Here is a 57,671-nt window from a genome sequence, read left to right as displayed (position 1 = left end):
TCACGTTGATCTTAAACGGTCGAAGCATCAAGAATTTCGCACTCACCCAAAGTGTGCTCGAAGGGTACCACACGCTGCTCCCAATCGGACGATTCCCGATTGCCGTGCTTGAAGTGAAGATGGACCCGATGTTGATTGACGTGAACGTTCATCCGACGAAACGTGAAGTCCGATTATCGAAAGAAAAAGAACTGTGTCAATTGATTCGGGAAACCGTTCAATTGACGTTACGTGAGCAACGTCTTATTCCTTCTGTTACTCAAGAGGCGAAGCCTAGAGTCGAGCAACGGTCCGAACAGGCTAAAATCGATTTTTCGGTAGAAACCCCTGCTCCAGTGAAAGAGACAGAATGGAACTACCCGATCCCCCGAGAGCCTCGGGAATCGGTTTCTTCACCGAGCAAATGGTCGCCGACCCCGCTCGTCCATGAGCGTGTAGTCGAGGCGGAATCGGAAGAAGAGACGACTGAAGACATGCCGAAAAAAGAACGTCTCCCTGCCCTTGATGTGATCGGTCAGCTTCACGCCAGCTATATCATTTGCGGGGCTGAGGACGGGATGTATATTTTGGACCAACATGCTGCCCAGGAACGAATTAAATATGAGCTCTTTTATGAACGGCTTGGTAATCCGGAGAAAGAGTATCAACTGTTATTACTCCCGCTCACGTTAGAATTTACACAGGAAGAGGCACTTGCCATCGAGGAAGTCTCTCCGATTCTTGAAGAGGCAGGTCTTCAACTTGAACCGTTTGGAGGCAACACGTATCTTGTCCGTGAAATCCCGACCTGGTACCCGCAGCATGACCTTGAAGGAACGGTAAGAGACTTAGTGGAGATGGCCATTCGGGATCGTTCGGTCGACATTGCGAAATATCGGGAAGAAGCTTCCATCCTCATGGCTTGCAAACGGTCCATCAAAGCGAATCATCCACTCAATATGGAGATGATGCGACAATTAATTGATGATTTAGGCCGTACGACTTCTCCCTTCACATGTCCTCATGGGCGACCGATTCTTGTGAAATGGAGTACGTATGAGCTTGAAAAATTGTTCAAACGGGTCATGTGACACGTCTGTCATCTCTTCTTAATAGGAAGTAACGTTTATCCATTCCTCCTCATGGGAACAATATACACATGTCACTTTACGCATCGAGGTTGAGAGGTGGCTGTTTCACTGCCTCACCCTCAAGATGTTGACATGATCTATTAACCATTAGGGGGAAAAGATGATGACAAACAAGCTACAAGTATCAAAACGAGAACTACGTCCACGTTCACTACGTAAAAAGTTGCGTGACGAAGGCAAGGCACTCGGTGTGGTCTATGGCTATAAAGTAGACAGTACGCCGATCGTATTTGAAGAGATGGATCTTCGTAAGATTTTACGAGATCATGGAGACAACGCGTTGATCGAGCTACAAATCGACGGGAAGAAAATCAACTCCCTCGTCCACGGTTCAGAAACCGATCCATTCACAAACTTTTATCAACACGTCGAATTCATGGCGGTGAAGATGGATGAAGCGACAGAAGTCGAAGCGGATGTTTCGCTCGTCGGTGATGCGAAAGGTGTGAAAGAAGGCGGCTATCTTGCCCAATCACTCTATAAAGTAACGGTTTCTGCCACACCGGCAAATATCCCGGAACGAATCGAACTTGACGTTTCAGACCTTGAGATTGGTGATTCGGTCACAGTGGCAGACTTACCTGAAAGCAAAGATTATGAGATTCTCTCTGACCCGGAGACGCATATTGCATCGGTAAATGAACCGGTTGCTGTTGAAGAGGAAGAAGAGGAAACGTCAGAAGCAACTGAATCTGCTGCTGACAACGAATCAGAGGAATCAACTTCTGAAGAAAGCGACGACTCTGAAAAAGAAGAAGAAGCATAATCACTTCAAGAATGTCCCTGAATATCAGGGGCATTTTTATTTCGTCACAAATTGGACATATGTAAACGATTACGATGTGAAAAGTGTGTCAACTTGTTCAAAAGTACGTTGCAAACAGTAACTGTACAGTTTATATTGTTAATGATTTCACATATTAGAACTCATACAATTTATAAACAGGAAAGAAGGGTTTGTGACATGGCATCTATGGAAATCCATGCACTCGAATCATTACGGAAAAAAGCGCAAGCATCGTCCCAAATGATTCATTACCGTCCGATGGAATATTTTTTACGGGCGATGTTGGCCGGAATCTTTATCGGATTTGCCTCAATCTTTACGCTTAAAGTCGTGAACGGGATGTACTTGACCGGTTCACCGTTTACGACGCTGATCGGTGGTTTCTCATTCGGGATTGCTCTTGTGATGATTATTTACGGGGGAGCTGAGCTTTTCACAGGGAACACGATGTATTTTACAACTTCGACACTCCGTGGATATACAACATTGAGCGATACGATGCTCGTTTGGACGCTTTGTTTTGTCGGAAATGCGCTTGGCGGAATTTTGTTTGCATTACTCCTCGCGCCGACGGGTGTGATTCAAGAACTTGGAATGAATAACTGGCTGTTCTCAGTCGTTGAAGGAAAAATGCATCATTCGACAGTGGAAATCTTCTTCCGAGCAATCTTCTGTAACTGGATGGTCTGTCTTGCCATTTTCTTACCGAAACAGATGAAAAATGAGTTTGCACAGATCTTCTCTATGATTTTCCTTGTGGCCGTATTCTTTGCATCAGGTTTTGACCATGTCATTGCAAACTTTGTCTTATTCGCTTTGACACTCGTCGTTCCACATCCGGAGACAATCAACCTTGCCGGTGCGGTGCACAATTTGATTCCGGCGACATTCGGAAACATTATCGGTGGCGCCTTATTCATGGGAGCTATTTATACATGGTTGAACTCAAAAGGTCTCCGTGAAGCACAGGAATCAGAAGAGGTTGAACTAAAAGTCATCAAGGCTGCAAAATAAATATGAGTTTTCTCACGAAATGCTCTGAGCCGAGTCTTATCAAAGATTCGGCTCTTTTTTTGACCATTTTTCGGCTTGAAACATTCACAATATTGACGCGGCATCTTGATTGGAAGTCGTGTCATAATCTATATATGGAATCATTTAGGGATAAATCTTTTATTTGAATCAATATATGGTGAGGTGTTGCGAAGTGAATTTATATCAATTGTATGAGGATGTTTGTGTAATCCCTGATCAGGACTTGGTTCAAGAAAATGCAAATGTCGACGGGAAATCCCCTCTTGGAAAGCTGGCACGGATATCGTCAGAGATATCAAAAGAGCTTTCGAGTACCTATTTGTTGAGCGAACGTGTGAAGAAAGCCGTAAACGAAAACTACCTATACATTCATGACGCGGATTATTACTTGACCGGATCGACGACTTGTTGTCAAATCCCGCTTGGCAAATTACTTAAAAATGGATTTCACACGGGACATGGAACGATTCGACCGCCACAAGATATCCGTTCGGCGATGGCACTCGCTTCCATCATTCTTCAAGCCAATCAAAACATGCAACATGGTGGTCAGGCGTTCCCGATGTTTGATGTCGACCTTGCACCATACGTCGAAAAGACATACACGCGCCAAATCGAACGCCTGAAGCGCTTACCGATCCAGTTGAGCGATGAGCAGTTAAAAGAAGTGGCGGAGGCTGAGACCGTTACGGCGACTTATCAAGCCTGTGAGGCATTTATCCATAATGCGAACTCGATGCACTCTCGCGGGGGTGGACAAGTTCCGTTCGTATCCATCAACTACGGCACGGAAGTATCGATTTGGGGACGGGTGTTTATTCGCGAGTTGCTTCGTGCAACAGAACGTGGACTTGGAAATGGCGAGACACCGATTTTTCCGATACAAATCTTTAAAGTAAAAGAAGGGATTAATTTCAACGAAGAAGATCCGAACGTCGACTTGTTCAAGGAAGCTTGTCGAATTTCCGGGAAACGGTTGTTCCCGAACTTCTCCTTCATTGATGCCCCGTTCAATCTCCAATACTATGATGAGACTCACGAATCAGAAATCGCCTACATGGGGTGTCGAACTCGTGTCATGGGGAATCGGCACGGAGAAGAGACATCGATTGGGAGAGGGAACCTGTCCTTTACGACATTAAATTTAGTGAAAATGGCACTGACTTCTTCAGGTGTGGCTGACTTTTTTGAAATCTTAAATCGTTACGTGGACGTGGCGCTCGAACAGTTGATTGAGCGTTTCGACTATCAATGTACACGTAAAGTCGAAGAGTTTCGATTTTTATATACGCAAGGGGTGTGGAAAGGGAGCGAACAGCTCGCACCTTCCGATGAAGTGAGAGAAGTATTGAAACAAGGGACACTGTCTGTTGGATTCATCGGGTTGGCGGAAGCGTTAAACGTACTCGTCGGGGCAACCCATGCCGAATCAACCGAGGCGGAGAGACTTGGGTTAGAAATCATTACCCACCTCTCAGAACGCATAAAGCAAGCAGCAGATCGCTATGATTTAAATATCTCTTTACTGGCGACCCCGGCAGAAGGGCTCTCCGGGAAATTTGTTGCAAAAGATCAATTGGAGTTCGGTATGATCGAGGGCGTGACAAACCGGGCTTTTTACACGAACTCGTTTCATGTTCCGGTGTATCAACCTGTATCCATTCAAAACAAGATTCGAATCGAGGCGCCGTATCACGCGCTATGTGACGCAGGGCATATCACATACGTCGAAGTAGACGGATCATTAGCACATAATGCCGAAGCTGTTGAGTCCATCGTTCGATTGATGCGAAAACACAATATCGGTTATGGTTCAATTAATCATCCGGTCGACCGATGCGGTTCTTGTGGGCAGGAAGGATTGATTGATACATCATGCCCGACGTGTGGAGAAGACGAGAACATCGAACGCATTCGTCGCATCACGGGGTATTTGGTCGGTACGATGGATCGGTGGAACACGGCAAAGCGGGAAGAAGAAAAAGCGAGGGTGAAGCATCATGCGCGTACTGTCAATCGTAGATGAATCGGTCGTCGATGGACCAGGAGTGCGCACAGTCGTATTCACAGCTGGTTGTCCGCATCGTTGCCCTGGCTGTCATAATCCCACCTCCTGGAACCCGAACGGAGGGGTTGAAAAATCGATTCAGGAATTGAGTCATCATATCGCACACGTCGGGTGGGAAGGCGTCACGATTTCCGGGGGAGAGCCGTTTCTTCAAAAAGAAGAGTTGGCCATGCTCGTTCAAGAGTGCAAGAAGCAAGGGAAAAACGTATGGGTATATACAGGTTATACGCTGCAGCAACTGGAAAACATGGAAGATACACATGTTCAGTATGTGTTGGATCATGCGGATGTGCTCGTGGACGGTCGTTTTGAGCAGTCCCTGAAAGACTTGAGCCTCCGTTTTCGAGGCTCGAGCAATCAACGCGTCATTTTTCTAAATAAAGTGTAATCGAGGCGTTGTCGTCTCGATTTTTTGTATACTGAAATAAAGGGGGAGTTAGACATGAAATGGTGCAGTTTTGAAAAAGATCATGAGCAAAAGGTCGGGGTAATCGAAGGTGATTTCGTCTATGACGTGAGTAATCAAGTACATACAACAAACCTTTTAGAAGTGATTGCTCGGGAGTTCATTCCCGATATCGATTTAGACGTGGCACCAATGGAGCGATTGGCGGATGTTCGTTTGTTGGCACCGTATCGTCCATTGAAAAATGTGATGTGTATCGGTAAAAACTATGAGGAACACGTGAAAGAGATGGATACAGCAGGAGCTGGAAAGCTGGTGATCTTTACAAAGTCACCGACGTCCGTTGTCGGTCCGGAAACCAACATCGAACGGCATCCCGAGTTGACTGATCAATTGGACTATGAAGGGGAGCTCGCAATCATTATCGGCAAAACCGGTCGTGATATCGAAACGGTTGAAGACCACATTTTCGGCTATACCATTTTAAATGATGTGACAGCGCGTGATGTTCAAAAACAACACGGACAATTTTTCAGAGGGAAATCGTTCGATACGTTCTGTCCGATCGGTCCGGTTATCGTCACACCCGATGAACTCAACTTCCCGTTGACGATTGAGACAAAAGTAAACGGGGAACGACGTCAATATGGGACAACGGCCGATATGATCCGACCTGTTGAAGAATTGATTCAGACGCTCTCTAAAGGGATGACATTGGAGGCAGGAGATATCATTGCAACAGGTACGCCTGCCGGAGTCGGACACGGCATGAATCCGCCAACCTATCTTCAAACAGGAGATACGGTGGAAGTGACCATCCACGGAATCGGATCACTTCGCAACTTTGTTGTATAACTGAAATGACGCAAATTGTGAAGAATCTTGTAATCCATTTATCATTTTATAAATGAAGGGTTGTCTCCTGTATATTGAGGATAGAGTATTGAGGAATAAACAGAGGAGATGAATCACTATGGATCGTCATGATCAATCACATGAATCAGAGCAACAAAAAGATTGGTTAGATACTGAACTCGGTTCGTCGCATCGAGCTTCTGAAGAGCCGGTCACACAAGATAAAAAGCCATCAGTCATCGGCAGAATGTTTCCCGGATTTGTAGGAGGAATCATCGGTGCCTTATTGACGGGGGCAATCGCCTATCCGTTTATTGATCAACCCGCTACAAATGTCAGTGACACGAACGTGACGAACGAAGGAACACCTGTGCAAACCTCGTCAAACGTTTCCGATTCGTCTGTGACGAATGCTGTTGCGAAAGCTCAGCCGGCGGTCGTTACGGTGAATAACTACGCTTCGACCGGCTTTTCGAACGAAGCATCGGTGGCTGGAGTCGGGTCAGGGGTCATCTATAAGAAAGAAGGCGAGTCGGCGTATATCGTCTCGAACCATCACGTCGTCAATGGTGCCGAGCGTCTGACTGTGACGTTTAACGACGGATCGTCAGCGGACGCGACATTAATGGGAAGTGACGCGACATATGACTTGGCCGTCTTGAAAGTCGATGCCGACCAAGTCCCGGCGGTTATTTCGATCGGAAAATCAAGTGAATTGAAACCGGGACAAACGGTCGTAGCCATTGGTAACCCGCTCGGACAATTTGAAAACTCAGTGACGCGTGGGGTTGTGTCGTCGACGTCACGACTTGTCCCAGTCGACACCGATGAGAATGGGCAGGCCGACTTCAATGCCGAAGTGATTCAGACGGATGCCGCAATCAACCCTGGTAACTCAGGTGGGGCGCTGATCAACGAAGCCGGACAACTAGTCGGCATCAACTCGATGAAGATTGCGACAGCGGAAGTGGAAGGGGTTGGATTCTCGATTCCGGTTGACATTGCGCTTCCGTTAATCAATCAAATCGAGCAGACTGGCGAAGTGAATCACCCGTCACTCGGCGTTTCGTTACGAGACGTTTCTGAATTCCCACCGGGCTATTTGTCAGAGCAGATTAACTTGCCTGAATCGGTAACGGCCGGGACGATTATCATCGAAGTCCAACAGAACAGTTCTGCCGCTCGTGCCGGATTGGAACCAAAAGATGTCATCGTCAAAATTAACGATCAAGAGGTCAGCTCGTTCATCGATCTACGGAGTGAATTGATCCGGGATACGGACGGAACGGTCGACATCGAATATATCCGTGACGGGAAGACGGAAACCGTCCAAGTCGAGATTCAAAATGCGAACGGTTCTTCATTGTAAAAGGTGGGCATCATGCCCTCCTTTTTTGCTATGCTTATAAAAAAGGAGAGTGACCAATGATTCGAAATCTATATGGTGCGTTATTGTTCGGGGCCGGGATCTTACATTTTGTTAGGGAAAAAGCGTTCATGTCAATCATCCCAAAATCGTGGCCGTTTCGACGATTGATGGTTCAATTGAGCGGGTTGATCGAGGTCATTCTTGGAATGATGCTCCTATTGAACAAAGGGACGACGTTCGTGAAACGGACATTGCCGGCGTTTTTCATCGCAGTATTCCCCGCAAACGTGAATATGGCAATTAAACCTTCCAAAATCGGAGGGAAAGTGATCCCGAAATGGATTACGTGGGGACGTTTACCTTTGCAATGGGTGCTCATTAAAGGCGTCGAAAAAATTAAATGAGTGTAAGGAGATACATATGACAACAAACGTGAACAAGTGGTTTGAACATTTTCATGCACATCCGGAAGTCAGTTGGAAAGAAGTCGAGACGACCCGAACGATCGCATCGATTTTAGCGGACTGGTCGATCCCCTATCGGACGTTTGATGATGTGACGGGAGTAATTGCCGAAATCGGTTCCGGAGAAGAAGTCATCGCAGTACGGGCAGACATTGATGCGTTATGGCAACAAGTCGATGGGGTGTTTCGGGCCAATCATTCGTGCGGGCATGACGCCAATATGAGCATGGTGCTCGGTGCGCTCGAGCAGTTGAAAGACGAGACACTACAAAAAAGAATCCGTTTTATCTTTCAACCTGCTGAAGAGAAAGGGAACGGTTCACTCGCAATGATTGAACGCGGCGCGTTAGAAGACGTGACGCAACTGTTCGGGATTCATTTGCGTCCACAAGAAGAGTTGAAGAAAGGCCAATATGCGGCGGCGATTCAACATGGAGCTGCCTTTTTCTTAAAAGGAGAGGTACTCGGGGATGATGCGCACGGTGCAAGACCGCATCAAGGTCAGAACGCACTCGATGTCATCTTCTCAATTCAACATATGTTGAAAAGCATTTACTTGTCGCCGTTTGAACCGCACTCGATCAAATTGACGAAAGTTCACGCCGGAAGCGACAACATGAACATCATTCCGGGGAATGCGACGTTCTCGATTGACGTACGTGCTCAGCAAAATGAAGAATTGCTCGAGCTCCGGAATCGTGTCGAAGGTATGTTACTCAAGATTGCGCAACTCCATGATGTGAAATTAGAATGGGAATGGCAAGATTTCACACCTGGCGCGGTCGTCGGAGAGCATTCGAGTCAGATCGCCAAGCAGGCAATCGAGGAGCGCTTCGGTCAATTGGCACTCGTAGAGCGGGTTGTGACGTCAGGTAGCGACGATTTTCATTTCTATACCGTAGAGAAACCGACGCTTGATGCGACGATGATCGGAATCGGTGCGGATTTAGGACCGGGTCTACACCATCCCCATATGACGTTCGACCGTGACGCGTTACAGGATGGCGCGTTGCTTCTAGCCGATGTCCTCCGGATTGCAGCAACAATGTAAGCGATGAGTGTGATAGACGGATGTCTGTCCACTCATTTTTCTATTGCATCAAACAATTGTAAGCGCTATCATAACGTTATTAGCGACAATATAACGACAATTCTGAATATTCGCTAAAGGGGAGGAAGTTAGATGGAAACAACGGGGAACAAGCAAGACATGAAATTAGGGTGGGCACTGTTGCCGCTCGGCGTGATGATTGTCGTCATGCTCATCTCGATCGTCAAACTCGAACAAGGACCGCACATTCCGCTCATCGTCGGTACGTCAGTCGCTTCACTCGTCGCATGGCGTCACGGGTTCAAGTGGAAAGAGATTGAAGAGATGATGTACAAAGGGATTCGTCTCGCGTTGCCGGCAGTCGTCATCATTATTTTGGTCGGTTTGACAATCGGCGCATGGATCGGCGGGGGAGTTGTCGCCACGATGATCTATTTCGGGTTGAAGATCATTTCGCCGGCATACTTTCTTTTAACGATTTGTCTCATTTGTGCCGTCGTCGCACTTTCCATCGGGAGTTCATGGTCTACAATGGGAACGATCGGTGTAGCGGGGATGGGCATCGGGCTGAGTATGGGGATCCCAGCGCCGATGGTTGCGGGGGCAGTCATCTCAGGTGCTTATTTCGGGGATAAGATGTCCCCATTGTCAGACACGACCAACTTGGCGTCAGGACTCACACATACGAATTTGTTTGTACATATCCGTCATATGTTGTATACAACGATTCCAGGACTCATCATTGCGTTAGGAGTTTACGCTTGGCTTGGTAGACGGTTCGCAGATTCGACGACGGACTCTTCAGAAATCACGCAGACGCTTAACATTCTTGAAGATAGTTTTGTCATCTCGCCATGGTTACTCGTCGTACCGCTCGCCGTCATTTTACTCGTCGCGAAAAAAGTTCCGGCAATTCCGGCACTCGTCGTTGGGATTGCACTTGGTTTCTTGGCTCAAGTGTTCATTCAAGGAGGGACGTTCGCTGACAGCGTAGGTGCCCTTCAAAGTGGCTATGTCATTGATTCGGGAAATGAATTGGTAGACAACCTCTTTAGCCGAGGGGGTCTCGATGCGATGATGTATACGGTCTCGATGACGATTGTCGCGATGACGTTCGGTGGAATTTTAGAATATTCAGGTATGCTTCAATCAATCATGAATCAAATCTTGAAGTTGGCGAAAACGGCAGGCTCGTTGATCGCTTCAACGATTTTAGCGGGGATTGCGACAAATGCGACCTGTTCGGAGCAGTATATCTCGATTGTCGTTCCGTCACGTATGTTTGCAGGCGCTTATGAAAAAATGGGATTACAATCGAAAAACTTATCTCGCGCACTCGAGGACGGTGGAACATTGACATCGGTGTTCATCCCGTGGAATACGTGTGGGGTATTCATTCTTGGTACGCTCGGGGTCGGGGCATTCGAATACGCGCCGTACGCCGTCTTAAACTTTATCGTACCGGTCATTTCGATTCTGTATGCCTTTACGGGATTCACAATTGAGCGCATGGCGGTCATTCAGCAAGAAGAGTCAGTTGTGAAGCAAGCAGCACAATAAAACAATTCCCGGTCGTCAATCGACCGGGAATTGAAATTTATACACCGTACGAGGACGACCTTGACTGTAACTCATTTCTTCACCAATCGCATGCACGAGTTTCGCATCGACTAATCTTTTAATCAAACGCTCTGTCGTGCGACGGGTGACATGTAAGTAATCGGTCAACTCTTTAGCCGTGAACTCAAGTTGATCTTGTGAAAAGTGGATGAGTTTTTCGATATTGGTCGGACTCATACCGGTCTGTTTCATCATGTCGTAGACTCGTGTTTGCGTGACGCGAAAATGAATGGGTGATGGTTGATCCGAGAACATCAGTCGCTTCGAATCATCGACGATGCGCATCAGACGTTCACTTTCTGCATAAAGAGCGAGTCGTGCATGGTCGAGAGCACGCTGATAGTCTGAACCATATCCGATGCCGACATGAACAGACGAGAGATCCGGTAAAACAACACCATTTGAAATAGCGGTCTCAATTTTGCCTTTATTCGATAAGATTGTGACTCCCTCTTCATCCGATTGTAGCAACTTGCCATCGAAGAATTGATGGTCCGACACGTGTGCTAACGTTTCTTCACTTGAATTCGAATAGTGAAGAATAGCAAATTGCGACTGATCTGATTTTTTCAATCGAATCTGTTGTAGAAAATCATTGAAGTGGTGGAGCGTCCTCTCTTTCGGTTCAATCATGAGCTGGCTCGCATAGCCGTCATTCAGTAATCGACGGTGCACTTGTTCGACACTCGTCAAGGCGAGTTGTGTCGCCCCGCTATCTTGAAGCTGTTTATGAAAGGCAATCAAGTCCTCGAAGTCCATGTATGGATTGAGTTGCTTCACATGCATTGGTGAGAGGGTGTTTGGGAATGACTCAAAGATTGTATCGAGCCGTGACGCTTGAACGAGGTCGATGGAGAGATCGTCGAGTCGTACATGGTGAATGGTCGATACGTATAAGAGTGAGGTCAACAGAATGACGTCATCTTGAATCACATGATGGGCATATGGGAGGTTCGCCCTCTCCATCGCGTACGTATACGGAAATGAACCGGAGAAGAAAACACCGTCAAAAAAGTGTAATTGATGGGCGATGTCTTTCGCTTCGCGTGGGTCATCATAAGGAAACCCTTCAATCCGGACATCGGGTAAAGAAGAACCTTTTACAATATGTTGAATAAAAGCTGGTGAGCCGACGACGGCGATATGGATGGACATGTAAATCCTCCTTGCAATTTAGCGTCTATATAACGACAATATAGAGGAAAGCGTTCACGAAGTAAAGGAGCGATGAAGTTGAACATAAACAAAATTGAAATTTTCTCAGTTCGATTCCCGTTAAAAGTCCCTTTTATCGTCAGTTATCACCGTTATGATGACATGCCGTCTGTCATCGTCAAGATGACCACGACTTGTGGATTGGTCGGTTATGGGGAAGCAGTGGCGGATGAGCACGTGACGGGTGAGTCTGCCGAAAGTACGGTCAGTGTCCTTCGTCATCTGTTGGCACCACTATTAATCGGGAAGAATCCGATGCATTTGGAGCGGATTCATGACGAGATGGACCGTACGATTCGGGGGGTTCCGGCCGCGAAAGCAGCACTCGATATCGCGTGTCACGATTTGATTGGTAAAAAATTAAATCAACCGATCTACGAATGGATCGGCGGTCGGTACCATGAGTCATTCCCGGTCACGCACGTCTTAAGTATCGGGGAACCGAGCCATATGGCACAAGAGGCACTCGAACAAATCAATCAAGGCTACACGGCCGTCAAGATGAAAGTCGGGGTCGACGTACAAACGGACGTGGCACGAGTCAAAGCCGTACGAGAAGCGATTGGGCCGGATGTACCGATACGCGTTGACGTCAATCAAGGTTGGGTCAATGCGGCCAACACGGTTCAAGCGATGCGTCTACTCGAACCATATGGTATCGACTGGGTCGAACAACCCGTAAAGGCGGATGATTTTGAAGGCATGTTTGAAGTGAAACAAAAAATTTCGGTTCCGCTCATGATTGATGAGGGCATGAAAGACTTAAACGATATGAGACGCCTGACGATGATGCAGGCTGCGCATAAAGCAAACATTAAATTGATGAAGTGCGGCGGAATCTATCCTGCGAAAAAGTTAGTCCACATGGCTGAAATGTCCGGCATCGAATGCCAAATCGGTTCGATGGTCGAATCATCGATTGCATCGAGTGCAGGATTCCATGTCGCCTTCTCTAGTCACATCGTGAAAACCGTCGAATTGACAGGACCGCTCCGCTTTGGAAAAGATGTCGGAAACTTAACATATGATTTGCCAATCATCTCGTTAAACGATCGACCGGGTCTAGGCATTGATGTCGACGAAGATGTGTTGCGTGAACTGACAACCGCTTCGTACGTGATTGGAGCGGAATCGCATGTGGCAAGGTGAGATCAAAGATCTTTCGCTTCAAGTGCAAGTGCTGACTTTATCTGATTTACCAGAACTGTTGTCGGTTCAGGAAGCTGTGATCCAAGCACTGGCTGACCCGGATCATTATCAATCTTTATCCATCGAAGAGTTCACGAAACTGTTGACGGATCAGACGCTGATCGGGGCTAAGTCTGAAGGTCGACTCATCGCATTCAGAGCCATGCTTATTCCACCGATTGACGACGAACATTTAGGGCGAGATATCGGCTGGCCGACGTCTTTACTTGAACGCGTCCTTTATCAAGAAGTGACAAACGTGCATCCGAACTTCCGGGGTTACGGTTTGCAGACACATTTGGGGAAACTGTTGATGGAGCAATTCGAGTCTGATGACCGGTTCGATGTCGTCTGTGCAACAGTCGCACCGTTCAACATCCCGAGTATGAAGGATAAATTCGCTCTTGGACTTCGGATCGGGGCATTGAAAGAAAAATATGGAGGGAAGCTACGCTATATCTTCTATAAACCGTTTCATCGTCTGTGGTCTGAGCCATCAGACATGATTGACGTGATGATGCAGGATCGAAAGCGTCAAGAGATGTTACTTCAAGATGGTTGGCACGGTTCAGGGGTATTCAGAAAAGATGACCAATGGTTTGTCCGATATGAAAAATAAGACATGTCCTCGATTTGTAACGAGGACATGTCTTTCATTCAAAGACGAACAAGACGTCGTCCGCTACTTTTTCGTAAGTACGGTCGCTCGGGTGAAATTGATCGGACGACAGGTCGCGTGATAAATCCTGGACATAGGCGAACGGATCGATCACATCAATCGCATAGGAGTTCGCGAGTTGATTGGCTTTCGCGTTCCAATCATGGATGACTTGGTTAAAAGCCTGACCATTCTCGTCATTTTGGAACGGATTGTATAACCCGATATAAATGATTTCTGCAGAGTCGTTTAATGAACGGATTTCTGAGAAGACGGTATTCAAGTTTGATTCAGCATCCTGGATGACTTGTCGGATGTCGATGTTTTCAAATTCATCGACGTTTTCTCCGCGATTGAATAAATCGTTCGCGCCGATTGTGAGCGTGATATACCGGGCGTTTTCAATTGTCCGCCGTACTTCAGGTTGTTCAAGTTGAGCGAGTAAATCCTCAGTTCGTGCCCCGGACACGGCCAGATTTTGAGTACGGATTCCTTCGTCCTTCAATTCCTCACCCACAGGCTGGACATAACCAGCGCCGGAAGAGGACCCGACACCGCGAGTCAATGAATCACCTAACGCTACATAGACCTCCCCATCTGCTTCAGGTCGATCGGATTCTTGAACGGACAGTGTTCGTTCAGGCGGGTCGACGATATCTTGATAACCCATCCACAGGCCAAAAAGTGCTGTGCCGGTCAATACGAGTGAAACCGTTAAAAACGCGTACCATTTACCATTCTTCATGGGATGACCTCACTTTCTATATTTCTAATCATATCAAAAATGAATCAGTGTGCCCTATGTGAATGTTCGAATAGGACAGAATGGGAGGAGTCAGATAGAATAAAGAGAGAGGTGAGATGATGCAACCAACGTTAAAACTGAACCAGTTGACGAAAGTGATTGGTAAAAAAACGATTATTGATGACATTTCATTAGATGTGTTTCCTGGAGAAGTATTCGGTTTTCTTGGACCAAACGGGGCAGGCAAGACGACAACGATCCGGATGATCGTTGGCCTGATCAAGCCGACAAAAGGAAATGTATCCATTTGCGGCTACCGGGTCGACGGTCAATTTGTACAGGCGATGAACCAAATCGGAGCCATCGTGGAAAACCCCGAACTATACAAATATTTGAGCGGGCGTGAGAATTTAGAAGTATTTGCCCGAATGCTGCCGAATGTGGATGAAGCAAGGATTCAAGAAGTGATTGATCTTGTAGATTTGACGGCACGGATCGATGACAAGGTCAAAACGTATTCTTTAGGGATGCGACAGCGTTTAGGAATTGCCCAGGCTTTATTGAATAATCCGCGCGTATTGATTCTCGATGAGCCGACAAATGGACTCGATCCAATGGGTATTCGTGATTTACGCCTCTTTATTCGCCGTCTCGTGGAGGAGACTGGCCTCAGTGTTCTTGTATCGAGCCATATCTTGGCCGAAATCGAACTGCTCGCTGACCGGGTCGCCATCATGTCTCGTGGGAAATTGGTTAAAGTCGGCACAGTGCGTGACTTGATTGATGAACTGGCATCGACGGTGGATTTACATGTTCGGGATAGCTTCGAGGTTCTTCCGATCATTCAAGGATACGAAGAGATTGAGCACGCAGAAGTCGTCGATGAGCGGACGATTCGGATTTCGATGAACGTAGAGGAAACCGCAAAATTGAATCGATACTTATTGGAAAAAGACGTGGATGTATACGGACTTGAACGCCGTGTTCAGACGTTAGAAGATCTCTTTATCACGTTGACGGGAGGAGATCATATTGTCTAATCCGTCTCTACTTGGCCTCATTCGGAATGAAGTATTAAAAATCCACAGAAAACGTCGTTTGCTTGTCGTTTCCATCATATTGATTATCCTCGTCTCCATGTTCACTTATGCGAACTATCGTCAGATTGAAAAACAGCGGGAAGAGCAGGGGACGATTGACTGGAGGGTCGATCTGCAACAAGAAATCATCGATACACAAAACCGTCTCGCCTCGGCGAACGTTCAAGATGAATTCCGCCAAATTTTAGAGTTTCGGGTGAAGCAAAATCAATACTATCTCGATAACGACATCAACCCGAACTATCCGGGTGCCCCTACATTTATGCGGGTGTTCTTCTCGCAAGGTACGACTCTCGTTCTCCCCTTGTTCATTATTGTGCTGATGGCCGATATCGTGAGTGGGGAACATAATGACGGAACAATCAAGACGTTACTCTCCAGACCTGTAAGGCGGTACAAAATTCTGTTGGCGAAATGGATGACAACGTTACTCTATACATCTATTTTGATGTTTGTGACAGCTTTGATCAGTTACGCGATCTCGGGCATTGTGCTTGGATGGGATGGTTGGACCGCTCCGATTTTAACAGGATTCCAGGCTTCCTCAACAGGAACCTTTTCGACGGACTTCGTTCACACACTTCCGATGTGGCAATATTTACTCATGTCGATCGGATTGTCGTGGCTTGTCGTCGCAGCCGTCGGGACACTTGCTTTGATGATCTCAGTCATCGTCAAAAACACGGCGACTGGAATTGGGATTATGATGGCCATTCTGATTTCGGGTCCGCTGCTTACATCGCTCGGCTCAAACTGGGACAGCTCGAAATACTTGGTCAACGTGAACTTCGGGCTTCATACGTATTTAGAAGGACAAGCGCCGCCAATCGAAGGCATGACCTTACCGTTTTCACTAATTGTGATTTTTGTTTGGTCCATCGCTGCATTGGCTTATGCGTTTTATCATTTCACACAGAAAGATGTGTACTAATTATTGTCAGTGTCATCCTAACCGATGACACTTTTTTCTTACGGTGAAAAGGGCTATGAAACTTTTGGATTGGTACAAATGACCCAATATTTAGAATTGTCAAAATAATTAAAAAGTTGGATACCTCAATTTAGAAAAAATCTGTAAAGTAAGACTCATCACAAAGGAGGGAAACAAATGAAGAAAGCTTTATCCACATCATTAATCGCAGGAGCATTACTCGTACCACAATTTGCCGGTGCAGCAGGATTGGAATCAGGGACGTTGACTACACCGTCTGAACGTTCCGCCAGCACGATCGTCAAGGATTATGTGAAAGCAAAAGGTGAATTTAAAACGATTCAAACAACGAAAGACAAAGTCGGTCAAATCGTGAAGCTTCAACAGACAGTCGATGGCGTTCCGGTATTCGGTGGGATTGTTGTCGGGGTCGTGGACGAGTCAGGACAGTTGAAAACAGTGGTGGACGACGCGAAATCGATTAAAGGATTACATAAATCGATCAAGTTGAATGAAAACAAAGCAGTCGCACGGTATAAAGCACTCGTCGGACATAAAGGGGCATACGAAATCGAGCCTGAGGCGAAGCTAGTCGTCTATCCGAACGGTGAAACTTCTTCATATGCATATCAAGTGACAGGTACCATCCTCGATGCGGAAGAGCCGTCACGCTGGACGTACTTCATCGATGCAGCAAGCGGTGAAGTATTGAACAAGTTTGATCAATTGGCGCATGCACGAACAACCAATTCAGTAACAGGTACCACTTATACAGGTACAGGAATTGATGTTCTTGGGTACAGCCAGACATTCAAAACTACGAAGAGCGGCTCGTATTATTATTTGCAGGACGTGACTCGCGGTAACGGGATTTACACTTATGATGCCAAGAACCGCACACGTCTTCCTGGATCTTTATGGGCTGATGTCGACAACGTATTCAATTCAACGTATGACCGTGCGGCTGTTTCGGCACATGTCAATGCTGCGAAGACTTATGATTTCTACAAGAATAACTTCGGTCGTGACAGCTATGACAACGCGGGCGCAGCACTCAATTCAACCGTTCACTACAGCCGTAGCTACAACAACGCCTTCTGGGATGGAAGTAAGATGGTTTATGGTGATGGAGACGGTCAAACGTTCACATATCTCTCGGGTGGACTTGACGTCGTGGCGCACGAATTATCGCACGCTGTCACAGAATACACAGCAGGGTTGATCTATCAGAACGAATCTGGTGCGATCAATGAAGCGATGTCTGACATTTTAGGAACAGTTGCAGAATACAGCGTGGGTACTGACTTTGACTGGTTGATTGGGGAAGACATCTATACGCCAGGCGTAGCAGGTGACGCGCTCCGTTCAATGTCAGATCCAGCAGCATTCGGCGATCCAGATCATTACTCTGTCCGTTATACAGGAACGCAGGATAACGGTGGGGTTCACATCAACTCGGGTATCGTCAACAAAGCGGCATACCTACTCGGAAACGGTGGCACACATTACGGCGTTGCAGTTCAAGGTGTAGGTGTGTTGGAAATGGGTGATATTTACTATCGTGCCCTCAATGTCTACTTGACACCGACGTCGAACTTCTCGAGTCTTCGTCAAGCAGTCGTCCAATCGGCGAAAGATCTTTACGGCGCAACATCTCCTGAAGCTGTTGCTGCAGCGAAGTCGTTCGACGCGGTCGGCGTATATTAAGAATCGCCCGATCCCTCTTCTCATGAAGAGGGATTTTTTGTTCGTGTCAACTTCATGAACAGATGAAAAGTCTATTGCAATGAAACCGAATGCAAGCTAAAGTGGAAGAGTAAATAAGACGTCAGACATCTGTACAAAGGGGTAATGAGTGTGGGTAACGTAAGTTTGTTATTCGGCGGCGTGGCGTTGTTTTTGAACAGCCTCGTCTTACTAGGGAAAGTAGAAGTGAAAAGTGCGGGCGTATTTAGCCTGTTTACGGGGTTATTGCAAACGTTCATTGCCACTTGGCTTGTAATCGGAGCGAGTCCGGGTGAACAGTTCGGCTATGCAAGTATTTATCTGTTCGCTTTCACTTATTTATATGTTGGCATCACGTTCATCTTTAATTTGGACGGGCGCGGTGTAGGCTGGTTTTCGTTGTTTGTTTCGATATCGGCCGCTTTTTATGGTTTCGTGTCACTCACTCAAGGTGATGTGATGGGAGCCTTCACATGGTTGTTGTGGTCACTCTTATGGGCGTTATTTTTCTTCGGTATGGGTCTTGGGCGACCGAATGAAGCGTATACAGCTCGTGTGGCCCTCACATTGTCATGGTTGACTTTGATTGTACCAGCTCTTTTCGGAATGGCAGGTATGATGACACCGCTTTATCAAATGATTTGGTGGGCAGCTGCAGGTACGGCAGTACTTTATTTCCTTGTCTCGATCAAACGACATAAACCATCCGTTGAAGTCGCCTGATTCTTACACGCTCTAATTAGGGCGTGTTATTTTTTTGGATATATTGTGTCTAAAATGTGAAAAGTGGGAATGGAGTAGAAAAAGGAGGCGAAAGCAGATGAGTGACGGTCTTGTTTTATTATTGGGATTACTTTTATGTGTTTGGATGCTGTTTGCCATTGTATTTGATGATAATATAAAGAGAAGAATTTGATGAACCGTCGCCTGTATGGGACGGTTTTTTAGTTGAGGAGTGAAAGCGATGAACAAGACGCCAGTCATTGTCATCGTCGGACCGACTGCTGTCGGGAAGACAAAAACCGGAATTGAACTTGCAAAAGCGTTCAATGGAGAAATCGTATCAGGCGATTCGGTCCAAGTGTACCGTGGAATGGATATCGGGTCAGCAAAAGTGACGGAAGAAGAAGCGGAAGGAATTCCCCATCACTTGATTGATATTTGTGAACCGGATGAAGAAATGAGTGTCGCCAAATTCCAAAAGTTAGCACGTGAAGCAATCGATGAGATCTATTCCCGTGGCAAACTACCGATTCTCGTCGGAGGAACCGGATTATATATCCGCTCGATTTTATACGACTATGAATTTGTCGAGCGACCTGTCGATTTAGAACTGCGAGCGCGTCTCGAACAAGAGGCGGAGCTGAATGGGAAAGAAGCGCTACATGCGCGTCTTCAGTCTCTCGACCCAAAACGTGCGGAATCGATTCACCCGAACAATGTTCGACGCGTGATTCGAGCCCTTGAAGTGGCTCTTAACGGAGATTCACAGACGACAGATAGTACCCCGTCCGAACATTACGACTATAAACTGTTTGTTCTCCATGCCGATCGAGAGATGTTATATGAACGCATCAATCACCGTGTCGATCTCATGATGGAGGCAGGTCTTGTAGATGAAGTGAATCGTCTCGTCCAATCAGGATACCGGGATGCCCAATCCATGCGTGCAATCGGCTATAAAGAGATTGTCCCATATATCGAAGGCAGAATTTCGAAAGAGCAGGCGACCGAGACGTTAAAACAGCATACGAGGCAGTTTGCGAAGCGTCAATTGACGTGGTTCCGGCATCAATTTGATGGAATTTGGGTCGATATGGGAAATAAACCATTTGAACTATCGTATAAAAGTATTTATGATGAAGTTGAGGGGTTTTTTCGAAAATTCCGATTATTTTAAAGAGATAAAGACTAGGGGGAATCCAGCATGAAAGCAAGCTACAACATTCAAGATCATTTTTTGAATCAACTTCGTAAAGAAATGGTGCCGACAACCGTCTTCTTAGTGAGCGGGTTTCAAATCCGTGGAGTAATCAAGTCATTTGACAACTTCACGGTGATTGTCGAGTCAGAAGGCCGACAGCAACTGATCTATAAACACGCGATTTCAACTTTTTCTCCAGCACGTAACGTGACACTCTACGAGCCAGATGTTGTAGAAGTGACAGAAGGATCATAAGTATAAAAAAAGAGCGGCCCGGGGACCGCTCTTTTTTTTATGCAGTTTTTGATGTATTCGGATGGTCAATCGCTTCGAGTACGCGACGGATCGCACACCCACCGAGTAAAGAATCCATCTGCCCACAAATATGGGCAGGGGAAGAACGGTGTAAAAGGGTATACGTACGTTTCCAAGCGCGGTCCGCTGATTGGATACGGACGAGAAGGTCGGCATGGCTAAGTTCTTTCAGTTTATCAATATTCAATCGGTTCGTCCGTGCGAACGCTGAGAGGACGACCGCCTTTGCAAGTGGTGTTTGAATCGGATAGCCAGCAAGTTCTAGGGCAGCCATCGCCCCCTTCATCTCGTGCTGAACGATTTCATCTAACAAATCGTCTTTCGCATATGGATTGCCAGTATGGACGAGGAGCGATTGCTCCAAGTCGGATTTCGTAACCGGGCAGCTCGCCTCATTTAAAATATGTTCAATCGTTTTTTGGTCTTGCGCATAACGTGTCGCTTCCCCCGAGGCGATGAAACGTTCATAGGTGTCGATTAATGAAATCATGTGAGTTCCCCCTTTTCACTTCCTGAGTTCATCGTACCAATAATAGTAAGCGCTTTCAATAGATTTTGATACCTATATAGAAAGTATGTTCGCCTCACCTTGAAAAAAACGATACAATGACGAAGAGACGTTAGGAGGGATTATGATGAAGTATTATCAACAGGTCGAGCCGCTCACAGGCGGACAACTCGATCGCAGTAAGTTCCATATTCCGAATGTGAATAAATCGTCCGAGCGATTAGACCAGCTGTCAGACGGGACGCCAATTCAAACAAAAGCACTCGTCAGCTCGGTCGAGGTGAAAGAAAGCAAAAGTGGAGCGAGATGGCTCCAATTGACTGTGACGACATCGAACGGAATGATGCGAGCCAAGCATTGGCTGCGAGGTAAAGAAGATGATTTGCTTTCAATCTATGAGTCAGGGGTCATCGAACTGTCTGGAAAGATCGATGTCTATCCAAAACCGGATGGCGCAAAATCCATCACCATTGATCGGGTTCAGCCGATTTCAAGAGACGAAGCAATCTCTCTTCTCCCAGGATTACCGGGTGAAGAGACTATAGAGCAATTTGCAGAGGAACTGTTTCGTATACTTGAAACGTTATCACCTGATTATAGACAGATCGCCATGTCACTCCTTGAATCGGTTTGGGACGATTTTGTACTATCCCCCGCCGCCTTGTATCATCACCATAATTATGTGGGCGGCTTATTGAAGCATACGGTATGCATGTTACGACTCGGCTACCGGATCCAAGAGCAGGACGACTATTTGGCGACCGTGTTTCGAATCATCAAAGAAGCCGAGCAGTTGCACAAAGTAGACGTTTGGAATACGATGAACGGAGTGAAAATAGAGCAAGCGTATAAAGGAACTTTTGAATCACTCTATGCTGCCTGTGAAGCCATCGCCGAGAAAAAAGAGCCATTGAACTGGAACGAGCTCGCTCTCGGAATTCTGTACCATGATATCGGGAAGTTGTACGAGTATAGCCATCTCTTATCTTCCCCGAAACGATTTGAAAAATTGTTTGCGGTTGAAGGGACGAGTGAGACAACCGGGATTTCAATTAACCCGATGGGCACGCTCATCGGCCATATGCCGTATGGCGGATTGTTATTTGAACAGAGTCAGCGGGCTTCAGGCATCGTGTTACCGCTTGATGTGCACCATCGAATCTGGCATATGATTTTGTCCCACCATGGGAAACGGGAATGGGGTTCAAGTGTGTTACCGATGACAACAGAGGCATGGATGCTCCATTTGATTGACTTGCTGGATGCACGCTTTGAGAAATGGGCACGCGTCCACGAAGAATTGTAAGTTGAGGTGTTGAGAATGATCCCAGTACAACTGGTAACCGGTTTTTTAGGGGCCGGCAAAACAACCTATATGAACCGTTTGTTAGCTGCGACGGACGAAAAAATCTTATTGATTGTCAATGAATTAGGCTCGGTCAACATAGATGAACAATTGATTGTGAAGATGGACCAGGAGCAAATTGAGTTGTCGAACGGTTGTATTTGTTGTTCCATTCAAAATGATTTAAGCAAGACGTTTTACCAGCTTGCATCAAAAGGTGAAGTGTTTGATCGGATTGTCATCGAGACGACAGGAGTCGCCGATCCGGCTCCAATCATCCAGACAATCTATTACGACGACTATTTACGGACTCATTTCAAGATGAATGCGATTTTGACGGTTGTCGATGCAAGTCAGATGGACCGGGAATTATTTATTGAAGGAATCCATCAGATCGCGTATGCCGATATGGTCCTTTTAAACAAAGTTGACCTCATTTCAGATGAAGAATTGGCCCTTGCACATGAAAAGATTCGACAAATTAATCCGACTGTCCGGGTTGTTGAGACCGTTCAGACGATTGGGGAATATGACATCCTCGAAAATACATTTCAGTTGTCCCGGATCGATGAAAAAAATTTGAGCGAACTGACAGCCGGTCGTCACTCGGTATCCTCCCTTCGAGCGGTCACCTTAACTTCAGACAGCCCGCTTTCACGCGAACAGGTGACGCGTTATGTTCGCGAAGTATTGATGCATTATGAGGACGAACTGTACCGGATGAAAGCCATTGTCCGTTTGAACGGTGAACCGAAAAAATTTGTCATTCAAGCGACCAATCAATTGATGGGGGCGACGTTCGCCAATGAAACGAGTGAAGATGACCATTCCGTTTTTGTCTGGATTGGGAAACAGCTAGATGCCGATGCCTTAGCGCGCGGGTTAAAAGCATGTGAGGTGGAAAAACATGAAGATGATTTTAGTTGACGGCTTCAACCTGCTGTCACGATACTATTTTGCGACGGAAAGACGTCGCGGACTCGACCCGGAGGTAACCTTGAAAGGACTGCTTCGAAAAGTTGATTCCTGGACAAATGAGTTCACCCATATCGCTTTCTTCTGGGATGGACCGCGGGAATCTACGCATCGATACACCCTGTTTCCAGAGTATAAGGCTACCCGCACCGGATTGCCCGAGCCACTTTTTGATGATTACATCAAACTTCGGGCGGCACTTGATGCGCGTGGGATTTTTCAATCGGAATTGAAAGGATATGAAGCGGATGATTTGATGGGCGCAGTCGCCACCGCTTTCCCGGGAGAGTCCTATCTCTATTCGTCAGACCGAGATCTCTTGCAACTGTTATCTTCGAACGTCTTTCAAATTATGCCTAAAAAAGGGGAAGAACAGTTGGTTCATGAAGCATTGTTTGAATCGACATATGGGGTCAAACCGACACAATTTGTCGATGTGAAAGCACTCCAAGGGGACTCCTCGGATAATATCCCGGGTGTCCGTGGAATCGGGCCGAAAACGGCGACGATTTTGATTCAGCATTATGACACGGTTGAAACGTTGTTCACCCATGTGCAAAATGATTCACTGCTCGACCCGCACCGGAAATTCGCCAAAAAATTGGACGGGAACGAAGAAGTAGCCTTACTTTCGAAAAAGCTGTCTCTGATCGATGTCCATGCCCCGATTGAAACCGACTGGGAGGCGTATCGTTTTGGTTCACATCTATTTTGATGCGGCGACAAACCAATCAACCGGCGAAAATGGTCTGGGCGTATGGATGAAAACCTCTGACGGCGAGGTATTGTCCTTTAAAAAGCGATTAGCGGGACTGTCGAGTGTTCATGCAGAGTTGAGTGCCTGCCTGTTCGCGCTCGAACAGGCACATGCACTCGCTGGCGAGACGTCTTTCATGCTTTATTCGGACGCAGACACGATTGTCCGGGCGATTGAACAGCGGTTTATGAAAGACCGTACGGCGAAACCATTGTTTCTCGAAGTGCTCATCGCATATGATGAACTTCCGACCGCATTTATTAAATGGGTGCCGCGTGCGGAAAATCGTGCGGATTCGATTGCACGAGAAGCGCTGAATGGTTCAAAATGAGCGACCAGGGTACTACCTGGTCGTTTTTATCTAGTCAGCCGTTTCTTTTTCAATTTGTTTTCGCTAAAATGAAAGCGTAGTCAAAAATAGAGGGGGAATTTTTTATGGATTATCGGATTGAACGGGACACGATGGGGGAAATCAAAGTTCCGGCATCGGCTAAATGGGGAGCTCAGACGCAGCGCAGTCTTCAAAACTTTAAGATCGGGACGGAAAAGATGCCAATCGAAGTCGTGCATGCTTTTGCCATCTTGAAAAAAGGCGCGGCTCTTGCCAATGCTGAACTCGGTGTCCTTGAACAAGAAAAGGCGACAATTATTGCCGAAGTCGCTGACGAAATCGTCTCAGGACAACACGACGCAGAGTTTCCACTCGTCGTCTGGCAAACGGGTTCGGGGACGCAATCCAATATGAATGTGAACGAAGTGATCGCGCATATTGCGAACGAAAAGTTAAAAGCACGTGGAGAAGACATCACCATTCATCCAAACGATGATGTCAACAAATCACAAAGTTCAAACGACACGTATCCGACAGCGATGCATATCGCAGCCATTTTGGCAGTGAAGGACGATGTATTGCCAGCCATTGAATCACTTCATCAGACGCTAGCTCAAAAAGCAGAGGCATTTATGGATATCGTCAAAATTGGACGTACCCACTTACAAGATGCGACGCCGGTCACACTCGGGCAAGAAATCAGCGGATGGGTCCGTATGCTTGAGTTATCCAAGGAAATGATTGACCGCACACTCGACCCGTTGACAGAACTTGCACTTGGGGGCACGGCAGTCGGCACTGGGATTAATGCACATCCACAGTTCGGTGAGGCTGTCGCGAAAAAAATCTCGGAAGAGACAGGGAAAACGTTCGTCACGGCAGTGAACAAATTCCATGCTCTTACGAGTCATGACCAACTCGTCTTCACTCATGGTGCATTAAAAGCGCTTGCGATGGATGCCATGAAAATCGCAAATGACGTCCGTTGGTTAGCCTCAGGGCCTCGCGCAGGAATCGGGGAAATCACAATTCCTGAAAATGAACCAGGCAGTTCGATCATGCCAGGTAAGGTCAACCCGACTCAAAGTGAAGCACTCACGATGGTCGCTGCTCAAGTCTTAGGGAATGATGCGACAATCGGTTTCGGTGCAAGCCAGGGGAATTTTGAGTTAAACGTCTTCAAACCGGTGATCATGTATAACTTCCTTCAGACGTGCCGTTTGCTTGCGGACAGCCTGCATTCGTTCAACGACCATTGCGCAATCGGCATTGAACCGAATCATGAAGTGATTGCACATAACGTCGAACAATCACTCATGCTCGTGACGGCACTCAACCCGCATATCGGTTATGAGAATGCTGCGAAAATTGCTAAATTGGCACATAAAAACGGTACTTCTCTAAAAGAAGCGGCACTAGAGACCGGATTGTTAACAGAAGAACAATTTGATGAGTGGATTCGTCCTGAAGACATGACGTCTCCAAACTTGAAAGTGAAGAAATAAAGTTCATAGCGGAATGAATCGACTTGTAGCCCTGTCATTTTGACTGGGCTACTTTTTTAATGTCACTGAATTTTACGTAAACCAAGTCGATGCATTCCTGAAACGGGCATTGGGTCATGAAATTCATCATTTCTTTACGATTTTTAGTCCATATGACCTAAAGATATGTAAAACTATAGAAAATAAATGAGGAAATAGTTGTATTTTTTATTGGGACGTCGCATAATCTAGACATAAGAGAATTCGGGGAGTACGAAAATGGGGGGGACAGAAATGGAGCAATATCAACAAATCGATCGTATACATCATATCCTGAAAAATATTTCTGAAGCTCGACAGATCCCGAAGAGTGATATCGAATTCCTACTAAAATGGATGAAGATGGAAGTGAAACAACGACGTTTCATGCATCTTCTTGAGATTTTTAGCCGGGTTGAGTCTGATGCAAGAGAACTTCCGGACACGCTTAGTCAAGCAGAAGCGATGGCACTCATCGCACCTGTAAAACGTTACATACATACTGTTCTTGGGATCGACCAAGAGGAAGAAGACCTTGTCCTCATTCTATCTGCTAGTTTTTCGACGTACAGTCGCTATAAACCGAGAGTCGAGAAACTCGGTGCTCGTCCTGTTTTTCTCCAGAGTATTGAAGATGCGATTGAATATGATTATGAAGACGTTCCGAAAGCCATCATTATGGATGTTGAATTATGGCCTCAATTCAAAGAACGGGATATCCAGTCATTTGTGAGTAAGATGAAGAAACTGTATGTCCCTTTGATTGTAATCGGAACGAACGAGCACTATCGACTCGCTGCGTATTCTTACGGCTTTGATGACTATTGGGAATCCTGGATTCCGATGGAGGAACGATTGGTTCGACTAGGTTTACATATTGAAAAATCACGCCTTGTCTCGAATGCCTTGCTTGTTGACGAATTGACGGGTGCGTTTAACCGAAAATACTTAAAAGCGACGTTTGGTCGATTGATTTCGAGACTCGAGCGATCGGGAGAAAGTTTTACGATTGCCCTGCTTGATATTGATTACTTCAAACAGTTGAACGACACATATGGTCATTTGTACGGGGATGATGTGCTTGCCCGTGTTTCTGAAGAAATTCGACTCGCGATTCGATCAAGCGATGAGTTGATCCGGTATGGGGGAGAAGAATTCTTGATCTTGATGAATGTATCGGATCATGAGGTGGTCGAAAAAGTGTTAGAGCGTGTGCGTACACGCATTCAAGAAATGGACTTTCCTTATAAGCACCAAGTCACCGTCTCGATCGGCTACACAAGGGTATGTCAAACGGGATTAACGATGGGGGAATGGTGTGCATACGCGGATGAAGCGCTCTATAAAGCGAAGCGCGACGGAAGAAACCGTGTCGTTCGTTACTCTTCGGCTGTCAGGGACGAGAAAAGGTTGGCTTATGTGACAATGTCATCCGACAAGTATTCGAAACTGGCCGAAAAACTGCCGAAAGAACACCGACGGTATGAAATCATTTACCGCCCATATGAGGCTTACGCCTGTAACGATCATGTTGAGATGTTCATTTTAGATGAATCACGGCCGAAAGAATCTAAAGGGACACTTTCTGCTGTGAAAGAGCAGCGCGGCAAGTATAGTCATATTCTTGCGTTGTCGAAGCATACTGCTTCAGATTTGTCTGCTCTATACGATGACTATGCAGAGGGTGACCACGATGAGGTCATCACGCAAAAAATTGAACAATGGCTAGAGAGACTACCTGAATAAAAGAGCAGGCATCAGCGGATGCCTGCTCTTTTATATTCACGGAAGGTAAAACGGAAAGCATGTTTTTCATCAGCGGGATGAAATTCTTCTGACGAAAGAATCCACTCCCCGGGCGCCTCAGGATAAAATGTGTCTGCTTCGAATGTCCCATCGACTTCTGTCACGTAGATCCGGTCTGTATAGGGCATGGTTTGTTCGTACAGTGTCGCGCCACCGATGATATAGAAATCCCGCTGGTCTTTTTCGGCTTTCAAGCGATCAAGGTCATGCCACACTTCGACATCCGGTGCATCGAATGTACGGTCAGATGTGACGACGATGTTATGTCGATTTGGCAGCGCCCGACCGATTGATTCAAACGTCTTTCGACCCATGACGACGGTGCCGTTCATGGTGATCTTTTTGAAATGCTTCAAATCATCAGGAAGTCGCCAAAGCAAATCGTTATCTTTTCCGATTTCACGCTCTGTTCCATGAGCGACAACATGACAAATCATACACTCACCTCTCCTTTAATATGAGGATGCGGATCATACCCGACGATTTCAAAGTCATCGAATCGGAAATCCTCGATTGACGGGACGTCACGAAGAATGTTCAATTTCGGTAAATCCCGTGGGTCGCGGGATAACTGCAATTTCACTTGATCGAGATGGTTGTGGTAAATATGAGCATCTCCGAGTGTATGGACAAAATCCCCCACTTCTAATCCGGTCACATGTGCAACCATATGGGTCAAAAGCGCATAAGATGCGATATTGAACGGCACTCCGAGGAAGGTGTCCGCACTTCGTTGATACAATTGACAGGAAAGCTTGCCATCCGCCACATAAAATTGAAAGAGCAGGTGGCATGGCGGGAGTGCCATTTCATCGAGTTGCCCGGGGTTCCAAGCGGAGACAATCAAACGTCTTGAGTCGGGATTCGTTTTGATTTGCTCGATCACTTCGGCGAGCTGGTCGACTGTTGATCCGTCCGGTCGAGGAAATGACCGCCACTGAGACCCATACACAGGACCGAGATTTCCATCTTCGTCCGCCCACTCGTTCCAGATTCGGACCCCGTTCTCCTGGAGGTAGCGAACATTCGTATCTCCGGAGATAAACCATAACAACTCATGAATGATTGAACGAATATGTAATTTTTTCGTCGTGACCATTGGAAAGCCCTCTTGTAGATTAAAACGCATTTGATAACCGAACACACTTGTTGTCCCAGTCCCGGTACGGTCTTCTTTGACGACACCGTGGTCAAGGATGTGTTGGCATAAATCGAGGTATTGTTTCATATACGTATTTCCTCCTCCATGTTCTCTCTTGTTTTAAAGTATCATATTCTGAGTATGGAGACACACAATATATAGTGAATGAATAAGAAGTCGAACGACATACAGGTATGACGACGGAACATTGAGCGTTTTAACGACTCCTTATTTCAGGTATAATGGATGTTGACTAGTTAGGAGGGATATGATGAAACTACAAGGGAAAAAGGTCCTTCAGATTGTCAGTAACGATTTTGAGGATTTAGAACTGTGGTATCCAGTCCATAGACTCCGCGAAGAAGGCGCCAACGTCATCCTTGCAGGGGAGAAGGCTGAACACGTCTATATCGGAAAATATGGAGTGCCCGCTAAATCGGATGTGGCATTTGAAGACGTCGACATCTCATCATTTGATGCGTTGCTCGTACCGGGTGGCTGGTCTCCGGACTTACTCCGTCGTTTTGAATCCGTAAAAGGGTTTGTCCGGTATATGGATGAGCATAAACGCCCAATCGGACAAATTTGTCACGCAGGCTGGGTCCTCATCTCTGCTAATATTTTGCAAGGGGTGAACGTGACGAGCACGCCGGGAATCAAAGATGATATGGAGAATGCCGGGGCCATTTGGCATGATGAGCCGGTCGTTGTGGACGGTCACATCATTTCAAGTCGACGACCACCGGATTTACCTGATTACATGCGTGCATTCATCGACGTATTTGCCCAACAGTAATTGAAGAACTAGAAAACATACTAATGAAGGAGCTAGACAACGTTGAACTTTAAATCAAACCCACTACTTCGTAAATCAATGCATGCTACAGCCTACAGTGCCGAGCCGATGACAAAAGCAGGCACTTGGTCAAAAATCTTTACCTTACTTTTACTTGTGACGGCTGCGGCCGGTGCGACATGGACTCTCGTGCCAACAATGGGAGAGGCGTTGTTGTTCCCGGTCATGATCGGGTCACTCGTACTAGGGCTCGTATTCGCACTTCTTATCTCGTTTAAGCCAAATACGGCACCAGTCGTCGCACCGCTTTATGGAATCATTGAAGGTGTGTTCGTCGGTTCGATCTCATACTTCTTTGAAGCCATGGCACCAGGGATTGTCGGTCGTGCGGTACTAACGACATTTGTCGTCGCTTTCGCGATGTGGTTCGTCTATTCGACAGGTCTCGTCAAAGTGACCCAAAAATTCCGGGCCGGAGTCATGGCCGCGATTTTTACGGTCATGTTGTTATACCTCGTTCAAATCGTGATGGGCTTCTTCGGTTCAGGTCTTGCGTTTATGACGGGGTCAAGCCCGCTCGCAATCGGTGTCCAGTTCGTTATCGTCATCGTGGCGTCGCTCTCTCTCGTACTTGACTTCGACTTCATCGCCCGTCAAGTTGAGGCGCGTGCCCCGAAACAATTGGAATGGGTCGCGGCATTTGGTTTGATCGTCACGCTCGTCTGGTTGTATATCGAACTACTCGACTTGCTCTATCGACTCGCCATGCGCGATTAAACTCAAATCATCGGTCCATTGGGCCGATGATTTTTTCAAGAAAGGATGTGTTTGACTGTAAATGGAGGCAATCTTCGTTTACAGCATGGATATGAAAAAGATTGTGATTATTGGTTCAGGGATCGTTGGTGTGTCGACGGCGTATCATTTGGCGGGGAAGGCTGAGGTGACTGTGATCGATCGCAAGGAACCCGGACGAGCCACAGATGCTGCTGCAGGAATTGTATGTCCATGGATTGCGCAAAGACGGAACAAAGCCTGGTACGCGCTCGCAAAAGGGGGCGCGCGTTATTATCCGGAGGTCGTAGCCGATTTAGAACAGGAAGGCGAGACCGATACCGGCTATAAACGTGTGGGCACACTTGCACTTCATGAAGAGAACAAGCTTGAACAAATGCTCGAGCGGACGAAGATTCGAAGGGAAGAGGCCCCGGAAATCGGGGAATTGACGAAGTTAAGCGTAGCGAAAGCAAAAGAGCTGTTTCCTCCGCTGTCGGACGAGTACGATGCCTTACTCGTCGAAGGTGGGGCACGTGTGGATGGAGAACGTTTCCGGGCGGCGCTCGAGCGCGTCGCGCAAAAGCGAGGAGTAAATTTCATATCAGGCTCTGCAAAACTGATTGAAGCTGCTGGAGACGTTCAGGTGGAATGCGATGACACTCGCATTGAGGCAGACGAGATTATCCTTGCGGCGGGTGCCTGGTTGCCCGAGCTTCTTCGTCCTCTCGGTTACACGGTGAGAGTGGAAGGTGAAAAGGCACAGCTTGTTCATGTACAGTTACCTGATACAGATGCTTCTGATTGGCCGGTTGTCATGCCACCAAGACGTCGTTATCTGTTGGGATTTGAGGACGGGAAGGTCGTCATTGGTTCAACCCACGAAAAAGGAAAAGCATTTGACGTCCGTCCAACGGCGATCGGCGTTCACGAAGTTTTATCGAAAGGACTCGAGTCGGCACCTGGACTGTCTGAAGCAGAGCTAATCGATACGAAAGTGGGGTATCGTCCGGTGACGCCAAACTCGATTCCAATTCTCGGTCGCGTTCCGGGAATGACGAAACTGCTCGTGGCGAACGGTCTCGGCTCTTCCGGTCTAACAGTCGGGCCGTTTATCGGAAAAGTACTGGCAGACCTTGTCATGAAAGGGGACTGTGAATTGGATCTGTCCCTATATCCAATCGAAGATTTTATTTATGAATAAAGAAGGTGCCTTTCGGATGAGAGGCACCTTCTTCATTCCCGCCGCATGATTCCATTTAAGAAGAAATGGAAATAGTCCTTCATTGTTACTTTCATATCAGAAACTGAGAAGCTTGGGTCGGACATAATCGCTTGTTGCATCAATTGAACATATCGTAAGTAAGATTCGGTAGATAAGTTCGCATCGATTGCCCCTTGTTCTTTACCATATTCAATCAAATGAGCAAACGCTGTATAGCCTTTAGTGGCAAGTTGTTCCCAATGGGGATCTGTTTGAATCATTTTCGTGATGACTTCGTCAAACAGGGCCGCCGTCTCGATTTTACGTGTTAGGATGTTCACGATCAAGTGTTCGAAGGCGACACGTGACTGGATTTGTTCATCAATCCAATTCATTTGTTCCTCGGTCATCCGGGAAATCACAGACAGGATGACTTGTTCTTTCGAACCGTAGTAGTTGTAAATCGATACAGGTGAGACGCTTGCTTTTCTTGCAAGTTCTGAAATCGTAAATCGAGATTGTTTTTCGAGCATGAGTTCATAGGCGGCATGCAGTATGGCTTGTTGCTTTTCTTCCGTCCTTTTTGTAAAACCGTCCATGGTATCCCTCGATTCGTCACATAGTTTTGTAATAAATATACCATTTCCATTTCAAAAAGGAACGTGATATACTAGTTTTGTAATCATATTGTATAGATATTTCAAAAAAGAGGAGGGTCTTTCATGATCCGAATTCAAGGTTTGACCAAACGATTTGATGAGAAACATGGCATTTTTGACGTCTCTCTCGAGGTGTTACCTGGTACAATCTTTGGTTTCATTGGACCGAACGGTGCTGGTAAATCGACCACGATTCGTCATTTGATGGGACTGTTGCACGCAGATGAAGGTTCGGCAACCGTCATGGGGTTGGATTGCTGGAAAGAGACGCAGTCAGTCAAAGCTAAAGTCGGTTATCTACCAGGGGAAATCAATTATCCGCAAGACATGACGGGTGAAGAAATCATTCGGCTTTCGCGACATCTGCATGTGACAAGTGCGGAACGGGAAAGAAAACTTCGTGAGGTGTTCCCATTCGATTCAAAGCTTAAGGTTCGAAAGATGTCAAAAGGGATGAAGCAAAAGCTCGCCATCGTGACGTGTTTCATGAAAGACGCGCCTGTGTATATTCTTGATGAGCCGACGAGCGGTCTTGACCCGCTCATGCAAGAGCGACTGATTGAGTGGTTAAATGCCGAGAAAGCGTCAGGAAAAGCAATTTTGATGAGTTCGCATCATTTTCCGGAGATGGAAAAGACGTGTGATCGGGCTGCCTTGATTCGGGACGGGAAGATCATTATTGAAGAAGATATGAAAGAGTTGCGTCGACGGAGCACGAAAACGTATCAAATCGAGCTGAGAGACGAGTTGGCCGCTACTCGGTTGGCCGAAGTCATGGGCGACCGGGATGGGTTGGCGGTCAACGTCGAAGTCTCTTCGACGGAAGAGTTAAACACGATGATTCGAAGATTGACCGAGTTCGATGTCGTGTCACTTACGAGTGGTACGGATGAGTTGGAACATCTGTTCATGCAGTATTATGGGGAGGAGAAGTAAATGATACTCATTAAATCGTTGTTCAAGCAAAATCGGGGTTGGATTTTGGGCTACTCACTTGGAACGAGCGCCTATCTCTTCTTCTTGGCAGCCATTTTTCCGTCAATCCAGGAGACAGGGTTAATCGAGGCGAAACTGGAGTCGTTACCGCCTGAACTGTTGGAAGTATTCAAGATTGATGCGGGCATGACGATGGATAACATTTTGAACCTACTGTCAGGAAACTACTACGGGTTGATTTTCTATGTACTCGCCATCTTGTTTGCTTTGACCTTCGCCTCGAAGCTGATGGCAAAGCCGATCGATACGGGTGAGGTGATGCTTTACATGGCTGCCCCAATTTCACGCGTGACGTATGTAGTGGCGAGTCTCGTTATCTTGTTGATCGCGAGCGGATTATTCGTAGGCTTAAACGGAGTGAGTTTGATGCTTGCCAATTTGCTGTTCGACTTAGAAATCGACCTCGGCGTGCTTTGGTTGCTTCAATTGAACGGCGGGTTAATCCTTCTTGTTCTTGGTACGTTCGCCTATATCATTGCCAGTCTCTTCGATGATAGTACAAAATCGTATATGGTCACAGGTGTCGTGTTCACTTTGTTCTTGATGGCCAATATCGTTTCAGGATTCAGTGAACAATTTGACTGGATGAGTACCATTTCCGTCTTCTCACTATTCGATGCAAGTGCGATTATCCAGAATGATTCAATCCTTCGTTCGTTTGTCTGGTTATTGGGTCTCCTTCTTGCGTTCATGATTCTCTCATTTGTCCGGTTTACTCGAAAAGATTTGACGATTTAGTTTTTCGAGATAAGTTCACGGGTATGATAAAATCAGCTTGAAAGCAAATAAAAGGGGATGAACGAAATGCAATATGCTACATTACGAAACAATGTCCAAATCCCGATGGTCGGATTCGGCGTCTGGCAAGTGGATAACGATACGGAAGCCCCGGCGGCTGTCGTCGAAGCATTAAAGACTGGGTACCGTCATATCGATACGGCAGCGATTTACAAGAATGAAGAAGGGGTCGCCAAAGGGATTGCCGTGTCAGGAGTAAAACGGTCTGACTTGTTCCTGACCTCAAAAATTTGGAACGACGACATCCGCGAAGGAAACACGAAACAGGCGTTTGAGGATTCATTGAAACGCCTCGAGACCGACTATTTAGACCTTTGTCTCTTACATTGGCCGGTCGAAGGCTTTGTGGAGGCATGGAAAGACCTGATCGAGCTCTATGAGGAAGGTAAAATTAAAGCGATTGGTGTGTCCAACTTCAAAGAACACCATCTCGAAGAACTTAAGGAAGCCGGACTCATGGTGCCTTTGATCAACCAGGTCGAACTGCATCCACAACTCCCACAACCGGACCTGCTCGATTATTGTCAGGATGAGGGGATTCAAATCGAGGCATGGAGCCCGCTCATGCAAGGGAAGTTTTTAGACATTCCGGCATTCACAGAGATCGCTGAAAAACATGGGAAGACAGCGGCTCAAGTCGTACTTCGTTGGCACCTCGAATCAGGTCATGTTGCCTTGCCAAAATCAGTTACCCCACACCGGATCCGCGAAAACTTTGAAGTATTCGATTTTTCATTAGATGCGGATGATATGGCGAAAATTGATGCCGTGGCGACGCACGAACGAATCGGTCCGGACCCGGACGAAATTGATTTTTAACCTTTTGGAACCTGTTGAAGAACAGGTTCCTTTTTGTATGAACGTGTATGAGCGGATTCACACGGGTATAGAATACTATGTCAGTAAAGGAGGTGACGGGTCTTCAAGGGAAGATCGAAAAGATGGACTTATCAAAATGGCCAATCGTGAACTGGGTCGCATTTCTCGCGACCGTTGTCGTCAATTACTTCGCAAGCGCCCGGAATACGGAAGTATCTGATCAGATCGATATTTATTTTAAACCGGCAGGATACGCCTTCTCCATTTGGGGAGTCATTTATGTGTCCTTGCTCGTATGGCTCGTTCTGCAGTTGAAGAAAGGAACGGTTGCGAATCGCCAGGCAGAGCGGATGAAGGCCGGATTTTTAGTTTCATGTCTTTTGAACGGTCTTTGGTTACTTGCGTTCACGAATGAGTGGTTTGTCACATCGGTCATCATTATGATCGCCTTCTTGGTCGTCCTCGCTTGGCTCTATTATATGGCGATGCGGACCTCGACGAGTTGGCTCGACCGGTTCCCATTCTCGCTCTACCTCGGATGGATTTCAGTTGCGACGATCGTCAATCTATTCGTCGTCATGAAAACGGAAAATGTCACATCGCTTTTAGGGCTTGATGAACTGGCATGGACCTCCCTCATGTTGATGGTAGGCGTCGTCCTTTCGATTCTGTTTATGTGGTGGCACCACGACTTTATTTATCCGCTGATCTTCGTTTGGGCATATATCGGCATTTTTGCAAGAATTGAAGAAGGAACGCTCTATGTCGTGATTGTCAGTGCGCTCATTCTGTTGTCAATCGGATACGTCGGCTTGATTATTTGGAAACGCCCGAGTGCATTTCTGCATCATCAAAGAAAAACAACCCAATCGTAACGTTTAAAAAAGTGATGGTCGATCATCACTTTTTTTATGCCTGAATAAAGTTCTTATGAACTTGAAAATTAGTAATTTTATTGGATATTTATTCTTTATGCAATATAAATGAATTCATAGAATACGTTGATAACAGTAATGAATACGCTTACAAAACGTTGTGACACATACTCTATTATGCAATAACGTATACATGACTATTGATTTTTCAGAATATTTAGAAGAAAATAAAAATTACGAAGATGTCGAGAGAAAGGAGTGATTGTATGGATCAAGTCGGTTTGTACAATTCGAAATTTGAAAAAGATGCCTGTGGGATCGGGCTTTACGTTAATTTAAATGGAATCAAAAAACATGAGATTGTGAGCAAGTCACTGTCCATGCTCTGTAAACTGGAACACCGGGGCGGTCAAGGCGTGATCGACGCGGGAGACGGAGCAGGGATCATGACCGAACTTCCTCACGAGTTATTCAGTCAAACGATGAACCTTCCGGCACCTGGGCGTTATGCAGTCGGGATGGTTTTTTTTCAACCTTCAGAGGATCTTCTAGGTGAAAAGAAGCGACTGATGGAACAGATTGCAGACGAGTTCGATTGTTCAACAATTGAATGGCGAGAAGTTCCTGTAGATACGACTTGTCTGGGCGAACACGCCCGTGTGACCCAACCGACAATCTACCAATGGTTTGTGTCATGTCCTTTTGCCGATCATGACTCAAATGAACGGGCACTCTACGAGTTACGTCGGACAATCGAGAAACAAGAATCGTTGAACTTATATATCGCCAGCCTCTCTACTAAGACGATTGTATATAAAGGGATGTTGACTCCTGACCAAATCGCTTCGTTCTATCTGGATCTGCAATCGCCCTTTTACAAGAGCACGTTCGGCATTGTTCATTCCCGGTTTTCGACGAATACGTTTCCTTCCTGGGAGCGGGCACATCCGAACCGGATGATTGTTCATAACGGGGAGATCAACACGTTGCGTGGGAACATTGATGCGATGCGTGCTCGAGAAGGTGTGACGTCTACTGATTTGTACGAAGATGTACATCACTTGTTCCCGGTTCTCCAAGAAGAGGGGAGTGACTCCTCAATGCTCGATAATGCCTTCGAGTTTTTCACGAGAACTGGTCGTTCCATCGCCCATACGGCCATGATGCTCATACCGGAGCCGTTCGCCGAGGTCAAAATGGAACCGTTCAAACGTGATTTCTATCAATACCATTCTTCCATTATGGAGCCATGGGACGGTCCGACCGGAGTAGTCTTTACAGATGGTCGTCAAATCGGGGCGATTCTTGACCGCAACGGGTTACGCCCTATGCGTTATGTTGAGACGGTTGATGGAGAATTGATCCTTTCTTCTGAGGCAGGGGTGATTCCGGTACATGCGGAGAACGTCAAGTCCAAACAACGTCTTCGTCCGGGACAACTGCTCTTGATCGATTTGATGGAAAAACGTCTCATTCCCGATCAGGAAATCAAAGAGACGATCTCGAAAGCGGAACCGTATGGAAAATGGCTGAAGCAGATGACGCGAATTGCTGACCGGGGTGTTCATGAGTCTGAAGTGCCGGATTTATTACGGAAGCAGCGTGCTTTCGGATATACGAAAGAAGACGTCGAGCAATACCTCACACCACTCATTCTCGAGAAAAAAGATCCGATTGGGTCGATGGGACATGATCAGCCGGTCGCTGTCCTATCTGAACGACCTCGTTCTCTATTCCACTACTTTAAACAACACTTCGCTCAAGTTACGAATCCACCAATCGATGCTTTGCGGGAAAAAGTCGTAACGGCAACCTTTACATGGCTCGGAGCTCAAGCAGATCCGGTACACACAGGCCGTGGGCATGCGAAACGCATCTGGTTGGAACACCCGATTGTAGATGAGTCTGTGCTTGAACAAGTGAGCGATACGTGCCCTGTCAGTCGCGTTGACACGACGTACACGAGTGATTTGGAGTCCTCACTAGAACGTGTATTTAAAAATGTCGAACAGGCTGTCAGAGACGGAGCTGAAATCATCATCTTGTCTGACCGATCAATTTCGCCACAACGACTTGCCATGCCGGCACTACTCGTCATGAGTGCCGTTCATCAACATTTGATTCGAGTGAATCTCCGTTCTCATTGTAGTTTGATTGCAGAGAGCGGGGAAGTGCGGGAGGTCCATCAGGCGGCGACACTGATCGGTTACGGGGCAGATGCGATCTATCCGTATCTCGTATATGCTACGATTCGCGACATGGTGGAAACTGACCAGCTTTCTCTTTCATTCGAGACAGCTGTCCGCACCTACCAATCTGCAGTCGTGGATGGAATTGTGAAGATCATGTCCAAAATGGGTATCTCGACGGTACAAAGTTATCGTGGTGCTCAAATTTTCGAAGCCGTCGGACTGAATCGTTCGCTCGTCGAACGACATTTCCGAGGAACGACGTCTCAGCTTTCAGGCATCGGTTTCGTTGAATTGGAAGAGGAGTCGAGAAAGCTTCATGAGACGGCCTTCTCAACGGACCGACCGTTAGAAGCGGGGTCTGAATTCCAATGGCGGGCCGACGGGGAGGAGCACGCTTTCAACCCGAAGACGATTCATTTGTTGCAACGGGCATGCCGTGAAAATGAACGGAAATATTATGACGCTTATGTCAAACTTCATGAAAACTCAGGTCAGTTTGTAAGACAACTGTTTTCATTTAAGGAACAGTCACGGATTCCACTCGAAGAAGTCGAGCCGGTCGCAAACATCGTCCGTCGATTTAAAACGGGAGCCATGTCGTTCGGCTCGCTTTCGAAAGAGGCGCATGAAACGCTCGCCATCGCGATGAACCGCATCGGGGCGAAAAGTAACTCTGGCGAAGGTGGCGAGGACAGAAGCCGCTTCCAGCCAGACGAGGAAGGGAATGAACGCATTAGCCGAATCAAACAAGTGGCGAGTGGTCGCTTCGGGGTAACCGCGGAATATCTTTATCATGCCGATGAAATTCAAATCAAAATGGCTCAAGGAGCGAAACCGGGGGAAGGTGGACAACTGCCCGGGAACAAAGTATATCCTTGGGTGGCAGAGGTGAGGGGGTCGGTTCCGGGAGTCGGTCTGATCTCTCCGCCACCGCACCATGATATTTATTCGATTGAGGATTTGGCTCAGCTGATCTTTGATTTGAAGCACGTCAATCCGAATGCGAAAATCAGTGTCAAACTCGTATCGAAATCAGGCGTCGGGACAATCGCTGCGGGTGTCGCCAAAGCGAACGCCGATACAATCGTGATTAGTGGCTATGACGGAGGCACAGGAGCCTCACCGAAAACTTCGATCAAGCATACCGGGTTACCGTGGGAGCTCGGACTTCTCGAGACCCATCAAACATTGGCGCTGAATGGTTTACGAGGCCGCGTTACGCTTGAGACCGACGGGAAACTGATGACTGGCCGAGACATTGTGTTAGCTGCGATTTTCGGTGCTGAGGAATATGCCTTCGCGACAGCGCCGCTCGTCGTGCTCGGTTGTATCATGATGCGTGCTTGTCATCTTGATACATGCCCGGTCGGAGTAGCGACACAGGACCCCGCACTGCGTCAAAAGTTTATGGGCAAACCGGAGCATGTCGTCAACCTGATGACATTCTTGGCGGAAGAAGTACGGGAAATCCTCGCCTCCCTCGGAGCGAAGTCGCTGGATGAGGTCATCGGTCGGACAGACCTGCTCGTCGAAAGTGATTGGAAGCAGGAACATGTGAAGGCGAAAACGTTAGATTTATCGCCGATGCTGACAATGCCGACGCCGCTTCCTGAAAAGGAAGAGCGTGCACATCCAGCGTTCCAGTCATATGATCATCGAAAACTCATTCCGGCGGTGTCCCGATCAATCAAATCGGGTCAACCGACATTCTTTGTCGGAAGGATTCGGAACACAGATCGAACTGTCGGGACGTTGCTAGGTCATGAAGTGACGAAAGTGCACGGCAATGTCGGTCTGCCGGACGACACGATTTCGCTTCGTTTGAGCGGATCAGCCGGTCAGAGTCTTGGTGCATTCCTGCCGAAGGGGATTACGATCTCGGTCATCGGGGATGCCAACGACTACATCGGAAAAGGCTTGAGTGGAGGGAAGTTGTCCATTATCGCTGAAAAGCATGCGCCATTCGACGAAAGCGAACAAATTATCGTCGGAAACGTTTGTCTGTACGGTGCTACGAGTGGCCATGCATTCTTCAACGGTCACGCAGGGGAACGCTTCGCCGTCCGTAACTCAGGGGCGACGGCAGTCGTCGAAGGGGTTGGTGACCACGGGTGTGAATATATGACCGGAGGAACGGTTGTCGTCTTAGGACGGATTGGTCGTAACTTTGCGGCAGGGATGTCAGGTGGCGTCGCATATCTATATGGCGACCAGGCGTACGAGGATCTGGTCAATGAAGAGTTGGTGTCCATCGAACGAGGACTGAGTGATGAGGATATGGAACAAGTGTATTCGTTGTTGGAAATGCATCAATTCCATACGGATAGTGTCAAAGCAAGAGCGATTCTCGAATCGTTCGAGGCGGAAAGACATCGTTTTGTCAAAATCGTACCAAGGGATTATGCGAACGTGCTCGATGTCATGCGTCAAATCGAAACGAGCCGTCCGGATTTGAGTGAAGCCGACCGTGCACTTGAGTTGTTCCGTGTCGTGACGGGAGGGGAGAACGGATGAAACATAAATTTTTAGAGATTGCCCGGCAGACGTTGCCGGAACGCGCTGTCGATGACCGGGTGAACGATTATCAAGAATATGCGATGCGATTGAGTGACGAGGCCGTGAAAGAACAGGCAGAACGATGTATGGATTGTGGTACACCGTTTTGCCATGTCGGGGACTTGATTGGTCAGGAGACGATTGGCTGTCCGATTCACAACTATATCCCGGAATGGAATAAACTTGTGACGAAAGAAGACTGGCTCGGTGCTTACCATCGCTTGATGGAAACAAACAACTTCCCGGAGTTTACGGGTCGCGTCTGTCCAGCGCCTTGCGAAGGGTCTTGTACGCTTGGAATCAGTGAAGAGCCGGTCGCCATCAAATCGATAGAACGTACGATTATCGACCGCGCCTTCGAGAATGGATGGGTGACGCCCCGAACGGTCAAACAGCGGACGGGATGGACCGTCGCAATCATCGGCAGTGGACCGGCTGGTCTTGCGGCCGCCGACCAGTTGAACCAGATGGGCCATCACGTCACCATTTTGGAAAAGGCTGACGAAGCTGGCGGACTGCTCATGTACGGTATTCCGAACATGAAACTCGATAAGGAGGTCGTACGTCGAAGAGTTCGTTTACTCGAGGCGGAAGGGGTTCGCATCCGGACGGGTGTCAACGTCGGAGTGGATGTATCGGTCGACGCGTTACGTAAAGAGTTCGATGCGGTCATCTTTGCGACGGGCGCCCAAAAACAACGGACACTCGGGATCGAAGGTGACGACGCGTCCGGAGTCGAGATGGCGATGGATTATTTGACTGCCTCGATGCACGAGCGGAAAGGGGAAGCGTTAGCTCCTCGATACGATGCTGCGAAGAAACATGTCATCGTCATCGGGGGAGGCGATACAGGCGCCGACTGTGTCGCGACAGCTATCCGTCAAGGGGCTGCGTCTGTCGTACAGTTTGGTAAGCACCCGTCGAAAGGAATCCTTCGGGGTGTGGATCGACCTTGGCCGCTCCAACCGGATACGTTGACGACAGATTATGCCTATGCCGAATCGTTGGCTGTGTATGATGAAGATCCGCGTACGTATTTGATCCGTTCGAACCGTATATTGAAAGAAAGTGACCGTGTCGTCGGGATTGAGACGGAGCAAATGAAAAAAATCGTCAATCCGGACGGACAGGCATCTTTCTTCGCAATCGAGAATTCGACTCAAGTGTACCCGGCTGACCTGATTCTCGTCGCCATCGGTTTTGAACGACCGGAACAGGAACTGCGTCGGATCGGTGTCGAGAAAACGAAGCATTTCCATACCGTTCAAGACAACGTCTTTGTCGCAGGGGATGCACGACGGGGGCAAAGCTTGATCGTTTGGGCGATTCGGGAAGGTCGTGAGGTGGCTGAAGAAGTCGACTCATTCTTGAATACTTGTCAGGAGCGTCTAAAAACTTCATCATAAAAAGGAGCGACAAATCGTCGCTCCTTAATTTTTGTTTGGGAGGAATCCGATGATCACTGAAATCCTCATGTATACCGGGATTTGGTTTATCCTGATCCTCGTGCTGCTCGGCACTGTTTATGCGAGACGAAAAAAGTAATCACAATACCATCGCGGCGATGACACCGAACACGATGAGCGGAATGTTGTAATGCAGGAATGTTGGCCACACGGTTTCACGTAAGTGATCGTGTTGTCCATCAGCGTTCAAACCGCTCGTCGGTCCGAGCGTCGAGTCACTCGCCGGGCTACCTGCGTCACCGAGCGCACCGGCTGTACCGATAATGGCGATTGTCGCCTCGACTGAGAATCCGTATTGGATACAAAGTGGAACGAAAATGGCTGCGATAATCGGGACAGTCGAGAAACTCGAGCCAATCCCGAGCGTGATGACGAGACCTACAAGAAGCATGACGAGAGCGGCGATGAATTTCGAGTCGCCCATGATGCCACTTGCGCCATTGACGAGCGGCTCAATTGCACCTGTCTCACGAATGACGGCGGCAAACCCACTTGCTGCAATCATGACGAATCCGATGAACGCCATCATGCGCATACCGCTCGTGAAGATGTCATCGGCCTCTGACCAAGGGATGAGTCGAAGAACCGACAAGAGGACGAGCCCAGTGACTGCAGAGGCAATCATCGAGTCTGTCTGCAATTGAACTGCGAGGACAACGGCAACGACGACCAACGTCATGCCGGTTTTAAGCCCACTCATTTGACGAAGCTCATAATCTTCTGGTCCTAACGCGATCGTCTCATAAGAACGCGGCTTACGATAGTGAATGAAGGCGGCAATCAATCCGACGAGCATACCGAGGGCCGGGATGCCCATGATGCTGACGATGTTGACTTCACCGACGGTCATACCGTTCGCTTCAATGTTTGGTAGCAAGATCTCATTCAAGTAAATCCCGCCGAAACCGACCGGTAGTAACATATAGGGTGTGACGAGACCGAATGTCAAAATCGTCGCGACGAGCCGGCGGTCGAGCTTCAACTCGTTGAAGAGAACGAGCAATGGCGGTACGACGATTGGAATGAATGCGATGTGAATCGGCAATGCGTTTTGTGAACTGATTGAAAGTAACAATAAAAGAGACAACAACACAGCTTTTACACGAGTGACGCCTTTGCCTGTCACGTCTTTTCCAGACATGCCAATCAAACGTTCTGCTAATACATCAGGTAAGCCCGTTTTTGAAAGGCCGACCGCAAATGCACCAAGAAGTGCATAACTGAGTGCGATCGAGGCACCGCCTCCGAGTCCGTCACTGAATGCTGTCAACGTGTCATTGAAGCCGAGACCTCCGACCAATCCCCCGACGAGTGCGGCGAGAATAAGGGATAATACGATGTGCACGCGACTGATTGCGAGGGCAAATAAAACAATCACGGCAAGAAGTACTGCGTTCATAAGTTCCAACACCTTTCTTTATTCTTTCTCTTGGTATCACTTTAATAAGATAAAGACTTTTTGAAATTTAACATACGATTTTGATCTTGTCAAATTGAAAATAAAAAAAGCGATAACTCGTGAAAGTTATCGCTTGATCGGATTATTCGACGTTATGGTACACCTGACGGACGTCTTCGAGGTCCTCAAGCACGTCGATCAATTTGTCGAACTGCTCTTGTGAGGCATCATCCAATGAAACCTCGTTCTGAGGAAGCATCGTCAACTCGGCAATCTCAAACGCTTCAATGCCTGCCGATTTGAATGCCGTCTGCACCGCATGGAATTCTTCCGGCTCCGCATAAACAATGACCGTATCTTCTTCCTCGATCACGTCACGGACGTCGAGGTCATGCTCCATCATCAATTCGAGGACATCGTCAGCCGACATGCCGCTCACGCCGATGACCGCCGTCGCGTCAAACATATAGGCGACAGAACCGCTGACACCCATGTTGCCACCGTTTTTGCCGAATGCGGCCCGTACTTCCGATGCCGTACGGTTAACATTGTTTGTGAGCGTGTCGACGATGATCATCGAACCGTTCGGCCCGAACCCTTCATAGCGGAGCTCATCAAAGTTCTCCTCGTCGCCACCTTTTGCCTTATCGATTGCACGATCGATAATCGCTTTCGGTACATTGTACGTTTTCGCCCGTTCGACAACAAACTTCAATGATTGGTTAAGTTCCGGATCCGGCTCCCCTTGGCGGGCTGCCACATAAATTTCACGACCGAATTTCGCATATACGCGACTCGTATTGGCATCTTTTGATGCTTTCTTTTCTTTAATGTTGTTCCATTTACGACCCATACTACGTCATCTCTCTTTCCATTGTTCATAGATACATTACAGATTATATAAGAAGTTCGCCTGATTGACGAGGGAAGAATCAGTCTTCGGCTTTGTCCATCTTCTCCACGATCTCCGTCAATGTCTTCAAACTCTCGAATAGCCGATCCGTCTCTTCTTCATTCAGGAAAGAGAGACGTTCCTCAAACAGGCGTCTGAACGAGTCGCGACGTTCGAGTAGGATCTGTTCACCTTTCTCGGTCAACTGATTCCAGATGACCCGACGGTCCCGTTCATCCGGTACGCGTGTGATGTACCCTTCATCAACAAGCTTCGTAATCAAAGGCGTGACGTTCGGTGGGGCAATCGAGAGCGTTTCGCTGATCCTTCCGTTCGTGACGGCTCCTTCATCTTCGATCAGCATCAACAAATGAAAGTGAGAGAAGTTCAAGTTCGGGATTTGAGGAAAATCAGAGCGGCGCAACAATTTTCTTCTTATTAAGGGGACCAGCTTTACGAACTGGTCGGCTGCATCTTGTTTTGGCATATCATATTCACTTCCTAGTCATGTTCTATCTTCATTATACACGACTCACCGCAGCGTGAACGGTCAAACGGGTCGGTGTGAGAAATGCTGCAAACGAATTCGGGCTAGTTTGTCACAATTGATGTAAGCGTTTACATTCATCATACACTACTTTTTCATGAAAACGCATACGATTTTACTAATGGCAACTACAAAAATCAAGGGTTATCAGCAATTGACAAAAAAGTCTTGTGAAATAGTTCACATTGTTGTCACGCACAAAATGCGAAAAACATTGTATTCTATGAATGTGAAGGAAAGCACAAAGTGTTTTCGAAACTGATTCATCCCGTGCCTTCCATCAAGTCAAATCTGTTAAAAGCTCTCACTTATGAGGAGGAAACCAACATGGCAGTTAAAGAGAAAGCAAAAGTGGAAACATCAGCAGAACAAATGGTCGACACGCTCGTCGCTCGTGCCCATACGGCGCTTGATACGTTAATGACGTTTGACCAGGAAAAAATCGACGGGATCGTTCAAGCGATGGCTCTCGCTGGACTTGAACAGCACGTCACACTCGCAAAATTAGCACATACAGAAACAGGTCGCGGTGTATTTGAAGATAAGATGATCAAAAACATCTTCGCGACAGAATATATTTATAACTCACTTCGTGGCGAGAAAACAGTTGGCGTCCTCGAAGACGATGTTCAAAACGGTATTACGTACATCGCTGAACCAGTCGGTGTCGTAGCCGGGGTTACACCTGTCACAAACCCGACTTCAACAACGATGTTCAAAGCGATCATCGCGATCAAAACGCGTAACCCGATCATTTTCGCATTCCACCCATCAGCACAACAATGTTCAAGTGAAGCGGCCCGTGTCCTTCGCGACGCAGCAGTTGCAGCAGGTGCACCGGAAAGCTTGATCCAATGGGTCGAAGTCCCATCACTCGATGCGACAAAAGCACTCATGAACCACCCAGGTGTAGCGATGGTACTCGCGACAGGTGGAGCGGCGATGGTCAAGTCAGCATACTCAACAGGTAAGCCAGCACTCGGTGTCGGTCCTGGTAACGTACCGGCTTATATCGACAAAACAGCGAAAGTGAAACGTGCCATCTCAGACGTCATCCTTTCAAAAACGTTCGACAACGGAATGATCTGTGCATCTGAACAGGCAATCATCGTTGACCAGGAAGTATATGAAGAAGTGAAAGCTGAAATGACAGCTCTCGGTTGCTACTTCTGCTCACCTGAAGAAAAAGCGAAGCTCGAAACACTCGTCATCCGCACGGATACTTGCGCGGTCAACCCGGAAATCGTTGGGAAACCAGCAGCTTGGATCGCTGAAAAAGCAGGTCTCAAAGTTCCAGCTGATACGAAAATCTTGATTGCAGAGCTTGAAACAGTTGGCGCAACAGAACTTCTCTCACACGAAAAATTGAGCCCGGTTCTTGGAGCATATAAAGTACAATCACGTGAAGAAGGTTTCGCAATTGCTGAGAAAATGCTTGAAATCGGTGGTCTTGGTCACACAGCGGTCATCCACTCAACAGATGATGATGCCATCCTTGACTTCGGACTTCGCATGAAAGCTTGCCGAATCATCGTCAACTCACCATCAGCACACGGTGGTATTGGTGACCTTTATAACGAAATGACACCATCCCTTACACTCGGCTGTGGTTCATACGGTAAAAACTCCGTCTCTGAAAACGTGACGGCGAAACATCTACTCAACGTGAAAAAGGTGGCGAGACGTCGCGTGAATATGCAATGGTTCAAAGTTCCTGAAAAAATTTACTTCGAGAAAAACTCAGTGCAATACCTTCAATCGCTCACAACGAAAAAACGTGCGATGATTGTAACGGACGAAATGATGGTCAAACTCGGTTTCGCCGACAAAGTCATCAAAAACTTGCCAGCAGGCGTTGAGTACCGCATCTTCGACCAAGTCGAACCAGACCCATCTGTTGAAACGGTCATGAACGGTGCCGAAGCGATGCGTCACTTCCAACCAGATATGATTATCGCACTTGGTGGTGGATCACCGATGGATGCTGCGAAAGGAATGTGGCTCTTCTACGAACGCCCAGAAGAGAAGTTCTCGAACCTTCGTCAGAAATTCATGGATATCCGTAAACGGACGTACAAGTTCCCGACACTCGGTAACAAATCTATGTTCGTTGCCATTCCGACAACTTCTGGTACAGGATCTGAAGTCACACCGTTCACGGTCATCACAGATAAAAAACGCAACGTGAAATACCCGATCGCTGACTACGCGATTACACCGGACGTCGCAATCGTTGACCCCGAATTCGTCATGACAGTTCCTGCTTCAATCACGGCTGACACAGGGATGGACGTCTTGACTCACGCAATCGAAGCATACGTCTCTGTTATGGCGAACGACTACACGGACGGACTTTGCCTCCGTTCAATCAAGATGATCTTCGACTACCTACCAAAAGCGTATGAAAACGGTAGCGATGCAGAAGCGCGTCAAAAAGTTCACAACGCATCAACAATGGCAGGTATGGCGTTCGCGAACGCGTTCCTTGGTATCAATCACTCGATCGCTCACAAAATCGGTGGAGAGTTCCACGTACCACACGGTCGTACAAACGCAATCTTGATGCCACACGTCATCCGCTACAATGCGACACGCCCATCGAAACTTGCGGCGTTCCCTAAATATGAATCATTCATCGCAGATGAGCGTTACGCTGAAATCGCCCGCTACCTCGGTCTTCCAGCGAGCACGACAGCTGAAGGTGTCGAGTCACTCGTCCAGGCAATCATCGAACTTGGCCAACGCTTGAACATCAAACTCTCGTTCAAAGCACAAGGCATTAAGAAAGCAGATCTCGATGCGAAAGTGGACAAAATGGCAGTCGATGCATTCGAAGACCAATGTACAACGGCTAACCCGAAAATGCCACTCGTTGAAGAGTTGAAAGAAATCATGTACGCTGCTTACGAAGGTGTATAAGTAAAAAACGACTTGATCGAGTCACCCGTTCTAAGGAACGGGTGACTTTTTTCGTGTTCGGTCAAAAAATGCAGAAAGCGTCGACTTTTAACTAGTTTGTAAAAAATTTAAATATACAGACGGTAAATAGCTGAATATAATAATAAATGGAAATTAAATAATCAAATGAATATGGGGAACTGAAAATGATGACTTTATTTAATATGCTTTATTCATTATTCATTGTCTTAGCCTATTTGAACCCGTTTGGGATTGGCTCGGCATATGATACGGCCGCTTATTTTGGTTCGATCGATCGTGACGCGAATAGTTGGGAAAATGCCGATCTTTTCGAATCACTCGGTGCAGATCTCGATTTAGCTATGGAACGGAAGATTCACTACGCCGAACGCCCGACCTACTGGACAGATATTCAGGTTGGGGAAAAATGGTTTGAAGGGTCGACGAGCATGATGTTCGAGCAGCCCTTTGAAGGAGAGGTCATGCATCTTGATTGGGACGATACGGTCAAGGATATAGAGGGTAAAGTAATCGTGCTTCCAATGACGGACTATTCACTTGAACATAGTGAAGAAGCGTACGCGATTGATTATTTTGGTGTCATCAAAAATGATGAAGAAGCCAACCGGTATTTGAATCGGCTCGCAGAGGCAGGTGCTGCAGGGTTCATCATTACGCCTCATGCGAAGGAGCCCGAGAATGACGGGTTCGTGATTACCTCTTATACCTTGCCAATCGCTGGGTCGGGAGTCGATTTAGAGGCGGCAAAACACCTCGAGGATGGGGAAACGGTTCGGGTTGAGCCGTACAAGGAAGACATTCCTTATGTAGAGTTCATACAAACAGGACGGTCGGAACAGGAAGTCATCATCATGTCTCGACTCGAATCGACGTGGCAAAACGCACAATATTTCACAAGTGTCGGTCCCTCGACCGTTCTCTATGAATTGTTGAAAGAGATGGACGGTGAACAGCCGGAACATACGATCCGATACGTGTTCATGAATGGAAACGGTGTTTCAAAAGAATCGAGCGATGACTATTTACAGCAAGTACTCTCAAGGGGGAATGACGTTTCGGCTGTCATTTTACTGGATATTTTAGGGGCGGATGATGAAGAACTGTTTATTCGGACGAACGGAATGAAACGTTATCCTTTTATGGAAGAAGAACCGTTTTCAGGGTTGAACGTGAGACCGCTGTATAGCTCCCCAGGGGAGTTATATGATGAACAAGGATTACCTTTCGTGACGCTCAGTGATTCAATGACTGCGCAATGGGTGAGTCCCGAGTACGATGATCTTGATTATTTATCAACAGATGTGCTCGAAGACCACGTTGATTGGCTAAAAACCTGGCTTCTATCGAATTAATACGCATGCCCTTTCCCACCCAGGGAAGGGCATGTTTTTTTAGATTGCCCGTTTCGGGTATGATAGTAGAGGAGGCGATAAGATGAAACAAGAGATGACGATGACAACAGCATATGGAACCATTGCCGGCACCTTCTTATCCCATGGTGAATCGAGAAAGACGATTGTCATGTTGAGCGGTAGCGGTCCGAGTGATCGGGACGGGAATATGGGAGGGGTCGGGTTCAACACGTATGCGAAATTAGCGGATACACTTTATGACGCAGGCTTCAACGTGTTCCGTTATGACAAACAAGGCATCGGTTCGTCAGACGGTGATTTCAATAAAGTCGGATTGCACGATCTGATCAACGACGCCATCCTTGTCGTCAGTACGATTAAACAATTGGCAGACGTCGAGAAATTGTATATTTTGGGACATAGTGAAGGTGCGGTGATTGCACCGGCGGTTCAACTCGAGACGAAAGCGGACGGGTTGATCTTGCTTTCCGGCTTCAACGATGCCTCAAAAGAGATGTTCCTTTATCAGGCAGACCGACTCGCAAGTGAAATCGAACAGGTGAAGGGAATAAAAGGCTTGTTCTATCGACTGACCGGAGTGCCAAAAAAGGTTCGAAAGCGTCAAGATGATTTGCTCGAGCGTTCTCTTCGAACGAACGTCTCATCCTTCAAATACCGTGGGCAGATCGTCAATGCGAAATGGATTCGCGAGCATGCGACCTACGATGTCCGCGAGCGCTTAAATCATGTCCGGGTCCCTGTCTTGGCGGTAACCGGTGATCGTGACGTTCAAGTGCCGGCAGACCACGTCTATACATTCCAGACGAAAGGGGAAGTAGAGCCGGTCGTGATCGGAAATATGAATCATTTGCTTGTCGAACGGACAAGTCCGCATTCTTTACTCCGCCTTCACAAAGAATACCGTGAATCCATTGACGCACCGATTCATCCAAAACTCGTTCAAACTTTGATTGATTGGTTAAAAACACATTAAAAACAGTCTAAAACGGTCACTATATGACCGTTTTTTGTGTTATAATGATGACATCGTGATGGATAATGAATGTTTTTGAATGATATTAGTTGATTTATTCGTGAAAACGCTTTATATTAAACGTGTGGAGGGAATAAGATGTTAACGAAACAACGACATCAATTGATTTTACAGCGCTTGTCAGAACAAAAGGTCGTCAAACTGAAAGAGCTGGTTGAATTGACGGCATCTTCTGAGTCGACGATCCGACGGGATTTAACGGACCTGGAGGCAGAAGGGTATCTCGAACGTGTCCACGGTGGCGCCACCCTCATCGCAAAACAAGAGGAAGAACCGACGTTTGAAGAAAAGCGTGACCGTTATGTCGATGAAAAAGTCGCGATTGCACGGAAGGCCGCGACATTGATTGAGGACGGCATGTCGATTTATTTGGACGCCGGGACGACGACGCAAGCGATGATTCCTTACTTGAAGGGGCGTCAGATTGTCGTCGTGACGAACAGCTTACCGATCGCAAATGAGTTATTCGATTTAGATTTGAAGACGTTTGTGATTGGTGGCGAGTTGAAGCGATCGACCCAAGCCCTTGTCGGGTATAACGCACGGGAGAGTATGATGAATTATCGTGTGGACATCGCTTTTCTTGGAATGAACGGCATCGACCCGGATGCCGGCTACACGACGCCTGACCCGGAAGAGGCACTTGTCAAAAAAACAGCCATCGAGTTGGCGCAGTCCACTTACGTTCTCGCGGATGAATCGAAAATCGGGAAGCGGTCATTCAGTCGAGTAGCACCACTCGAGGCGGCCGCGTTGATCACAGCCAGTGACGACAGTGCCATTAATTCCATCCAAACAATCACAAAGGTGGTGAATGCGAAATGATTTATACGTTAACACTCAACCCTTCAATTGATTATTATGTGACATTACCAGAAATTATTTTAGGTGAAGTAAATCGAATCCAGGAAACCACGCAACGACCGGGCGGAAAAGGGATCAACGTCTCGATTGTCCTTCGGGAGTATGAAGCAAACTCCGTGGCACTCGGATTTGTCGGTGGAACGACTGGAGATTTCATTAAGCAGGCTTTAATAGAACAAGGTGTGCAAACGAGATTTGTACAGGTGAATGGCAATACGAGAATGAACGTCAAAATTCGGGCAAAAGAAGAAACCGAGTTGAACGCCAGTGGTCCTCAGATTACAGAGAGCGAATTGAATGAACTGAAATCAAGTGTTGAAAACGTACAACAAGGAGACATCGTCGTTCTGGCTGGTAGTATCCCATCCAACTTGCCAAATACGTTGTATCGGACGCTCGCAGAAACGATTCGGGCAAAAGGGGCGGAATTCGTCGTCGATACGACGAAGGAAGCGATGCTTGAAGTGTTGTCACTCGAACCGCTCATGATTAAACCGAACCACCATGAACTCGGTGAATTGTTCGACACAGACATTCAAACGTTCGAACAGGCCCTCCCATACGCTGAACAGTTGGTTCATCGCGGAGCCAAAAACGTCATCGTATCCTTTGCGGGCGATGGGGCGTTGCTTGTCAATTCGGAAGGTGCCTTTACGGCCAATACACCGAAAGGGAAGCTCGTCAACTCGGTCGGTGCGGGTGATTCACTCGTCGCAGGATTCGTTGCAAACGTGAATTCTCGTGGGGCCAAAGAAGCGTTCCGTTATGCGGTTACGACAGGGAGTGCATCAGCCTATACGTTTGGTCTATGCAAGAAAGAACAGATTGATCGGTTAATCGATGAAGTGTTGGTCAAACCCCTTACACGAATGGAGGAAACTACATGAAAATCACGGACTTACTCCAACGCGATACGATTCAGTTGAATCTTCGCAGTGGTTCAAAGCGTGAGGTCATTGAGGAATTGGTCGATGTCCTCGACCACGCAGGGAAATTACACGACCGGGATGGCTATCGGGACGCCATTCTCCAACGGGAGAATGAAAGTACGACCGGTCTTGGCGAAGGGATTGCCATTCCCCATGCGAAAACCAAAGCGGTCAAGGCACCGGCCATTGCGTTCGGCCGCTCGAGTGGAGTCGATTACGAAGCGTTGGATGGACAACCGAGCCGATTGTTCTTTATGATCGCCGCTGGAGAAGATGCGAACAACGAACATTTGGAGACCCTTTCAAAGCTATCGGTCTATTTGATGGACCCGGCATTCCAAGAGCAATTGTATGCGGCAAATTCTGAAAGCGATGTCATCCGGGCGATTGAAGAAAAAGAGGCAGTTGAAGAAAAGCCCGATGTGGTTAAACCGATTCATGAGGAAGGACCCTTTATAGTAGCCGTGACCGCTTGCCCGACAGGTATTGCCCACACGTATATGGCGGCAGACAGCCTGAAGCAAAAGGCGGAAGCCATGGGCGTGGACATGAAGGTCGAGACGAACGGTTCGACAGGTGTAAAAAATGAGTTGACTGCAGAAGATATCAAACGTGCCACAGCCGTCATCGTCGCAGCAGACAAAGCCGTCGAGATGGACCGTTTCGCCGGAAAACGGGTGATTGAAGTCCCGGTCGCTCAAGGGATCCGCAAACCGGAAGAACTGATCAATCGTGCTTTGAAGCAGGATGCCCCAGTTTACACGGCCAACCCGTCAGGCGAAGGGAAAAAAGAACAACGGACAGGAATCTACAAGCATTTGATGAGCGGGGTTTCCGCGATGCTCCCGCTCGTCGTTGCAGGCGGTCTATTGATTGCCATCAGTTTCTTCTGGGGCATCAATTCGGCCAACCCTGACGACCCGTCCTACAACGAGTTTGCGGCTCAGTTGATGACAATCGGCGGAGCGGCGTTCGGCTTCCTCGTCCCGATTCTGGCAGGTTTCATTGCCATGTCGATCGCGGATCGTCCAGGTCTCGCTCCAGGTCTCGTCGCAGGTCTCTTGGCGAACCAAGGGAACGCAGGCTTCCTCGGTGGTCTCATTGCCGGTTTCTTGGCCGGTTACGTGGTGTTGTTCTTGAAGAAAGCATTGGCAAAGCTGCCAAACTCGCTGGAAGGACTCAAACCTGTCCTCCTCTATCCATTACTCGGTTCGTTCATCTCAGGGATGATCATGTTGCTCGTTGTCAATGAACCGATCGCTGCACTCATGACATGGTTAATGGATACGTTAAACAGCATGAGCGGGGCAAATGCCATCCTTCTCGGGGTAATCGTCGGAGGAATGATGGCGGTCGATATGGGTGGTCCGATCAACAAGACCGCTTACGTCTTCGGTACAGCTGCATTGACAGCAGGAAACCAGGAAGTCATGGCTGCCGTCATGGCTGGCGGGATGGTACCGCCACTCTTGGTCGCACTCGCCTCGACTGTGTTCGCCCGTCAAAAATTCTCAAAACAAGAGCGTGAAGCCGGAAAGACGGCGTATATCATGGGAGCATCGTTCATCACAGAAGCGGCGATTCCATTTGCAGCAGCAGACCCGATTCGTGTCCTACCGTCTGCGATTCTCGGTTCCGCCATCGCCGGTGGCTTATCGGCCTTCTTTACGATTCAATTACCTGCTCCACACGGTGGAATCTTCGTTTTCCCTCTCCTTGAAGGGGCTGGAAATGTCGTCATGAGCATGGGGCTCTATGCACTTGCGATTGTGACCGGAGCGCTAGTCGGTGCGCTTCTTCTCTCATTCTTGAAGAAGCCACTCACGACTACAACGACCGTCCAAACGAAAGACGTCGCTTGATGGAAGCGCAAGATTGAAAAATAGTGTTCACTTTATAGTCTGCTCAGCGTGTACTGGGCAGACTTTTTTTGATTCGCTATTCGGATGATGACGTAGGAAAATCAGTCTGAACCTGGATTGTAACTTGGGGATTTGTGGTAAACTATTTGTATATAAATCGGGTAGGAGGGGGTATCGATGGTCATTCGGGTGGCCAAGGCGAATGACGCCTACGGCATGGCTAGAGTTCGTGTGCTCGGTTGGCGCACGACGTATCGGGGAATCGTGCCGACCGAGCATTTACTGAAGATGTCCTCTGGTGCGATTGAGTGGGCCGATCGTATTCGTACAGCGATCAATCATCGGGAGGCACATGGTTACGTCGCGGTATATGACGATGAGATTGTAGGTTTTGTACTTTACGGTGAAGAACGAACCGGGGAGTATCCGGACCACAAAAACGAAGTATACGCCATTTATATTTTAGAAGAGCATCAAGGGAACGGGATCGGGTCAAAGCTGCTTGAACATGCGGTCCAATCCATGTGCGGGGCAGGCTTGCTCATTTGGTCGCTTGAGCTCAATCCATATCGGTCGTTTTATGAGCAGAAAGAGGGACAAATCATCGATACGAAAGACCGGATAATCGGAGAGCTATCGCTCCGGGAAGTGGCGTACGGATGGGAAACCGCACACCATGATGCAATCGTCGGGGCATAAGATTACGGACTGTGGGCAACATTTGTTGCGTTACAGTCTTTTTTGTTTCTGTCCTCTATTCCCTTCCGAAAATAATCAGTCAAATTGACTTGACGTTCTAAATTATTGATTTAAGCAATATCTTTTGGAGAGAGAATGGACAGAGTGAAGGGTGAACACACACGGGCAGGCGAGACTCCTGAGGGAACAGCAAGCAAAGGGAGACCCAACAGCGACGAAGTTGCGATGCGGCTCCCTTTGCTTGCCCCTAGGAAAGCGAGCCATGCCCGGATTGGGCACAATAAAAGACCGTAGACATGAATTTTGTCTACAGTCTGAAGGGATGACGCAACGACGTTATATGAATATTTTTTTATAAGATCGGACTCAGTAGGCGGGAGACGCCTTCACGCAGGCGAACCGTCCACTTGCGACTCTCATAATCTTCCGCCGTATATTTCCGACAGACGGCCGTGTCACTTTCGAATAAGGAAACGAGTTCGAGTGCGACCCGTTCATCATAGATGACCGCATTGACTTCGAAGTTCAAGCGGAAACTTCGTGCGTCCAGGTTCGTCGTACCGACCGTCGCGATTTCGTCATCGACGACGAGTGTCTTCGCATGAAGGAAGCCATCATCATACATATAGACGTTCGCACCATAATCAAGGAGCTCGCCTAAGAATGACAGGGATGCCCACATGACGAACGGGTGATCCGGCTTACCGGGAATCATAATGTCCATCTGAATCCCGGCCAACAACGCCATTTTACAGGCATCCATAAAGCTTGTGTCCGGAATGAAGTAAGGGGTCTGAATGATGACCCGATGCTTCGCGGACATGATCATCTTTACCATCATGTTTTTCAGATGTTCCGTGTCCGAGTTCGGTCCACTCGTGACAATCTGCATCGGCGACTGGTCCTGTATCTCGTGGCGGGCAAAACAAAACGTGTTCTCCGGGTCATGATCGCGATGACCGGAGTAATTCCAGTCGAGGATAAATCGGTGCTGGAGATGGTAGACGACGTCACCTTCGACACGCAGATGAGTATCACGCCAGTAACCGAATTTGTCGACAAGACCTAAATATTCGGTCCCGACATTGAATCCTCCAACATATCCGATTTTTCCGTCGATGATGACGACTTTCCGGTGATTACGGTTGTTCAGTTTAAAATTAATGAGTCCGAGCGTCGGCGGGAAGAACACACGGACTTCACCTTCGTTGGCAATCAGTTCTTTAAAATCGGAGTGGCGCAAACTGCGTGAACCGACAGCATCGTAGAGCAGACGAACTTTGACGCCTGCTTTGGCCCGTTCGATCAATTCTTTGAGGAGTGCCTGACCTAAGGCGTCTCTTTGAATGATATAGTACTGGATATTGATTTCGGTCTCGGCCTGCCGGATATCCTGCATGAGCTCTTTAAACTTTTGCTCCCCGTCGTGTAAAATCATCGATTGATTATGAACGCTGACGAGCGATTTGGCCGAGCGCAGGTTCATCTCGATTAATTGTTCATATTTTTCTAAGAGCGGGAGTTCGAGCAGTGGATCCTGTTTTCGAATTTGTTCAATCTGCGTCTCGACCTGTAAAGAATGAAACGAACGTTCCTCCACGCTCAAATTATAAAAGTTATCCTTTTTCAGCTGACGCCCGAGAAACAGATAGATGATAAATCCGAGGATCGGCAAGAAAAAAAGAACAAGCAGCCAAGCCCAAGTGGCACCAACATCCCGACGTTCCGCAAAGATGACGGCTAAAGCAAATAATACGTTCAATATGAGGACACCATACAGTGCCCAACTTAAAATGACCGTCCAATCCAACAACATGCACCCCTCTACAACGATATGTAGCTTAATCATACCCCAATTTCGGGAATAGATAGCTATCAAATGAAATAGGGGGAGAGACGAATGAATATGGAAGTCGTTTGGAAAAAGGGAATGGCGTTCGAGACGCATACACCTTCCGGTCATCACGTGACGCTTGATGCGTCTGAAGAAGTTGGTGGACAGGACACCGGTCCGAGACCGACGGAGATGTTGTTACATGCGACCGCATCGTGTACTGGGATTGACATCGTGAGCATCCTGCATAAAATGCGACTCCCGCTCGAGTCGTTCGAGATGAAACTGGACGGGATTCGGGCAACGGAGCATCCGAAACGGTTCACGGCCATCCATATCCTCTATATATTCGAGGGGGATATGCCGGAAGAACGGGTGCGTCGTGCCATCGAACTGTCCGTCGACCGTTATTGCTCGGTATCCCATAGTTTGAATGCCGAATTGACGTATAGCTATCAGTTAAACGGAGGGGAAGTGACCCCATTCAAAACATTTTAAGCAGGATGGTTGAAATGGGTCGAACATGTCCGTTATATTTGTATTTCAAATACTGTATAACTAAAGGAGGACGTTATGATTCGACTCGCGACGAAGCGCGATGTGAACAGCATCGCGAACCTAATCGAACAACGAGCCGTAGCGCTAAATAAACAAGGTAGCGACCAATGGATCGAGTATTTAGAACAAGATCTCGTGGAACGTGTTCGTACAGATATTATAGAAGGAAGCGTCTATGTGTATGAACATGAAAATGACGTGCTTGCATCGATTGCCTTGTTACCACCAGATGAATGGGATCATAATCTCTGGGACGATGGAGAACGCGGTCAATATATCCACCGCATCGTCGTCAGTGAAAAATTAAAAGGACGCGGTGTCGGTCAGCAACTGATGCAACACGTTCTGAACGAGGCAGATGGAGAGGAACCGATCCGGTTGGACTGTGTGGCCCATAACGATTTTCTAAATAGTTACTACCCACGTTTTGGATTTGTCTTCGTCGATTCACGAAACGGGTATAATACATTCGAATATTGTGTAGATGAAAGCATGAGTGCATAAGGGTCGAATGACCCTTTTTTTGTTATACTGAAGAACGAAGATTGAACTACCCCCACCTACGCTTCGCTTAGAGGTGGAGGATTCCTGAGTTATCCGACCTAACGGTCGAAACCTGATCAGGCTAACCCCG

52 protein-coding genes (1 of these 52 running past the window's edge) are annotated in these 57,671 nt (G+C 47.4%); 42 read left to right on the top strand and 10 right to left on the bottom strand.

Features of this window, described 5'->3' with window-relative positions:
* The 10 genes from mutL to nhaC form a co-directional block, all read left to right on the top strand.
* Nucleotides 1–1,070 carry the 3' portion of a DNA mismatch repair endonuclease MutL gene (mutL, locus tag KNP03_RS05460; protein WP_214826368.1) on the top strand. It extends 745 nt beyond the left edge of the window, so 1,070 of the gene's 1,815 nt are visible here — the last part of the coding sequence; its start codon lies off the left edge, out of view; it ends in the stop codon at nt 1,068–1,070.
* A 163-nt stretch (nt 1,071–1,233) separates the two neighbouring features.
* On the top strand, nt 1,234–1,896 hold the full coding sequence (locus KNP03_RS05455; RefSeq protein WP_214826366.1) for a 50S ribosomal protein L25/general stress protein Ctc: 663 nt from the start codon (nt 1,234–1,236) through the stop codon (nt 1,894–1,896).
* Nucleotides 1,897–2,103: 207 nt separating this feature from the next.
* Complete coding sequence (locus tag KNP03_RS05450; protein WP_420827881.1) at nt 2,104–2,931, top strand: formate/nitrite transporter family protein; 828 nt, start codon at nt 2,104–2,106, stop codon at nt 2,929–2,931.
* 175 nt (nt 2,932–3,106) lie between these two features.
* Nucleotides 3,107–4,978, top strand: a complete 1,872-nt coding sequence (locus KNP03_RS05445; RefSeq protein WP_214828247.1) for an anaerobic ribonucleoside triphosphate reductase — start codon at nt 3,107–3,109, stop codon at nt 4,976–4,978.
* Nucleotides 4,953–5,408, top strand: a complete 456-nt coding sequence (gene nrdG, locus KNP03_RS05440; RefSeq protein WP_214826362.1) for an anaerobic ribonucleoside-triphosphate reductase activating protein — start codon at nt 4,953–4,955, stop codon at nt 5,406–5,408. The genes KNP03_RS05445 and nrdG overlap by 26 nt, the downstream gene beginning before the upstream one ends.
* A gap of 54 nt (nt 5,409–5,462) precedes the next feature.
* On the top strand, nt 5,463–6,281 hold the full coding sequence (locus KNP03_RS05435; protein ID WP_214826360.1) for a fumarylacetoacetate hydrolase family protein: 819 nt from the start codon (nt 5,463–5,465) through the stop codon (nt 6,279–6,281).
* A gap of 118 nt (nt 6,282–6,399) precedes the next feature.
* Nucleotides 6,400–7,650 (top strand): S1C family serine protease, encoded by a 1,251-nt coding sequence (locus KNP03_RS05430; protein ID WP_214826353.1) that lies wholly within the window; start codon nt 6,400–6,402, stop codon nt 7,648–7,650.
* A 56-nt stretch (nt 7,651–7,706) separates the two neighbouring features.
* Nucleotides 7,707–8,054 (top strand): DoxX family protein, encoded by a 348-nt coding sequence (locus tag KNP03_RS05425; protein WP_214826352.1) that lies wholly within the window; start codon nt 7,707–7,709, stop codon nt 8,052–8,054.
* Nucleotides 8,055–8,070: 16 nt separating this feature from the next.
* Entirely contained in the window at nt 8,071–9,165 is a 1,095-nt protein-coding gene (locus KNP03_RS05420) for an amidohydrolase (RefSeq protein WP_214826350.1), read from the top strand.
* Between the two features lie 132 nt (nt 9,166–9,297).
* Nucleotides 9,298–10,725, top strand: a complete 1,428-nt coding sequence (gene nhaC, locus KNP03_RS05415; protein ID WP_214826348.1) for a Na+/H+ antiporter NhaC — start codon at nt 9,298–9,300, stop codon at nt 10,723–10,725.
* Nucleotides 10,726–10,740: 15 nt separating this feature from the next.
* Here the strand turns inward: nhaC and KNP03_RS05410 are convergent, their stop codons facing one another.
* Complete coding sequence (locus KNP03_RS05410) at nt 10,741–11,940, bottom strand: hypothetical protein (RefSeq protein ID WP_214826346.1); 1,200 nt, start codon at nt 11,938–11,940, stop codon at nt 10,741–10,743.
* Between the two features lie 78 nt (nt 11,941–12,018).
* On the opposite strand from KNP03_RS05410, the gene KNP03_RS05405 reads away from it, so the two are divergent.
* Together KNP03_RS05405 and KNP03_RS05400 are read left to right on the top strand one after the other, a co-directional pair.
* Entirely contained in the window at nt 12,019–13,149 is a 1,131-nt protein-coding gene (locus KNP03_RS05405) for a mandelate racemase/muconate lactonizing enzyme family protein (RefSeq protein WP_214826344.1), read from the top strand.
* Nucleotides 13,136–13,807 (top strand): hypothetical protein, encoded by a 672-nt coding sequence (locus KNP03_RS05400; protein ID WP_214826342.1) that lies wholly within the window; start codon nt 13,136–13,138, stop codon nt 13,805–13,807. Before KNP03_RS05405 ends, KNP03_RS05400 begins: the two co-directional genes overlap by 14 nt.
* Before the next feature lie 34 nt (nt 13,808–13,841).
* Here the strand turns inward: KNP03_RS05400 and KNP03_RS05395 are convergent, their stop codons facing one another.
* Entirely contained in the window at nt 13,842–14,591 is a 750-nt protein-coding gene (locus tag KNP03_RS05395) for a GDSL-type esterase/lipase family protein (protein ID WP_214826340.1), read from the bottom strand.
* Nucleotides 14,592–14,710: 119 nt separating this feature from the next.
* On the opposite strand from KNP03_RS05395, the gene KNP03_RS05390 reads away from it, so the two are divergent.
* The 6 genes from KNP03_RS05390 to hfq all read left to right on the top strand — a co-directional run bounded on the left by KNP03_RS05390 (nt 14,711) and on the right by hfq (nt 20,526).
* Nucleotides 14,711–15,631 carry an ABC transporter ATP-binding protein gene (locus tag KNP03_RS05390; RefSeq protein WP_214826338.1) on the top strand — a complete coding sequence of 307 codons (921 nt, stop codon included), beginning with the start codon at nt 14,711–14,713 and terminating at the stop codon, nt 15,629–15,631.
* The gene (locus KNP03_RS05385) at nt 15,624–16,622 is read left to right on the top strand and encodes an ABC transporter permease (protein WP_214826336.1); all 999 of its coding nucleotides are present in this window, start codon (nt 15,624–15,626) and stop codon (nt 16,620–16,622) included. Before KNP03_RS05390 ends, KNP03_RS05385 begins: the two co-directional genes overlap by 8 nt.
* A 177-nt stretch (nt 16,623–16,799) precedes the next feature.
* Nucleotides 16,800–18,329, top strand: coding sequence for a M4 family metallopeptidase (locus tag KNP03_RS05380; RefSeq protein ID WP_214826334.1), 1,530 nt, complete (start codon nt 16,800–16,802; stop codon nt 18,327–18,329).
* A gap of 144 nt (nt 18,330–18,473) precedes the next feature.
* Entirely contained in the window at nt 18,474–19,070 is a 597-nt protein-coding gene (locus KNP03_RS05375) for an AmiS/UreI family transporter (protein ID WP_240544486.1), read from the top strand.
* 241 nt (nt 19,071–19,311) lie between these two features.
* Nucleotides 19,312–20,247, top strand: a complete 936-nt coding sequence (gene miaA, locus KNP03_RS05370) for a tRNA (adenosine(37)-N6)-dimethylallyltransferase MiaA (protein WP_214826330.1) — start codon at nt 19,312–19,314, stop codon at nt 20,245–20,247.
* 27 nt (nt 20,248–20,274) lie between these two features.
* Complete coding sequence (gene hfq / locus KNP03_RS05365) at nt 20,275–20,526, top strand: RNA chaperone Hfq (RefSeq protein ID WP_214826328.1); 252 nt, start codon at nt 20,275–20,277, stop codon at nt 20,524–20,526.
* A 37-nt stretch (nt 20,527–20,563) separates the two neighbouring features.
* Here the strand turns inward: hfq and KNP03_RS05360 are convergent, their stop codons facing one another.
* Nucleotides 20,564–21,076, bottom strand: coding sequence for a hypothetical protein (locus KNP03_RS05360; RefSeq protein WP_214826326.1), 513 nt, complete (start codon nt 21,074–21,076; stop codon nt 20,564–20,566).
* A 145-nt stretch (nt 21,077–21,221) separates the two neighbouring features.
* Here KNP03_RS05360 and KNP03_RS05355 point away from each other — a divergent pair, with 145 nt between their 5' ends.
* The 6 genes from KNP03_RS05355 to KNP03_RS05330 all read left to right on the top strand — a co-directional run bounded on the left by KNP03_RS05355 (nt 21,222) and on the right by KNP03_RS05330 (nt 27,771).
* Entirely contained in the window at nt 21,222–22,400 is a 1,179-nt protein-coding gene (locus tag KNP03_RS05355) for an HD domain-containing protein (protein ID WP_214826324.1), read from the top strand.
* Nucleotides 22,401–22,415: 15 nt separating this feature from the next.
* Complete coding sequence (locus KNP03_RS05350; RefSeq protein ID WP_214826322.1) at nt 22,416–23,366, top strand: CobW family GTP-binding protein; 951 nt, start codon at nt 22,416–22,418, stop codon at nt 23,364–23,366.
* Nucleotides 23,347–24,129, top strand: coding sequence for a 5'-3' exonuclease (locus tag KNP03_RS05345; RefSeq protein ID WP_214826321.1), 783 nt, complete (start codon nt 23,347–23,349; stop codon nt 24,127–24,129). The genes KNP03_RS05350 and KNP03_RS05345 overlap by 20 nt, the downstream gene beginning before the upstream one ends.
* Complete coding sequence (locus KNP03_RS05340; protein WP_214826319.1) at nt 24,110–24,502, top strand: reverse transcriptase-like protein; 393 nt, start codon at nt 24,110–24,112, stop codon at nt 24,500–24,502. Before KNP03_RS05345 ends, KNP03_RS05340 begins: the two co-directional genes overlap by 20 nt.
* 104 nt (nt 24,503–24,606) lie before the next feature.
* Nucleotides 24,607–26,007, top strand: coding sequence for a class II fumarate hydratase (fumC, locus tag KNP03_RS05335; RefSeq protein WP_214826317.1), 1,401 nt, complete (start codon nt 24,607–24,609; stop codon nt 26,005–26,007).
* Between the two features lie 273 nt (nt 26,008–26,280).
* The gene (locus KNP03_RS05330) at nt 26,281–27,771 is read left to right on the top strand and encodes a diguanylate cyclase (RefSeq protein ID WP_214826315.1); all 1,491 of its coding nucleotides are present in this window, start codon (nt 26,281–26,283) and stop codon (nt 27,769–27,771) included.
* Between the two features lie 11 nt (nt 27,772–27,782).
* Here KNP03_RS05330 and KNP03_RS05325 read toward each other — a convergent pair whose 3' ends face one another.
* Both KNP03_RS05325 and KNP03_RS05320 read right to left on the bottom strand, forming a co-directional pair.
* Nucleotides 27,783–28,268, bottom strand: coding sequence for a dihydrofolate reductase (locus KNP03_RS05325; RefSeq protein WP_214826313.1), 486 nt, complete (start codon nt 28,266–28,268; stop codon nt 27,783–27,785).
* Nucleotides 28,265–29,059, bottom strand: coding sequence for a thymidylate synthase (locus tag KNP03_RS05320; protein ID WP_214826311.1), 795 nt, complete (start codon nt 29,057–29,059; stop codon nt 28,265–28,267). The genes KNP03_RS05325 and KNP03_RS05320 overlap by 4 nt, the downstream gene beginning before the upstream one ends.
* Nucleotides 29,060–29,243: 184 nt before the next feature.
* Between KNP03_RS05320 and KNP03_RS05315 the strand changes: the two genes are divergently transcribed.
* The 3 genes from KNP03_RS05315 (at nt 29,244) to KNP03_RS05305 (ending at nt 31,746) form a co-directional block, all read left to right on the top strand.
* Nucleotides 29,244–29,768: a type 1 glutamine amidotransferase domain-containing protein gene (locus KNP03_RS05315; protein ID WP_214826309.1), complete on the top strand. Its 525-nt coding sequence runs from the start codon at nt 29,244–29,246 to the stop codon at nt 29,766–29,768.
* Between the two features lie 42 nt (nt 29,769–29,810).
* Nucleotides 29,811–30,545 carry a Bax inhibitor-1/YccA family protein gene (locus tag KNP03_RS05310; protein ID WP_214826307.1) on the top strand — a complete coding sequence of 245 codons (735 nt, stop codon included), beginning with the start codon at nt 29,811–29,813 and terminating at the stop codon, nt 30,543–30,545.
* Between the two features lie 61 nt (nt 30,546–30,606).
* Nucleotides 30,607–31,746 carry an NAD(P)/FAD-dependent oxidoreductase gene (locus KNP03_RS05305; protein ID WP_338082710.1) on the top strand — a complete coding sequence of 380 codons (1,140 nt, stop codon included), beginning with the start codon at nt 30,607–30,609 and terminating at the stop codon, nt 31,744–31,746.
* 32 nt (nt 31,747–31,778) lie between these two features.
* Here KNP03_RS05305 and KNP03_RS05300 read toward each other — a convergent pair whose 3' ends face one another.
* A complete protein-coding gene (locus tag KNP03_RS05300) occupies nt 31,779–32,345 on the bottom strand; it encodes a TetR/AcrR family transcriptional regulator (RefSeq protein WP_214826305.1) in 567 nt (188 codons plus the stop codon).
* A 123-nt stretch (nt 32,346–32,468) separates the two neighbouring features.
* Here KNP03_RS05300 and KNP03_RS05295 point away from each other — a divergent pair, with 123 nt between their 5' ends.
* The 6 genes from KNP03_RS05295 to KNP03_RS05270 all read left to right on the top strand — a co-directional run bounded on the left by KNP03_RS05295 (nt 32,469) and on the right by KNP03_RS05270 (nt 42,047).
* Complete coding sequence (locus tag KNP03_RS05295) at nt 32,469–33,341, top strand: ABC transporter ATP-binding protein (RefSeq protein ID WP_214826298.1); 873 nt, start codon at nt 32,469–32,471, stop codon at nt 33,339–33,341.
* Entirely contained in the window at nt 33,342–34,139 is a 798-nt protein-coding gene (locus KNP03_RS05290; protein ID WP_214826296.1) for an ABC transporter permease subunit, read from the top strand.
* 66 nt (nt 34,140–34,205) lie between these two features.
* A complete protein-coding gene (locus KNP03_RS05285; protein WP_214826295.1) occupies nt 34,206–35,018 on the top strand; it encodes an aldo/keto reductase in 813 nt (270 codons plus the stop codon).
* A 77-nt stretch (nt 35,019–35,095) separates the two neighbouring features.
* Entirely contained in the window at nt 35,096–35,893 is a 798-nt protein-coding gene (locus KNP03_RS05280; RefSeq protein WP_240544485.1) for a TspO/MBR family protein, read from the top strand.
* Nucleotides 35,894–36,159: 266 nt separating this feature from the next.
* Nucleotides 36,160–40,599 carry a glutamate synthase large subunit gene (gltB, locus tag KNP03_RS05275; protein WP_214826293.1) on the top strand — a complete coding sequence of 1,480 codons (4,440 nt, stop codon included), beginning with the start codon at nt 36,160–36,162 and terminating at the stop codon, nt 40,597–40,599.
* Complete coding sequence (locus KNP03_RS05270; protein WP_214826291.1) at nt 40,596–42,047, top strand: glutamate synthase subunit beta; 1,452 nt, start codon at nt 40,596–40,598, stop codon at nt 42,045–42,047. The genes gltB and KNP03_RS05270 overlap by 4 nt, the downstream gene beginning before the upstream one ends.
* 139 nt (nt 42,048–42,186) lie before the next feature.
* On the opposite strand, the gene KNP03_RS05265 is transcribed toward KNP03_RS05270, so the two are convergent.
* The 3 genes from KNP03_RS05265 to KNP03_RS05255 all read right to left on the bottom strand — a co-directional run bounded on the left by KNP03_RS05265 (nt 42,187) and on the right by KNP03_RS05255 (nt 44,885).
* The gene (locus tag KNP03_RS05265) at nt 42,187–43,506 is read right to left on the bottom strand and encodes a Na+/H+ antiporter family protein (protein ID WP_214826289.1); all 1,320 of its coding nucleotides are present in this window, start codon (nt 43,504–43,506) and stop codon (nt 42,187–42,189) included.
* A 142-nt stretch (nt 43,507–43,648) separates the two neighbouring features.
* Complete coding sequence (locus KNP03_RS05260) at nt 43,649–44,359, bottom strand: YebC/PmpR family DNA-binding transcriptional regulator (RefSeq protein WP_214826287.1); 711 nt, start codon at nt 44,357–44,359, stop codon at nt 43,649–43,651.
* A gap of 79 nt (nt 44,360–44,438) precedes the next feature.
* Nucleotides 44,439–44,885 (bottom strand): MarR family winged helix-turn-helix transcriptional regulator, encoded by a 447-nt coding sequence (locus KNP03_RS05255; RefSeq protein WP_214826285.1) that lies wholly within the window; start codon nt 44,883–44,885, stop codon nt 44,439–44,441.
* 387 nt (nt 44,886–45,272) lie between these two features.
* Between KNP03_RS05255 and adhE the strand changes: the two genes are divergently transcribed.
* The 7 genes from adhE (at nt 45,273) to KNP03_RS05220 (ending at nt 54,645) form a co-directional block, all read left to right on the top strand.
* Complete coding sequence (adhE, locus tag KNP03_RS05250; RefSeq protein ID WP_214826283.1) at nt 45,273–47,864, top strand: bifunctional acetaldehyde-CoA/alcohol dehydrogenase; 2,592 nt, start codon at nt 45,273–45,275, stop codon at nt 47,862–47,864.
* 185 nt (nt 47,865–48,049) lie between these two features.
* The gene (locus KNP03_RS05245; protein ID WP_214826281.1) at nt 48,050–49,237 is read left to right on the top strand and encodes a zinc-binding metallopeptidase family protein; all 1,188 of its coding nucleotides are present in this window, start codon (nt 48,050–48,052) and stop codon (nt 49,235–49,237) included.
* An 82-nt stretch (nt 49,238–49,319) separates the two neighbouring features.
* Entirely contained in the window at nt 49,320–50,231 is a 912-nt protein-coding gene (locus KNP03_RS05240; RefSeq protein WP_214826279.1) for an alpha/beta hydrolase, read from the top strand.
* A gap of 138 nt (nt 50,232–50,369) precedes the next feature.
* Nucleotides 50,370–51,116 (top strand): DeoR/GlpR family DNA-binding transcription regulator, encoded by a 747-nt coding sequence (locus KNP03_RS05235; protein WP_214826277.1) that lies wholly within the window; start codon nt 50,370–50,372, stop codon nt 51,114–51,116.
* Complete coding sequence (pfkB, locus tag KNP03_RS05230; RefSeq protein WP_214826274.1) at nt 51,113–52,042, top strand: 1-phosphofructokinase; 930 nt, start codon at nt 51,113–51,115, stop codon at nt 52,040–52,042. Before KNP03_RS05235 ends, pfkB begins: the two co-directional genes overlap by 4 nt.
* A complete protein-coding gene (locus tag KNP03_RS05225) occupies nt 52,039–53,946 on the top strand; it encodes a PTS fructose transporter subunit IIABC (protein WP_214826273.1) in 1,908 nt (635 codons plus the stop codon). The genes pfkB and KNP03_RS05225 overlap by 4 nt, the downstream gene beginning before the upstream one ends.
* 177 nt (nt 53,947–54,123) lie before the next feature.
* Complete coding sequence (locus KNP03_RS05220) at nt 54,124–54,645, top strand: GNAT family N-acetyltransferase (RefSeq protein WP_214826271.1); 522 nt, start codon at nt 54,124–54,126, stop codon at nt 54,643–54,645.
* Between the two features lie 352 nt (nt 54,646–54,997).
* Here KNP03_RS05220 and cls read toward each other — a convergent pair whose 3' ends face one another.
* The gene (gene cls, locus KNP03_RS05215; protein WP_214828240.1) at nt 54,998–56,461 is read right to left on the bottom strand and encodes a cardiolipin synthase; all 1,464 of its coding nucleotides are present in this window, start codon (nt 56,459–56,461) and stop codon (nt 54,998–55,000) included.
* An 84-nt stretch (nt 56,462–56,545) separates the two neighbouring features.
* On the opposite strand from cls, the gene KNP03_RS05210 reads away from it, so the two are divergent.
* Nucleotides 56,546–56,977 (top strand): OsmC family protein, encoded by a 432-nt coding sequence (locus tag KNP03_RS05210; protein WP_214826269.1) that lies wholly within the window; start codon nt 56,546–56,548, stop codon nt 56,975–56,977.
* Nucleotides 56,978–57,052: 75 nt separating this feature from the next.
* Entirely contained in the window at nt 57,053–57,541 is a 489-nt protein-coding gene (locus KNP03_RS05205; RefSeq protein WP_214826268.1) for a GNAT family N-acetyltransferase, read from the top strand.
* Nucleotides 57,542–57,671: the final 130 nt, after the last annotated feature.

It is taken from the genome of Exiguobacterium algae, assembly GCF_018617875.1.
GTDB classification, from domain to species: Bacteria; Bacillota; Bacilli; order Exiguobacteriales; family Exiguobacteriaceae; genus Exiguobacterium; species Exiguobacterium algae.
This window is presented reverse-complemented; position numbering and strand designations above follow the sequence as displayed.

Bases quoted from the DNA above. Each gene is read 5' to 3' on its own strand.
- KNP03_RS05455 (WP_214826366.1), top strand. From the start codon at position 1,234: ATGACAAACAAGCTACAAGTATCAAAACGAGAACTACGTCCACGTTCA.
- KNP03_RS05450 (WP_420827881.1), top strand. From the start codon at position 2,104: ATGGAAATCCATGCACTCGAATCATTACGGAAAAAAGCGCAAGCATCG.
- KNP03_RS05445 (WP_214828247.1), top strand. From the start codon at position 3,107: ATGGTGAGGTGTTGCGAAGTGAATTTATATCAATTGTATGAGGATGTT.
- nrdG (WP_214826362.1), top strand. From the start codon at position 4,953: ATGCGCGTACTGTCAATCGTAGATGAATCGGTCGTCGATGGACCAGGA.
- KNP03_RS05435 (WP_214826360.1), top strand. From the start codon at position 5,463: ATGAAATGGTGCAGTTTTGAAAAAGATCATGAGCAAAAGGTCGGGGTA.
- KNP03_RS05430 (WP_214826353.1), top strand. From the start codon at position 6,400: ATGGATCGTCATGATCAATCACATGAATCAGAGCAACAAAAAGATTGG.
- KNP03_RS05425 (WP_214826352.1), top strand. From the start codon at position 7,707: ATGATTCGAAATCTATATGGTGCGTTATTGTTCGGGGCCGGGATCTTA.
- KNP03_RS05420 (WP_214826350.1), top strand. From the start codon at position 8,071: ATGACAACAAACGTGAACAAGTGGTTTGAACATTTTCATGCACATCCG.
- nhaC (WP_214826348.1), top strand. From the start codon at position 9,298: ATGGAAACAACGGGGAACAAGCAAGACATGAAATTAGGGTGGGCACTG.
- KNP03_RS05410 (WP_214826346.1), bottom strand. From the start codon at position 11,940: ATGTCCATCCATATCGCCGTCGTCGGCTCACCAGCTTTTATTCAACAT.
- KNP03_RS05400 (WP_214826342.1), top strand. From the start codon at position 13,136: ATGTGGCAAGGTGAGATCAAAGATCTTTCGCTTCAAGTGCAAGTGCTG.
- KNP03_RS05395 (WP_214826340.1), bottom strand. From the start codon at position 14,591: ATGAAGAATGGTAAATGGTACGCGTTTTTAACGGTTTCACTCGTATTG.
- KNP03_RS05390 (WP_214826338.1), top strand. From the start codon at position 14,711: ATGCAACCAACGTTAAAACTGAACCAGTTGACGAAAGTGATTGGTAAA.
- KNP03_RS05380 (WP_214826334.1), top strand. From the start codon at position 16,800: ATGAAGAAAGCTTTATCCACATCATTAATCGCAGGAGCATTACTCGTA.
- KNP03_RS05375 (WP_240544486.1), top strand. From the start codon at position 18,474: ATGAGTGTGGGTAACGTAAGTTTGTTATTCGGCGGCGTGGCGTTGTTT.
- miaA (WP_214826330.1), top strand. From the start codon at position 19,312: ATGAACAAGACGCCAGTCATTGTCATCGTCGGACCGACTGCTGTCGGG.
- hfq (WP_214826328.1), top strand. From the start codon at position 20,275: ATGAAAGCAAGCTACAACATTCAAGATCATTTTTTGAATCAACTTCGT.
- KNP03_RS05360 (WP_214826326.1), bottom strand. From the start codon at position 21,076: ATGATTTCATTAATCGACACCTATGAACGTTTCATCGCCTCGGGGGAA.
- KNP03_RS05355 (WP_214826324.1), top strand. From the start codon at position 21,222: ATGAAGTATTATCAACAGGTCGAGCCGCTCACAGGCGGACAACTCGAT.
- KNP03_RS05350 (WP_214826322.1), top strand. From the start codon at position 22,416: ATGATCCCAGTACAACTGGTAACCGGTTTTTTAGGGGCCGGCAAAACA.
- KNP03_RS05345 (WP_214826321.1), top strand. From the start codon at position 23,347: ATGAAGATGATTTTAGTTGACGGCTTCAACCTGCTGTCACGATACTAT.
- fumC (WP_214826317.1), top strand. From the start codon at position 24,607: ATGGATTATCGGATTGAACGGGACACGATGGGGGAAATCAAAGTTCCG.
- KNP03_RS05330 (WP_214826315.1), top strand. From the start codon at position 26,281: ATGGAGCAATATCAACAAATCGATCGTATACATCATATCCTGAAAAAT.
- KNP03_RS05325 (WP_214826313.1), bottom strand. From the start codon at position 28,268: ATGATTTGTCATGTTGTCGCTCATGGAACAGAGCGTGAAATCGGAAAA.
- KNP03_RS05320 (WP_214826311.1), bottom strand. From the start codon at position 29,059: ATGAAACAATACCTCGATTTATGCCAACACATCCTTGACCACGGTGTC.
- KNP03_RS05315 (WP_214826309.1), top strand. From the start codon at position 29,244: ATGAAACTACAAGGGAAAAAGGTCCTTCAGATTGTCAGTAACGATTTT.
- KNP03_RS05305 (WP_338082710.1), top strand. From the start codon at position 30,607: ATGGAGGCAATCTTCGTTTACAGCATGGATATGAAAAAGATTGTGATT.
- KNP03_RS05300 (WP_214826305.1), bottom strand. From the start codon at position 32,345: ATGGACGGTTTTACAAAAAGGACGGAAGAAAAGCAACAAGCCATACTG.
- KNP03_RS05295 (WP_214826298.1), top strand. From the start codon at position 32,469: ATGATCCGAATTCAAGGTTTGACCAAACGATTTGATGAGAAACATGGC.
- KNP03_RS05290 (WP_214826296.1), top strand. From the start codon at position 33,342: ATGATACTCATTAAATCGTTGTTCAAGCAAAATCGGGGTTGGATTTTG.
- KNP03_RS05285 (WP_214826295.1), top strand. From the start codon at position 34,206: ATGCAATATGCTACATTACGAAACAATGTCCAAATCCCGATGGTCGGA.
- KNP03_RS05280 (WP_240544485.1), top strand. From the start codon at position 35,096: ATGTCAGTAAAGGAGGTGACGGGTCTTCAAGGGAAGATCGAAAAGATG.
- gltB (WP_214826293.1), top strand. From the start codon at position 36,160: ATGGATCAAGTCGGTTTGTACAATTCGAAATTTGAAAAAGATGCCTGT.
- KNP03_RS05270 (WP_214826291.1), top strand. From the start codon at position 40,596: ATGAAACATAAATTTTTAGAGATTGCCCGGCAGACGTTGCCGGAACGC.
- KNP03_RS05265 (WP_214826289.1), bottom strand. From the start codon at position 43,506: ATGAACGCAGTACTTCTTGCCGTGATTGTTTTATTTGCCCTCGCAATC.
- KNP03_RS05260 (WP_214826287.1), bottom strand. From the start codon at position 44,359: ATGGGTCGTAAATGGAACAACATTAAAGAAAAGAAAGCATCAAAAGAT.
- KNP03_RS05255 (WP_214826285.1), bottom strand. From the start codon at position 44,885: ATGCCAAAACAAGATGCAGCCGACCAGTTCGTAAAGCTGGTCCCCTTA.
- adhE (WP_214826283.1), top strand. From the start codon at position 45,273: ATGGCAGTTAAAGAGAAAGCAAAAGTGGAAACATCAGCAGAACAAATG.
- KNP03_RS05245 (WP_214826281.1), top strand. From the start codon at position 48,050: ATGATGACTTTATTTAATATGCTTTATTCATTATTCATTGTCTTAGCC.
- KNP03_RS05240 (WP_214826279.1), top strand. From the start codon at position 49,320: ATGAAACAAGAGATGACGATGACAACAGCATATGGAACCATTGCCGGC.
- KNP03_RS05235 (WP_214826277.1), top strand. From the start codon at position 50,370: ATGTTAACGAAACAACGACATCAATTGATTTTACAGCGCTTGTCAGAA.
- pfkB (WP_214826274.1), top strand. From the start codon at position 51,113: ATGATTTATACGTTAACACTCAACCCTTCAATTGATTATTATGTGACA.
- KNP03_RS05225 (WP_214826273.1), top strand. From the start codon at position 52,039: ATGAAAATCACGGACTTACTCCAACGCGATACGATTCAGTTGAATCTT.
- KNP03_RS05220 (WP_214826271.1), top strand. From the start codon at position 54,124: ATGGTCATTCGGGTGGCCAAGGCGAATGACGCCTACGGCATGGCTAGA.
- cls (WP_214828240.1), bottom strand. From the start codon at position 56,461: ATGTTGTTGGATTGGACGGTCATTTTAAGTTGGGCACTGTATGGTGTC.
- KNP03_RS05210 (WP_214826269.1), top strand. From the start codon at position 56,546: ATGAATATGGAAGTCGTTTGGAAAAAGGGAATGGCGTTCGAGACGCAT.
- KNP03_RS05205 (WP_214826268.1), top strand. From the start codon at position 57,053: ATGATTCGACTCGCGACGAAGCGCGATGTGAACAGCATCGCGAACCTA.